Here is a 55,641-nt window from a genome sequence, read left to right as displayed (position 1 = left end):
GTGTTGAAGAGGAAATGCGGCTGTGCCTGCGCGGTGAGCAGGCGCATGCGGGCGTCGAGCGCCTGGCGGGCCATCTCGCTACGCTCCAGCTCGAAGTCGACGGAGAGCTTTTCCACCTTGGCCTCCCGATGGCGCAACAAGGCCGCCAGCGCCGTCCAGGGCGCCACCAGCATGCCCAAGAACGTGAACGTCATGAAACCTTCCAGACGGGGGGTCTGCCAGAAGGGCGGCGCGCCGGGTGCGGTGGCCAACAGGAAGGCCACAAAGAAAGCCAGCGGCACTGTGATCCCCACGGCCACCACCTGCAGGACCCAGCGCGGCAGCCAGCGGGGCAAGCGGCGCGGCCATTGCTCGAACAGGCCGAAGACCAGCAGCAGCGCCAGGCCCACGCCGAACACCCGCGCCACCAAATGCCACATCGGTGCCTTCCAGCCAAAGCTGAACAGCAGGGTGAACAGCGCGCAGACGATGGCGACGGTGCGCACGCGCCGCCAACCGAGCAGGGCGCGCCAGTCGGCGGGCGGCGCGGGCGCGTTGAGTTGGGCGGAGGGGTTGGAGCTCATGGGTCAGCCTATCTGCTTAGTTTGAGCGCCACTCAGCGCCACCGCTCGGCGGGTTTGCGGAAGTAGTGCTGGGCAATGTGCCGCCAGGGCAGCACCAGCGGGGTCAGCACGAGCCCCATCAGGCAGGCCTCGGCGGTCCCCTGCACGGCCGGCGTCACCGCTCCGTTCAGCCAGAGCGGGTAGGCGATGGCCAGCAGCCAGACGCTCTTCCAGACCAGCTCGAAGATCAGCAGCGGCAGCATCTGCAGCGGGTAGCGCAGGCCCCAGACGCAGAGGATGGCCAGGCCGCTCAGCAGCGCCGCCGTCTCGCCCTTGCGCTGGGCCCACAGATCGCCGTGCAGGAACATTGACGGGCCGAAGCTGATTGCCAGGCCCACGGTGACGAGCAGGTAAAAGGCGCGCAGCAGGTTCAGGCGCCAGAGAGGGACATCGTTCATTGGCGTGTTCTCGGTGGCGGCTTGGGACATGGGTCAGCCCAGCTTGGCCAGGCTCTTGCGCACTTCTTCCACATTGGCCGGCTTGGCGCGCTTGTTGGCCACGAAACGCTCGTACACCAACTTGGCCTGCGCCTTGTCGCCCTTGGCCAGCAGGGTGTCGCCCAGGCGCTGGTCGATCGGGTAGTCGTCGGCCCCGGCGAGCGTCTTGGCACGCTCGAACAGGCGAATGGCTTCATCCGCCTGACCCTGCGCGGCGTGTACGCGCGCCGCGCCGTAGAAGCCGGCCGCCCGACCCGGTTGATCGCGCTGCAGGGTCTCGTACAGGCTCTTGGCCTTGGCCAGGTCCTTGCCGCCCTTCAGGTATTCGAGGGCGAGCTGCATGGTGGCCTCGCGCACTTCCTCCTGCAGGGCGGAATCCTGGCTGGGCTTCAGGGCCCGCAGCTCGGCTTCCATCTCGCCCCACTGCTTGGCCTCGGCCAAGATGTGCAAGCGGATGATGCGGGCCGTCTCGGGCTGGCTGCTGCGCACGGCCGCCTCCAGTTCCTTGGCCTTGGAGGTGCTGCCTCCCATGATGCCGGGCAGGGTCACATAGAGCTTGGCCAGTTGCACGCGGGCGGTGAAGCTGGTTGGCTCCAGCTCCAGGGTGCGAATCCAGAGGTCCTTCAGGCTGCCGATGCTGCGCATGGCCTTGGCCATGCCCATGTTGAGCATCTGCAGGCCGAGGTTCTGCGCCGCAGCCAGGTGGCAGACCGCCATGTTCGGGTGCTGCTCAGTGCACAGCTTGGCCTGCTGGGCGCCGGCCTCCAGGCGCTGGGCGTCGGCGGGGTCCGCCAGGCTCAGGCCCAGCACCAGGGCGGCGCGGGCCTCGGCGTCGGCGGGGTGGGTCTTCAGGCGGGCCAGCGCTTGCCGTTCGAGCTCGGTGAACTTGCCGGCCTCGTGCAGCGACTCCCACTGCGCATCCTTGAAGACGGCGGCTTGGGCGTTGCCCAGCGGGGTGCCCAGGGCCAAAACGGTGATGGCGGCGGTGATCCAAGCGGTTCGGCGGGTGCGGGGGGGATTCATGGCGGGCTGGCTTTCTAGGAAGGGGTTGCGGCTTGCATTTCGAAGCGACGGGGCCATTGTTTGAAGCCGCCTGGCCGCCCGCCGAGCGGCTCAGACCCGCCACGCCGTGCCGGTTCTCAAGCACGACCGGCGGGGACGAATGACGCCGGACGCGCTTGGGCTGGCGCGGGCGTCGTTGGTCCTGGCCAGGCGTCACTTGTCCGCGCGGCGGCGTGTTTGGTCGGCTGAAATCCAGCGGCAGGCGGGTCCGAGTCACAGTGGCGCCCTGACCGCACCCACCGCACCGCCATGAAAAGAATTCCGCGCCTTCTGTTGACCGGCTTCCTCAGCCTGCTGGCCCTGGTGGCGCTGGCGGCCGCCTTGTTGGCCTACTTCCTCTACACACCCACGCCCGAGCTGCCGCCGCTCTCCGGCACGCTCAGCAAGGCCTCGATGGAGGTGGCAGGAATCCAGCGCCACTACCGGACTTACGTGCCCAAGGGCCTGCCCAAGGGCGCGCCCCTGGTGCTGGTGATGCACGGCTCGGGTGAAGGCACGCAGGCCATTCGCGAGGGCACGGGCTATGGCTTCGAGCGCCTGGCCGACCAGCATGGTTTTGCCGTGGTCTACCCCAAGTCCTTCGGCTTTGACTGGAACGACTGCAGCTCGATCGGCGACACGACCGTGAACGGCGCGCGCGCCGACGACGCGGCCTTCCTGGCCGCGCTGGTGGACAAGCTGGTGGCCGAGCTGGGCGTCGACCCCCAGCGCGTGTTTGCGGCGGGGGTGTCGAACGGCGGCTCGATGGCCCTGCGCCTGGCACTCGAAGACCCGACGCGCTACCGCGCGGTGGCGGCCGCGTTGGCCAATGTGCCGGCGCCGCAGAACTTCCAGTGCCGGCCGGCCGCGCAGACCCCCTCGGTGATGATCCTGAACGGCACCGAGGACCCGCTGGTGCCCTATGCCGGCGGCGAGATCAACCTGCTGGGGCTGTTCTTCAAGGGCGGCGAGGTCATTTCCTCCACCGCGTCGGCCCAGTACTTCGCGGACCGCAACGCCATCGCCGGCAAGCCCCAGGTCAGCCAGGTGCAGACCGCGCAGGGCAGCCGTGTCGAGCACGCGCGCTGGCAGGCGGCCGACGGCCGCACCGAGGTGGAGCTGGTGACCCTGCACGGCGCCGGCCACGTGCTGCCCCAGCCCTGGGCCCGCCGCCCCCGCCTGCTAGGGCCCGCCCCCGTGGAACCCAACGGGCCGGCGCTGATCTGGGCCTTCTTCGATCGGCAGCCGAAATGAGCGTGTGGCGGTCATCGACGCCGCTCACGCGGCGCTGCGGGCCGGCCTGCAAGGCTCCGGCATGGCCCGGAGCGCGCGGCCAACGACCCTACTGGCAAGCAGCGCGCCGTCGCTCAACCTTGCCAGCACCCCTTGGGCGACCGGCCCATTCAAGGGCATTTCAAGCCATAGGAACCACCAATGATCATCTGGGGACGCAAGACCGTGAGAACCCCGCTGGGCTATGCGGCAGACTTCTGCCCGATCTGCGCCAGCGCCCAAGCCTTCGAGATCACCCGCGTGGGCTCGGCCGGGCATCTGTACTACATCAGCGTGGGTGAGGGCGAGTTGGTCGGCTACGAACGCCGCTGCCTGAGCTGCGGCATCGACCTGAGGGCCGAACCCACCGGCTACGCCGCGCTGGCCCCGACCCCGCTGCCGCTGGCCGCGCTGCGCAAGACCACCTGTCCCGACTTGGACGAGGCTTACCGCGCCCACCTGGATCAAGAGGACCGCATCCGCTTCGATCCGTTGGGCCTGCCCCCACAAGACCGCCAGGCACTGATCCTGCAGCCCTTCGTGCTGCTGGCGCCCAAGGTGACGGCGCGCTTCCAGACCACCAGCATCGACCTCAAGGGGCGCTTCATCCACCAGGAGGTGCTGCCCGTGCTCGTGCGCGCACTGCGCCGCCTGCGGCCCAACGCGCAGGAGCTGGCGCAGGCCCTGCACCGCATGGTGCAGCTCAAGGAAGTCATCGGCAGCAAGATCAAGCTGCAGGACCTGATGAAGGCCCTGGCTGCTGCCTCGGCGGGCACGCCGCTCGGCCTGGAGGCGGACGCCACCGCGCCCCGGCTTCGCCTCGGCATGTCCGCCGGGTCCGTCAAGCCCATGCGCAACGCGGCGCTGCTGTTGCGCGTATCGGGCTACCTGCTCGGGGCGTTGGCGGCCGCGCTGCTGCTGGCGCGATTCGGCGAGGGCAGTCGCGAAGTCGGCGGCGCCAGCCTGCTGCTGATGCTGGGCTCGGCCGGCGCTGCCTGGGGCTTGGTGATGGCCGGCCGGGCGGTGGCCGCCGGCCGGCGCTGGGGGCGCGGCGCGGGCGTCTTGGGCGCGCTCCTGACCTTGGGCGCCTTTCCCATCGGCACGGTGGTCGGTCTCTACCTGCTGTGGGCACTGTTGGCGCGCTGGCCGGCCGACGCCGAGTGAGCGTCATTGCGTTTGACCCCCATGGCTCCGTTCTTCTCCGGGCGTTTGCGCCGCTTTGCCTCCCTGACCGCCCCCCGCCTGCCGGGTCCTTCTTCCATGGAGCCCAACGGGCCGGCCCTGATCCGGGCACTTCTTGACAGGCAATCGACATGAGCATCCTGCACATCTCCCCCGACGCCCCCGTGCTCGTGCATGCCGCCGCCGCGCTGGTGCTCCATCTGCACATCGGTGCCGGCACGGTCGGCCTGCTGTCAGGTGCGGCCGCCTTCATGGTCCGCAAGGGTTCACGCGGGCACCGCCTGGCCGGCAACATCTTTGTCGTCTCCATGCTGATCATGGCCGCCATCGGCGCCGTGGTGGCGCCGTTTCTACCCACGCCCGAGAGGGCCTCTGTCATCGCTGGCGTGCTCACCTTTTACCTGGTGCTTAGCAGCTGGAGCGCCGTCAAACGCAAGCCGGGTCAGATCGGCGCCTACGACTACGGGCTGTTGTTGACCGCTTCGTCCGTGGTGGGCGCCAGCGCCTACCTGATGAGCCTGGCGGCCCAAAGCACCAGCGGAAAGCTGGACGGCCAGCCGGCCGCTGCCTTTGTGATGTTCATGATCATCGGCAGCCTGGCGGCGGTGGGCGATCTGCGGCTGATCCTGAAGCGAGGCGTCACGGGCGCGACGCGCCTGGCGCGACATCTGTGGCGCATGACCGTGGCGTTCTTCATCGCGGCCAATGCCCTGTTCCTGGGCCAGTCGCAGCTGTTCCCGAAGGCACTGCGGGGGTGGTTGTTTCTGCCGGCCCTGCTGATCCTGGGCTTGCTGCTCTATTGGCTGGGCCATGTCGGCCACGGCGCCTCCCGGCGCCGCAGCCGCACGCGCCTCCCTGGCGGCGCCGTCACCTGAATGTGACCGGCGACTTGATGAGGTCGATCACCCTGCTCGTGGAGAGCCACGAGGGCCAGGCGTTGCGGCTGGCCTTCGCGCTCTAGAGGTGATGAGACAGGGGCGCCCCCCCGGCTCAAGCCTCCACCACCGGCAAGTCCAGCTCGAAGAAGAAGCGGCTGCCGCGCTCGGGCGTGCTGTCGATGCGGATTTGCCCGCCCATCAGGCGGATCAGCTGCTGGCTGATGGACAGGCCCAGGCCGCTGCCCTCGCGGCGGCGCGGGCCCTCGCTGACCTGCTCAAAGGGCTGGAACAGGCGCGCCTGCTGGGCCTCGTTGAGGCCGGGGCCGCTGTCGGCCACCTCGAAGTACAGCAGCACGCGGCCGGGGGCGCTGGCCAGGCGCTGCACCTGCAGCTGCACATGGCCGCGGTCGGTGAACTTGACGGCGTTGGAGAGCAGGTTCAGCAGCACCTGGCGCAGGCGCTGGCCGTCCACCAGCACGCGCTCGGGCAGCTCGGGGTCGATCAGCAGCGCGTAGTCCAGGCCCTTCTGTTCGGCGCGCGGGCGCACGATGGCGCTGGAGAGCTCCAGCAGCGAACGCAGCTGCACGGTCTGTGGGTGCAGCTGCACGCGGCCGGCCTCGACGGCGGCCATGTCCAGCAGGTCGTTGATGAGCGCAAGCAAGTGCTCGCCGCTGTCCTGGATGAGGTTGAGCTTGCGGCGCGTCTCGGCGCCCAGGCTGCCGTCCAGATTGAGCAGCTGCGAGAAGCCCAGGATGGCGTTCAGCGGCGTGCGGAACTCGTGGCTCATCGTCGCCAGGAAGCGGCTCTTGGCCTGGTTGGCGGCCTCGGCCTTCTGCATCGCCTCCTTCAGCTCGGCGGTGCGCGCGGTCACCAGTTCTTCCAGGTGCTCGCGGTGCAAGGCCAGGGCCTGCTCGGCCATCTGGCGCTCGGTGATGTCGATGGCCAGGCCTTCGATGCGCACCGGGCGCGTGCCCTCGCGCACGCGGTGCAGTGAGATCTCGATCCAGCGCGGCTCGCCGGCCAGGGTCTCGATCAGCAGCGGCAGGCGCTGCACGCCACGCTGCTGGCGGTTCAGCATGCCGATGAGGCGGCGCAGGTCGCGCGGCGGCACATGGGCCAGGCGGCGCAGCGAGCGGCTGTGCGCCAGCGCGGCCTGCGGGCTGGCAAAGCCCAGCATCTGCGCCAGCGCCAGGTTCAAGTCCACCAGGCGGCCGCGGTGGTCGGTCTGGAAGATGCCCTCGCTGGCGTTCTCGAACAGGCTGCGGTAGCGCGCCTCGCTCTGGCGCAGCTCGTGCGTGGCGCTGGCCAGGCGCTCGCTCATGCGGTTGAACTGCTCGGTCAGCTCCCCCATCTCGTCCTGGCGCTCGACCTTCATGCGCGTGCCCAGATCGCCCGCCGCCACGCGCCGGGCCATCTCGCCCAGGCGCGCCATCGGGCCGCGCACCAAGTTGTTGACCCACCAGTAGCAGCCGATCACCAAGGCGGCCAGCACGGCCGAGAGCAGGCCGACGATGAAGCGCTGGGTGGTGCGCAGCTCGGCATCGATCTGCGCGGTGCTGACGACCAGACGTGCCGTGCCGACGCGAGACTGGCTGCCGCCGCTGGTGTAGGTGACGTCGAAGCGGCGCTCGATCAGCACCCCGGTATCGGCACTGCCGCGCTCCCGCGCGAGCGGGGGCGACTTGGTGTCGCTGGGCTGCACCTCGACCCGGCTGACCTCGGGGTCGCTCATCAGGGTGTCGAGGATGGCCCCCGCCGCCGCCATGTCCAGATTCCACAGCGGCGGCGCCAGGCCATTGGCCGCCAGCGCGGCGAGGCGGGTCTGGCGCGCCTCCAGCCCGAGCCGGAGCTTGCGCGCCTCGGTGACCGACCACAGCCCGCCCCCGGCCAGCCCGATCAGGGCCGCGGCCAGAGCCAGGCCCAGGGCCAGGCGGGAGCGCAGGCTGGTGACGGCCACGGTGCGCGAGGCTCAGGCCACCTTCTTGGCGGGGGCCTTGCGCGGCGCCTTGGCGGCGCGCGGCTCGAACTCGAAGTTCACCTTGCCGGCCTTGCCGTCCCACACCAGCTTGGCCTTGAACTTGCGACGCGTGCGGTTGGAGACGAAGTTCTCCAGGAAATCGGTGCCGCCCTCGTGCAGCAGCTTGCCCATCTGCGCGCGCTCCACCGGCTGGGTCAGGATCACCTTGCCGCTCTTGAAGTCGCAGGTGATGTGCGCACCCACGGCGTGCTCGCAGACGTAGTTGGCGCCATGCTCGTAGACATGGCCCTTGCACTTGGGGCAAGCGCCCAGGCTTTCCTGATCGCTGAAGTCGACCGGCTCGCCGTCGTCCTTGTTCTTGTCGTCGCCGAAGTCGAACTCAAGCTTCCAGTTCTTGATCTCGTCGTCGAACACCAGCTGCAGCTCGGCCGTGAAGGGGCGGCCCAGGCGCGAGCGGAAGCCCTCCAGCGGGCCGATGCGCTTGGCTTGCAGGAACGCTTCCACCTCGGCCAGCTCGAAGCTGCGGCCGCCGGGGATCTTGGTGATCGAGAACTCGCACTTCGTGCAGGCAAAGCGGCGGTAGTTCTCCTTCACCACGCCGCCGCAGCTCGGGCAGGGGGTCTGGAGCGTCGCGTAATCGCCCGGGATGGTGTCGCGGTCGTAGCTCTTAGCCTTGGCCACCACGCGCTCGGCCATCTTGGCGATGTCGGCCATGAAGGCCTCGCGGCTGAGCTTGCCCTTCTCCATCTGCGCCAGCTGGTATTCCCACTGGCCAGTCAGTTCGGGCTGGGTCAGTTCCTCCACTTCCAGGCCGCGCAGCAGGGTCATCAGCTGGAAGGCCTTGGCGGTGGGGATGAGGTCGCGGCCCTCGCGCAGCATGTATTTCTCGGTGATCAGGCCTTCGATGATGGCGGCGCGCGTGGCCGGGGTGCCCAGGCCGCGCTCGGCCATGGCTTCGCGCAGCTCGTCGTCGTCCACCAGCTTGCCCGCGCCCTCCATCGCCCCCAGCAGGGTGGCTTCGTTGTAGCGCGCCGGCGGCTTGGTCTGCAGGCCCTTCACGTCCACGCTCTCCACGCGCACTTTTTCGCCGGGCGCCACCGGCACCAGGGTGGCGTCGTCGTCCTGCGCTTCCTTGCCGTAGATGGCCAGCCAGCCGGGGTTGACCAGCACCTTGCCATTGGTCTGGAAACGGTGGCCGGCGGCCTCGGAGATGCGCGTCGTGACCTGGAACTCGGCGGCCGGGAAGAACACCGCCAGGAAGCGCTTGACCACCAGCTCGTACAGCTTGGCCTCGGCCTCACTCAGGCCGCCGGGCGGCTGCAGGGTCGGGATGATGGCGAAGTGGTCGCTGACCTTGGTGTTGTCGAACACCTTCTTGGTGGGCTTGATGTAGCCCTGCTTCAGCGCCGTGGCCGCATGCACGCCCAGGCCCGCCGGGTTGGCGTCCTTGAGCATCTCGGCGGTCTGCTTGGCCACGGCCAGGTAATCCTCGGGCAAGTGCCGGCTGTCGGTACGCGGGTAGGTCAGGGCCTTGTGCTTTTCGTACAGGGCCTGGGCCAGGGCCAGCGTGGTCTTGGCGCTGAAGCCGAAGCGGCCGTTGGCCTCGCGCTGCAGGCTGGTCAGATCGAACAGGGCCGGGCTGGCCTGGGTGCTGGGCTTGCTCTCCTCCGTCACCGTGGCGGGCTGGCCCTTGACGGCAGCGGCGATGGCCAAGGCGGCGGCCTGGTCCCAGAGCCGGTCGGCACGCGCCTCGGGGTCATCGCCCTTCTTGAAGTCCGGCTGGATGTACTTGCCCTCGTACTGGCCGGCCACGGCGTCAAACTGGGCGCGCACCTCCCAGTAGTCGCGCGCCACGTGCTTGCGGATCTTTTCCTCGCGCTCCACCACGATGGAGAGCGTGGGCGTCTGCACCCGGCCCACGGTGGTGAGGAAGAAGCCGCCGTCGCGGCTGTTGAAGGCCGTCATGGCGCGGGTGCCGTTGATGCCGACCAGCCAGTCGGCCTCGGAGCGGCAGCGCGCGGCCTCGGCCAGGGGCATCAGCTCGGCGTCGCTGCGCAGCTTGGCAAAGCCGTCGCGGATGGCCTGCGGCGTCATGCTCTGCAGCCACAGGCGCTCGATCTTCTTCTCGAACTTGCCGCGGGCCGGCTGCGCGTACTGCACGATCAAGCGGAAGATCAGCTCCCCCTCGCGGCCCGCGTCACAGGCGTTGATGATGTGCTCGACATCCTTGCGCCGGATCAGCTTGACCAGGGCGTTGAGCCGGCTCTTGCTCTTGTCGATCGGCTGCAGGTCGAAGTGCGGCGGAATGACCGGCAGGTTGGCGAAGCTCCATTTGCCGCGCTTGGGGTCCACGCCCTCGGGCGCGGCGATCTCCACCAGGTGGCCGACGGCCGAGCTGACGATGTAGTGATCGTTCTCGTGGTACTCGTCGTGCTTCTCGAACTTGCCGCTCTGGGGCGTCAGGGCGCGCACGATGTCCAGCGCGACGGACGGCTTCTCGGCAATGACCAGGGTCTTCAGGCTCATGGGTTCTTCGCTGTGTTGGATGGGGGCTGCTGCACAATCCGCGGCCTCGCGTGCACGCACACACGCGCGCGCACCCCTGAATTCACTATACGAATCGTTTCATGGCTTCTTCGCTGCCCCGTCGCATCCAGGTTCGCCGCTCCGGCGTGCACGGCCGCGGCGTCTATGCGGTGGGGCCCATCGCCGCGGGCGAGCGCATCATTGAATACAAGGGCGAGCGCATCAGCGACGCCGAGGCGGACGAGCGCCACCCGGCCGACCCGAAGGAGCCGCACCACACCTTCTACTTCTCGTTGGAAGGCGGCGGCGTCATCGACGCCCGCTTCGGTGGCAACAGCGCGCGCTGGATCAACCACAGCTGCGACCCGAACTGCGAGGCCAACGAGATCGAGGGCCGCGTCTTCATCCATGCCCTGCGCGACCTGGAGCCCGGCGAGGAGCTGTTCTACGACTACCAGCTGGTGGTGGACGAGCGCTACACGGCCAAGCTCAAGCGCCAGTACCTGTGCCTGTGCGGGGCGCCGACTTGCCGCGGCACCATGCTCGCCCCCAAGCGATGAGCACACTGGACTGGGGCCTGCCCGCCCTGCGCCAGGCGCTGGGACCTGGCGTCGAGCTGGAATGGCTGGCCCGCTGCGGCTCCACCAATACCGAACTGCTGGAACGCGCCCGCGCCGGCCTGGCGCGCCCCTGCGTGCTGGTGGCCGAGCAGCAGGACGCCGGCCGCGGCCGCCTGGGCCGCCAGTGGCAGAGCTGGCCAGGCGCCTCGCTGACGGTGTCGATCGCCTGGCCCTGGGGCACGGCGCCGCTGGAAGGGTTGTCGCTGGCCGTGGGTGCGGCCCTGGCCGAGGCGCTGGACGCCCGCGTGCAGCTGAAGTGGCCGAACGACCTCTGGTTCGAGCGCCGCAAGCTCGGCGGCATCCTGATCGAGACCGTGGCCCAGGGCGGCAGTCCGCGCGCCCTGGTGCTGGGCGTGGGCCTGAACATCGCCCCGCCGCCGGCCGACGTGGGCCTGCCCAGCGCCGGCCTGCAGCAGCTGGACCCGCGCTGGAGCGCCCCCACCGCCCTGGCCACCGCGGCCCCGGTGCTGGTGGATCTGCTGCAGGGCTGGCAGGGCTTTGCGCCCTGGCAGGCCCGCTATGCGGCGCGCGACGCCCTGCGCGGCCTGCCGCTGGAACTGAGCGGCGTGCAGGGCCTGGGTGAAGGCGTGAGCCGCAGTGGCGAGCTGCTGCTGCGCGATGCCCAGGGCCAGCTGCATGCGCTGGCCTCGGGCGAGGCCCAGCTGCGCTGGGGAAGCCCATCATGATGCGCGCCTGGCTGCTGGTGCTGCTGCTGGCCAACGGCCTGCTCTGGGCCTGGGGCGCGGGCTGGCTGGGGCCGCGCAGCCAGGGCGAGCAGCGCGAACCTGAGCGCCTGGCCGCACAGTTCCACCCCGAGCGCCTGAAGCTGCTGGATGCCGCGCAGGCCGAGGCCCTGCGCCGCGCCCCGCCGCTGTGCCGCATGCTCGGCCCCTTCGCCGACGAGGCCGCCTGGCAGGCCGCCGAGGCCGCGCTGCGCAGCGAGCTCAACCTGCCCGTGGGCCAGTGGCGCCATGAAACCCGGCCGCAGGCCGCGCAATGGGGCGTGCTGAGCCGCATGGCCGCCGACACCGCCGACCTGGAGCGCAAACGCGGCGTGCTGGAGCGCGCCCAGCTCAAGCCGCGCGGCGTGAACGTGCCGGGTGAGAGCAGCCCCAGCCTGCTGGTGGCGCGCTTCGACAGCGAAGAAGCCGCCAAGGCCGAGGCCGAGCGCCTGCGCGAAACCAAGAACCTGCGCGCGTTGCGCGTGGCTGAGCTGCGGCCCTCGCAGACCCAGCATTGGCTGCGCGTCAGCGCCTGGCCGGCCGAAAAGCTGATGGCCAAGCACCCCAGCTGGGGCCCCGGCCCGATGGCCTGCCCCGGCGCGGGTGTGGCGCCTGCCGCCCCACCGGCCTCGGAGGCGGCCCCGGCCGCTGCCGCGCCGGCCTCCGCGACCTGATTCAGCGCCGCCGGCCCAGAGCGGCCAGCGCGGCCACCAAGCCGAGCAGGCTCCAGGGCCCGCTGCTGCCGCCACCGCCGCCGCTGCTGGGCGGCGGCGCCGGCGTGGGGCTGGGCGCGGGTGCCGGTGGCGGTGCCGGAGGCAAGGGCACGGCTGCCACGGCGGCGCGTGCATCCAGCATGCCCGCGCCACAGGTGCTGGTGTTGCAGTAGCACTCCAGCACCTCGGTACCGCTCTTGGGCGCCGGGCATTGCTGCGTGGAGGCCTCGCTGCCCGTGCTGGGGTAGGGGCGTGCCGTGCTGCGCAGCAGGGTGCGCACCTCGTCGGGCGTCAGCGCCGGGTTGCGCGCCAGCATCAGGGCCACGGTGCCAGCCACCAGGGGGGTGGCGAAGCTGGTGCCCACCGCCGCCGCGCTGTCGCTGTAGCCATTCAGGCCCGGACCCTGGCTGCCGCCATTGGTGGTGGACAGCAGCGGGTACAGGCAGGCCCCCTGCAGGTTCACGCAATTGCCGCCCGGCGCGCCGATCGCCACCTCGGGCCCCATGCTGGAAAAGCCCACCTTGGTGCCGATGTGGCGCAGACCGGTCACCGCCAGGGCGCCGGGGCAGTTGGCCGGGCTGTCCACCGGTTCGCCGGTGCTGTTGCCGGCCGCCACCACCACCACCGCGCCGCGCGTGTTGGCCAGTGCGATGGCCTCGGTGTAGAGCTTGCCGTCTTCGCCTGTGCAGGGCCCGACGCCGCCCAGGCTGAGGTTCAGCACCCGCGCCGGGTTGGCGTTCACGGGCAGGCCCGGCACCGCCGCACCCACCGCCCACTTGATGCCGGCCACGATGTCGCTGTCGTAGCCGCCGCATTTGCCGAGCACGCGCACGGGCACGATCTTGCTGTTCCAGCTGGTGCCGGCAATGCCGATGCCGTTGTTGCCCGCCGCCGCCACCAGGCCGGCCACATGGGTGCCGTGCCAGCTGCTGGGGGAGATGTCGTCGCTGGTGCAACTGGAGCCCAAGCGGCGGCTGTCCACATCGGCCTGCGAGACCCAGTCGCCCGGGTCGCTGGCGTCGGCATCGGCGAGGTCACCGTCATTGGCCACCGCCTGCACGATGCTGCCGGTGTTGTCGCCCGTGCCGATCATGTCGTAGCCGGGCAGCAGGTTGGCGGCCAGGTCGGGGTGGTCGTAGCGCACGCCGGTGTCCAGCACCGCCACGGCGATGCTGGGCGAGCCCACGGTCAAGTCCCAGGCGCCTTCGGCATTGATGGCCGAGGCCACCGCGCCGCTGGGCGCCTTCAGGTACCACTGACCCTGGCCGGTGCCACCGCTGGCGTAGAGCGCGTCATTGGGCACGGCGCTGTGGCGGCGGATGCGGTCCACCACCACGAACTCGACCTCGGGGTCCTGCGCCAGGCGCTGGCGCAGCGTGGCCGAATCCATGCCACTGGCGCGCACGACATGGGTGCGGGCGTCCAGGCTGCGGCCGGCGCGCAGCAGCGGCAGGGCGGCGCGCTGGGCCAGGCGGTCGGCGCGGCGCTGGGCCACGTCCTGCACCTCGTAGGCGGCGGCGCGCTCGCGCCAGGCCTTGGCCTTGACGCCGGGCGAGTCGGCCTTCAGGCGCACGATCACGCGCCCTTCCAGGCTGGCCTGGGCCAGGGCGGGCGTCGAACAAAGGCCCAGCAGGGCCAGGGCAGCCAGGAGTTGCGAGGGACGGGGCATGGTGGGGGGCGGGGGCGAAGTGAGCGGCCAGTGTGCAAGAAAAAGCCCCGCAGGCATTGCGCCTGCGGGGCTTTACGAAACGGAAAGCGGGGTGGCTCAGCCAGCGACCACGCGCACCATTTCCAGGCACTTGTTCGAGTAGCCCCACTCGTTGTCGTACCAGCTCACCACCTTGATGAAGGTGCTGTCCAGCGCGATGCCGGCTTCGGCATCGAACACCGAGGTGCAGGGCTCGCCGCGGAAGTCGGTGGCCACCACCTTGTCCTCGGTGTAGCCCAGCACGCCCTTCAGTGCGCCCTGGCTCTGCGCCTTCATCTCGGCGCAGATCTCGGCGTAGCTGGCGGGGTTGTTCAGTTCGACGGTCAGGTCGACGACCGAGACATCGCTGGTCGGCACGCGGAAGCTCATGCCGGTCAGCTTCTTGTTCAGCTCGGGGATCACCACGCCCACGGCCTTGGCGGCACCGGTGCTGCTGGGGATGATGTTTTCCAGAATGCCGCGGCCGCCGCGCCAGTCCTTGTTGCTCGGACCGTCGACGGTCTTCTGCGTGGCGGTGGCGGCGTGCACGGTGGTCATCAGGCCGCGCTTGATGCCCCACTTGTCGTTCAGCACCTTGGCCACCGGGGCCAGGCAGTTGGTGGTGCAGCTGGCGTTGGAAATGATGGCCTGGCCGGCGTAGCTCTTGTCGTTGACGCCGAACACGAACATCGGCGTGTCGTCCTTGCTCGGCGCCGACAGGATGACCTTCTTGGCGCCGGCGGCCAGGTGCTTCTCGGCGGTTTCCTTGGTCAGGAACAGGCCCGTGGATTCGATGACCACATCGGCGCCCACTTCGTTCCACTTCAGGTTGGCGGGGTCCTTCTCGGCCGTCAGGCGGATCTTCTTGCCGTTCACCACCAGGGTGTTGCCCTCGACGGCCACATCGCCCTTGAAGCGGCCATGCACGCTGTCGTAGGTCAGCATGTAGGCCAGGTAATCGGGTTCGAGCAGGTCATTGATGCCGACGATCTCGATGTCCTTGAAATTCGCGATGGCGGCGCGGAACACCATGCGACCGATGCGGCCGAAGCCGTTGATGCCAACCTTGATGGTCATGAGGAGACTCCTTGGGGGGACGGTGGGGGATTGAGCCTCACCACGCCGCAAGGGATGGTGAGGTTGATGCGCGAATTGAAGAGCTCGTTCTCTTGCCGCGGGTCGCGCCAGTTCATGGGCAGCTGACTCAGCCAACGCAGGAAGGCCAGCCGATTGGGGTCGGGGCGGCCGATTTCACTGACAGCATTCGGCAGGAGCGGTTGCCGCAAGTTGACGGCCAGCTTGAAGGGGCAGGCCATGGTGTTCAGGTCGAAGTCGGCCGTCAGCTTGTCCACATTCTTGACCATGCCCAGGAACTCCCTCAGCCCCAGCTCGGTGCGAGTCAGCACATGGCGCCCGGTCGCATTGCCGGGGTCCAGGTGGAACGATTGCTCGAACTCGAATGGCGGGTCACCTGCCTTGCGGCAAGGCATGCGGTAGCGCACCAGGTATTCCTTGACGGCCTGCTCGGCCCTGGAGTCGCCGGTGCTGTACAGGAAGCGAACCTCGGGGGCCTCCGCCGTGTCGAAGCGTGCGTGCGCAATCACGTGCTGAATGCGCGAGGAGGACATCACCGGCCGGTAGTCCGGACCTTCCCGCGGCATCACCACGCAGGGATCGGCGGCGTCGCCGACGACCAGGGGCATGGGCTCGGGATCCGAATTCGGGCTGAACTCCATTTCCTGCACGGCCTCGATCGGAGGGTCTCCCTCCTGCAGGCAAGGCAGCCGGTAGGCCTCCAGGTAATCGAAGGCCAGCTCCTGCATGCTGGCGTCGGCCAAGGCGTAGAGCACCTCAATCTTGGGCTTGGCACGGTTCGGCTCGAAGCGGAGCTTGACGCGCAGCATGCCGCGCCGCCCGTCGTACTTATGCCGCGCCGGGAAGTCCGGCTTGGCGGCCGGCCGCTGCAGGCAGGCCAGGCGCTCGGCGATGCGCGGATCCGGCAGCGCCGTGGTGCTGGCCTGTGCGCCTCCCGCAAGGGAGGCCAACAGAACCAGCGTTGAAAACATCGTCTTCTTGTTCATGAGCCTCCCTTTTCCTGAGCGAACGCTTCAGCGCTTCTTCTTCAGCACCGCCTTGACGGTGGCCACGACGTTCTCCGCCGTGAAGCCGAAGTGCTTGAACAGCACATTGCCAGGGGCGGATTCGCCGTAGCGGTCCAGGCCGATGACGGCGTCGACGCCGTACTTCCACCAGCCGTCGGTCACGCCGGCCTCGATGGCCACACGCGGCAGGCCCTTGGGCAACACGGCCGCCTTGTACTTGGCGTCCTGGCGGTCGAACACCGAGGTCGAGGGCATGGAGACCACGCGCACCGCGATGCCTTCGGCCGCCAGCTGCTGCTGGGCATGCAGGGCCCACTGCACTTCCGAACCGGTGGCGACGATGACGGCCTGGGCCTTCTTCTTCAGACCCACCTCGCGGGGCTCGGCCAGCACGTAGGCGCCACGCGCCATCAGGCCCAGATCGGCCTTGGGGGCGTAGGGCAGGTTCTGGCGGCTCAGCAGCAACGCGCTGGGGCCGTCCTGGCGGGCGATCGCCGCCGCCCAGGCCATCGCGGTCTCGGCGGTGTCGGCCGGGCGCCAGACATCCAGGCCGGGGATCAGGCGCAGGCTGGCGGCATGCTCGATCGACTGGTGGGTCGGGCCGTCCTCACCCAGGCCGATGGAGTCGTGCGTGAACACATGCACCACGCGGCGCTTCATCAGCGCGGCCATGCGGATGGCGTTGCGCGAGTAGTCGCTAAAGGTCAGGAAGGTGCCGCCGTAGGGGATGTAGCCGCCGTGCAGGGCCACGCCGTTCATGATGGCGGCCATGCCGAACTCGCGCACGCCGTAGTTGATGTGGCGGCCACCGTTCGGGGCGGCGCCATCAAAGCGCAGGGCCGGCGTGCTCTTGGTGTTGGTGAGGTTGGAGCCGGTCAGGTCGGCGCTGCCGCCCAGCAGTTCGGGCAGGGCGGCGGTGAAGGCTTCCAGCGCCAGCTGGCTGGCCTTGCGGCTGGCCACCGTCTCAGCCTTGCTGTCGGTCTCGGCCAGCAGGTCGGCCACCAGCTTGGCGTAGCTTTCCGGCAGTTCGCCGGCCATGCGGCGCTGGTACTCGGCGGCCAGTTGCGGGTGCTTCTTGGCGTAGCCGTCGAAGGCCTTCTGCCACTTTTCCTGCGCCTTGGCGCCAGCCTTCTTGGCGTCCCAATCGGCGTAGACGGCGGCGGGGATGACGAAGGGCTCGTGGCTCCAGCCCAGGGCCTCGCGGGTCAGCTTGATTTCGTCCGGGCCCAGGGCCTCGCCGTGCGCCTTGGCGGTGCCGGCGCGGTTCGGGCTGCCTTGGCCGATGACGGTCTTGGCGCGGATCAGCGTGGGCTTCTCGGTGCTGGCCTTGGCCTGCTCCAGCGCGGCGGCCATGGCCTTGACGTCGTGGCCATCGACCGGGCCGATGACGTTCCAGCCATAGGCCTCGAAACGCTTGCTGACGTCATCGATGTACCAGGGGGCGACCTGGCCGTCGATGCTGATGCCGTTGTCGTCGTACACGGCCACCAGCTTGTTCAGCTTCCAGGCGCCGGCCAGCGCGCAGGCCTCGTGGCTCACGCCTTCCATCATGCAACCGTCACCCAGGAAGACATAGGTGTGGTGGTCGACGATGCTGTGGCTGGGGCGGTTGAATTCGGCGGCCAGCAGCTTCTCGGCCAGCGCCATGCCCACGGCATTGGCGATGCCCTGGCCCAGCGGGCCGGTGGTGGTCTCGACGCCGGGGGTCACGTCCACTTCGGGGTGACCGGGGGTCTTGCTGTGCAGCTGGCGGAAGGCCTTGAGTTCGCTGATCGGCAGCTCGTAGCCGGTCAGGTGCAGCAGCGCGTAGATCAGCATCGAGCCGTGGCCGTTGCTCAGCACGAAGCGGTCGCGGTTGCTCCACTTCGGGTCGGCCGGGTTGTGCTTCAGGGCACCGCCCCAGAGCGCGACGGCGCATTCGGCCATGCCCATGGGGGCGCCGGGGTGGCCGGAGTTGGCGGCTTGGACGGCGTCCATCGCCAGCGCGCGAATTGCGTTGGCCATCAAGGCGGTGTTCTGGGGCATGGTGGGGGTGGGGGTGAATCAGGGAAAACCTGCGATTTTAGGGAGTGCCCGCTCAAGGCCAGACGAAGCCTGGCGCGACACTTCCGGGCATGTCGATTCCGCACGCCCTGATCACCTGCGCCGGCCGCGGCGAGCGCATGCGCCCGCTCACCGATCGCACCCCCAAGCCCCTGCTGGAAGTGAAGGGCAAGCCGCTGGTGGTCTGGCATCTGGAGGCGCTGGCGCGCGCTGGTGTGCGTGAGGTGGTCATCAACACCGCCTGGCTGGAGGAGCAGTTCCCCGCCGCGCTGGGCGACGGGGCGCGCTGGGGCCTGCACATCCGCTACTCGATGGAAGGGCGCGAGCATGGCGGCGCGCTGGAAACCGCGGGCGCCATCGCCACCGCGCTGCCGCTGCTGGTGTCGCAGCCCGAGCAGCCCTTCTGGTACGTCTCGGGCGATGTCTACGTGCCGGGTTTCGAGTTCCCGAGCGCAGCGCTGCAGCGCTTCGAGGCCGCGCCGCAGCAGCTCGCGCATCTGTGGCTGGCGCCGAACGCGCCGCACCACCCGCAGGGCGATTTCGGCATCGACGACCAAGGCCTGGCGCGCTCGCGCGCGGCCGGCTTCACGGGGCCCTGTCTGACCTGGGCCAGCCTGGGCCTGATGCGCGCTGGCCTGGTGGAGGGCCTGCGCCCCGGCCAGCGCGAGGCCCTGCGGCCGCGCTTCGAAGCCGGCATCGCCGCGCAGCGCATCAGCGCCGAGCGCTTGGTCACGCCCTGGGTGGATGTCGGCACGCCCCAGCGCCTGGCGGAGTTGAACTCGGCATGAGCCGAGGCCTGCTGAGCCTCATGGGTGAGCGCTGGTGGGCGCCCGCCGTGCTGTGCGCCGCGCTGGCGCTGGGCGCACTGGCCTGGGCACTGGGCGGGGAGCGCAGCGCCTTGCTGACGCTGGGCGTCAGCGGCGTGCTGGGCCTGGGCCTGCTGTGCGCGCGCGAGCGCCATCTGCTGAGCCGGCTTTCCACCGGCCCGGAGGCGATGGCGGCGCTGGACATCGCGCTGCTGATCCTGGACGCCGAGGACCGCCTGCGCTGGTGCAGCCCGGCCTTTGTGCGTCTCTACCCCGGCCTGGAGGGCGAGCTGCGGCGCGGCATGCCCTATGCGGACATGGCGCGCCTGGCCGTGCTGAGCGGCTCCATCGACCCCGGCCCGGAAGGTCTGGACGCCTGGCTGGCCGAGCGCCTGGCCCGCCACGCGCGCACCGGGCCGGCGGGCGACAGCTGGCAGCAGCAGATGCAGGACGGCCGCGTGCTGCAGGTGCTGGAGCGTCGCACCGCCAGCGGTGGCTGGGCCAGCCTGCGCTTTGATGTGACCGAACTGGTGCAGGCCCAGGAGGCGCTGCGCCGGGCGCGCGACGAGGCCCATGCCAGCAACGAGATGCTGACCGAGGCCCTGGAGGCCATGCCCGCCGGCTTCGAGATCTGGGGCCCGGACGACCGCCTGCTGCGCGCCAACGAGCGCGTGCGCCAGCAATACCCGCCCACCGCGCACCTGCTGCAGCCCGGCGTCTCCTTCGAGGCCGTGGTGCGCGCCTCGCTGGCCTCGGGCGCCATCGCCTCGGCACGCGGGCGCGAGTCCGAATGGCTGGGCGAACGCCTGGCCCAGCGCGGGCGCCTGGGCCGCCCCTTCCTGCAGGACTACCAGGGCCGCTGGATCTCGGTGGAGGAGCGTCGCATGCCCTCCGGGCGGCTCGTCACCGTGCGCCAGGAAGTCACCGAACTGGTGGAGGCCCGCAATGCGCTGACGCAGGCGCGCCAGCTGGCCGAACAACGCCACCACCTGCTCGCGCACGCGCTCGACGCCCTGCCCATGGGGCTGGAAATCTTTGACCCCGAGGACCGCTACCTCTACGTCAACCGCACCTTCCGGGATTGGCACCCGCAGGTGGACTACAACCAGCTCATCGGCCAGACCTTCGAGCAGGCGGTGCGCCTGAGCCAACGCCTGGGTCTGCTGCCGCTCGAAGCGCGCGCCGATCCGGAGGCCTGGATTGCCGAGCGCGTGGCCTCGCATGGGCGCCGCACCGAACCCATGCTGCAGCACCGCCCCGACGGCAAGGTGCTGCTGACGCAGGAGATCCGCACCCCCGAGGGCTTCGTCGTCACGCTGCGTCAGGACGTCACGCAGCAGCTGGCGCGCGAGCGCGCGCTCGAAACCAGCCAGGCCCAGGTGCTGGCCATCGTGCAGACGGCTGGCGCCGCCATCCTCACGCTCGACCCGCAGGGTCGCCTGCGCTCGCTCAACCCCGCCGCCGAGGCCCTGTGGGGCTACCCGGCCGAGTCGCTCGTAGGCCAGCCGCTGGACCGCCTGCTGCAGGCCGAGGCGAACAGCGAGCTGGCCGGCCTGATGCGCGAGCACCTGCGCGGCCAGGGCAGCGCGCTGCTGGGCCCGCGCCGCGAGCTGCGCGCGCGCCACCGCGACGGTCACGCGATCCACATCCAGGCCGCCATCTCCGAGGTGCGCACCGCCGGCGACCACTTCTTCGTCGCCGTCGTCACCGACATCAGCGCCGCCAAGCACCTGGAAGCGGAGCTGCGCCTGGCCAACGAGCGCCTGGAGCAGCTCAGCCGCACCGACGCCCTCACCGAGCTGGCCAACCGCCGCCGGCTGATGGAGGCCCTGCAGGAGCTTTGGCAGCACTGCCTGCGCGAGCGCAAGCCCTTTGCGCTGCTGATGATCGACGTCGACCACTTCAAGCGGTACAACGACCACCATGGCCACCGCGCCGGTGACGCGGCGCTGCGGGCCGTGGCCGAGGTGCTGCGCGCCGCGGCGCGGCGCAGCACCGATGTGGTGGCCCGCTACGGCGGGGAGGAATTCGTGTTGCTGCTGGACGACTGCGATGCCGAGGGCGCGCTGCGGCGCGCCGAAGAAGTGCGCGCCGCGCTGCAGGCGCGCGCCCTGCCCCATGGCGCGGCGCCGCTCGGGCGCGTCAGCCTCTCCATCGGCGTCTACGCCCAGGTGCCGGAAGCCGGACGCCGCGCTGAAGACTGGCTGAGCCGCGCCGATGCCGCGCTCTACCGCGCCAAGGCGGCCGGGCGCGACCGCGTTGAGCGGGAAGACGACCCGGTGCGATGACCGTCGAGCAGGCGCTGCTGACCATGGTGGCCCTGCTGGCCACCACGGCCACGGCGCTCTGGGCCATCATCGGCGCGGCCCTGCGCATCGCCCCCTGGGCCTCGCTGCGCCTGATGGTGGCGAACCTGCTGCTCGGGCTCTCGGTCGCCACAGCCCTGCAGCGCGCGCAGGGGCCGAGCTGGCTGGCCTGGCCGGTCTCCGACCTTCTCGGCCTGCTGGCCTTCGTGCTGGCGCGCGAGGCCGTGCAGCGCCTGTTCCGCCGCCCGCGCAGCTGGCGCCTGGACGCCTCGCTGTGGTGCGCCGCCGCGCTGGTGTACGCCGCCCTGCCGCCCGATGCCAGCTCCACCGGCCCCTACACCCTGCTGTACTCGGGCTGCGTGGCCGTGTTCGCCGCCGGCCTGGCCTGGGACGTCTGGCAGGCCGCGCGGCAGGCCTTCGGCGCGCCCGCGGGCGCGGCGCTGGCCGCCCCGTTTGCGCTGCTGGTGCTGCTGATGGGGCTGCGCGGCGGCGCCCAGCTGCTGCGTCCGCCCGAGCTCGCGCCCGGCGACCCGCAGGGCCTGCTCTGGGCCTTCGTGGCGCTGACCTTGCTGCTCAACGTCAGCCTGATGGTCTGCGTGCTGGCGCGGCTGCTGATCGTCATCCGCCAGCGCGCCGAGCGCGACCCGCTCACCGGCCTCTCCAACCGCCGCCACTTCGAGCAAAGCCTGCGCCGCGAGCACGCGCGCGCCGTGCGCAGCAGCGAGCCCTACGCGCTGGTGCTGCTGGACCTGGACCACTTCAAGCAGGTCAACGACCAGCACGGCCACGACGGCGGCGATGCCGCGCTGCGCCATGTGGCGCGCCTGATGGAAGCCAGCCTACGCGAGTTCGACAGCCTGGGCCGGCTGGGCGGCGAGGAGTTCGCCCTGCTGCTGCCGGCCACCGATGCCGCCGGCGCGCAGGAAGTGGCCGAACGCCTGCGCGCCCGCTTGGCTTCCCTGCCGCTGGAACACCGCGGCCAGCAGATCCCCTTGAGCGCCAGCTTCGGCATCGCCATCGGCCAGGGCCATGGCAAGGGCCACGGGGGCGACGGCGCCGAGCTGTTCCGCCAGGCCGACCAGGCGCTCTACGCCGCCAAAACCGCCGGCCGCAACCAGGTCGCACTCGCCCCTTCCTGAAGCGCGGGCAGGCCGCCATACTGGCCGCTCACCGCTGGGGGAGTGGTCGTGGGCAATCACGCAGAGCTGGTGCTGGCAACCACCCTGGTCCTGTGCACCTGTGCACTGGCCTGGGGCCTGATGGCCTGGCCCCTGCGGGTGTGGCCGCGCGCCTCGCTGCGCTTCGCGCTGGCCAACGCCCAGCTCGGCATCAGCCTGCAACTGGTGATGCTGCGCGGCGAGGAACTGGACTGGCGTGCCTGGGCCCTGGCGGATTTGACCGGGCTGGCCGGCTTCTTTCTGCTGCATGGCGGCGTGCGCCATCTCTTCGGCATGAAGCCAGCGCACCGGCTGGAATGGGTGGCCATCGCGGGCCTGCTACTGGCCTACGCGCTGCTGCCGCCAGGGCCGGAATCGCGCGCCGCCTACCGCACGCTCTACAGCCTGACGGCCGGCAGCCTGTGCCTGGTGATGGCCTGGTTGCTGTTCGCCGGTTCGCGCCGCGAGATCGACGCGCGCGCCGCCTGGGTGTTCTCCTTGCCGCTGCTCGGCCTGGCTGCGCTGATGGTCTGGCGCCTCAGCCAGACCCTGCCGCAGCTGGGTGCGGGCGTGCTGCTGGGGCGCGACCGCAGCGCCATGGTCTGGGCCGTGTTCGGCCTGTGCCTGCTGGTGAACATGGCCCTGGCTTCCTGTGTGATGACGCGGCTGGTGCTGGTGATCCGCCGCCAGGCCGAGCGCGACGCCCTGACCGGCCTCTTCAACCGCCGCGTGCTGCAGCGGCGTCTGGCGGAAGAGCTGGCGCGCGGCCAGCGCCGGCCCCAGGTGCTGGCCCTGCTGGCGCTGGACGTGGACCATTTCAAGCAGATCAACGACCGTCACGGCCACGCCGCCGGCGACGCCGCGCTCTGCCATGTGGCCACGCTGCTGCAGGCCCAGCTGCGGCGCAGCGACGTGCTGGCGCGCAGCGGCGGCGAGGAGTTCGTGGTGCTGATGCCCGAGACCGGCCGCGCCGAAGCCGCCCAGGTGGCCGAGCGCATGCGCGCCGCGCTGGAGGCGCAGCCGCTGGAGTGGGAGGGCCTGCAGATCGCCGTGCGGGCCAGCTTCGGCGTGGCCGACAGCACGCAGGCGCAGAGCGAGGACGGCCTGCTGCAGCGCGCCGACGCGGCGCTCTACGCGGCCAAGGCGGGCGGGCGCAACCGCGTGGTGCTGGCGCCCGCCTGAACCCGGTCCGGGGCGCTTACTGCGCGTGCGGCAGGCAGATCTCGTCGATGCGCGCCATCACCTCAGGGGTGAGCTTGTCGCGCAGCGCCAGCGCGCCCAGGTTGTCGTCCAGCTGGCTGCGCTTGCTGGCACCCAGGATGACGGTGGAGACGCGCGGGTTCTTCGTCAGCCAGGCCACGGCCAGCTGCGCCAGGCTGCCGCCCAGTTCGGCGGCGATGGGCTCCAGCTGCGCCACCACGGCATTGCGCGCCGGGTCCACCAGCTGGTCGCGCAGCCAGGCCTGGCTGTCACCGCGGCTGCCGGCCGGCACGCCGTCGCGGTACTTGCCGGTCAGCAGGCCCGAGGCCAGCGGGCTCCAGGTCGTCAGGCCCAGGCCGATCTCGTCGTAGAGGCGGGCGTACTCCTGCTCCACGCGCTTGCGGTGCAGCAGGTGGTACTGCGGCTGCTCCATCAGCGGCTTGTGCAGATGGTGGCGCTCGGCGATCTCGTAGGCGGCGCGGATGGCATCGGCCGGCCACTCGCTGGTGCCCCAGTACAGCGCCTTGCCCTGCTCGATCAGGTTGTGCATGGCCCACACGGTCTCCTCGATCGGCGTGTGCGGGTCGGGGCGGTGGCAGTAGATCAGGTCGATGAAATCGAGCTGCATGCGCTTGAGCGAGCCATCAAGCGCCTGCATCAGGTACTTGCGGTTCAGCGTGTCCATACGGTTGATGGTGTTGCCCTCGCGCTCCAGGCCCCAGAAGAACTTGGTGCTGACGATGTAGTTCAGGCGCGGCCAGGCCAGCTTTTTGAGCGCCTCGCCCATCACCACTTCGCTCTGGCCCTTGGCGTAGACCTCGGCGTTGTCGAAGAAGTTCACGCCGGCGTCGAAGGCGGCGGCCATCAGTTCGGCAGCGGCATTCGTGTCGACCTGGTTGTGGTACGTGATCCAGGAGCCCAGCGAAAGGGCCGAGACCTTGAGGCCGGAGCGGCCGAGACGGTTGTAGTGCATGGTCAGGCGGGGAACGAAGACAAGGGCAGCACGATAGCCAGTCCGTACGATTCGCGCCGATGAACCCGCACAAGTCCTTCCGAATCGCTGTGGTGGGCGCCGGCCCGGTGGGCCTGGCCTTTGCGCTGCAGGCCGCGCGCGCCCTGCCGGGGTGCGAGCTGCAGCTCTTTGATGCCCGCGCACTGGACGGCCAGCGCAGCGCCGACGCCCGAGTGCTGGCGCTGAACCTGGGCAGCGTGCAGCAGCTGCAGCGCCTGGGCGCCTGGGAGCCGGCGCGCGCCGAGCCGATCCTGGAGGTCTCCGTGAGCCAGGTGGCGCCGGGGCGCACCGACCTGCGCCTGCGCGCCGCCGAGCTCGGCCAGCCCCTGCTGGGCGCCGTACTGGCCTATGGCGATGTGCTGCAGCCACTGGAGCAGGCCTGGCTGCGCGCGGCCGAACCTCGATTGGCCAGCCGCGGCGGCCAGAAGGTCGGCGCGCTGAAGACCCTGACCGATGGCCGCATCGAACTGGATGCCGGCGTGGCCGAAGCCTTCGATCTGGTGGTACTGGCCGAGGGCGGCCTGTTCACCGAGCAGGCGCCGCGCCCCTGGCGGCGCGATTACGGTCAGACGGCCTGGATCGGAACCTTGCGCCTGCGTGGCGACTGGCCACGCGGCCTGGCGGTGGAGCGCTTCACGCGCCAGGGGCCGCTGGCCGTGCTGCCGCTGCCGGACGACACCGCCGGGCGGCGCGCCTCGCTGGTCTGGTGCACCGCTGCGGACGAAACACCGGAGCAACTGACCGAGGCCCGCCTGCGCGCCCTGCTGCCGGCCTGCGCCCAGGCGGTGCAGGGCATCGAGGGCGCGCTCAAGCCCTTCCCGCTTGGCCTGAACGCCCAGCCGCGCCTGGTGCAGGGGCGCCTGCTGCGCATCGGCAACGCGGCGCAAGCCCTGCACCCGGTGGCCGGCCAGGGCCTGAACCTGGGCTTGCGCGACGCGCACCAGCTGGTGAGCTGCCTGCGCGATGGCGGCTCGCTCGCCGCCGCGCTGGCGCGCTTCGAAGGCCAGCGCCTGCCCGACCGCCTGGCCCTGCTGGGCACCACCGACGGCCTGGCGCGCGTGTTCACCGGCGAGGGCGCGGCCCTGGGCCTGGCGCGCGAGGCCGGCCTGCGCCTGCTGCAGGCCCTGCCGCCGCTGCGCGGGGCACTGGCGCGGCAGCTGATGTTCGGCTGGCGCTGAGAGGGCCGGCGGCTTGCAGCGCCCGGGCTGCAGTGCCAGAGTCGGCCCTTTCCCACGCTGCAGGGGGCGCCATGAAGACTGGTTTGCTGATGCTGGCGGCCCTGGCCGCGTTGGGGCCAGGCCAAGCCCCCGCCCCGCAGTTCGACCCCCTGTTCGACCCCGGCAGCGCACGCTGCGGCCCGCCACCGCAGGCCCTGCGCCTGGCCGCGCTGGGCAAGCCCGAAACCAGCCCGTTCCCGCCCCAGCCCGGCCTGGCCGCGCCCGGCCCGGTGCCGCTCTATCGCAACCTGGGCAGCCTGAGCTTCCCGCTCGGCCGCGGCCGCCCGCAGGCGCAGGCTTATTTCGACCAGGGCCTGCGCCTGGCCTTCGCCTTCAACCATGCCGAGGCCCAGCGCGCCTTCCAGGCCGCCCAGCGCCTCGACCCCGGCTGCGCACTCTGCCACTGGGGCGAGGCCTGGGTATTGGGCCCGAACATCAATGCGCCCATGGCCCCCGAGGCGCAGGCGCCGGCCCTGGCCGCACTGGGCCGCGCCGTGGCGCTGAAGGCAGGGCTGCCGCCGCTGCAGCGCGGCCTGGTGGAGGCGCTGGAGCAGCGCTACAGCGCGGACGCGACTGCCGACCGCGCAGCGCTGGACGCCGCCTTCGCCGACGCCCTGGAGGCCCTGGCCACGCAGTTCCCGCGCGATGACCTGCTGCAGGTGCTGGCCGCCGAAGCCGCGATGAACACCCAGGCCTGGGACTACTGGGAAGCCGGCGGCCTCAAGCCCAAGGGCCGCGGCGCGACCATCGTGCAGCTGCTGGAGACCGTGCTCCAGCGCAACCCGCAGCACCCCGGCGCCATCCACCTCTACATCCACGCCGTCGAGGCCTCGAACACGCCGGACCGCGCACTCGCCGCGGCACGCCGCCTGGCCGCACTGATGCCCGGTGCCGGCCATCTGGTGCACATGCCGGCGCACATCTACTACCGCGTCGGCCTGTACCGCGACGCCCTGCGCGCCAACCAGCAGGCCATTGCCGTGGACGAGGCCTATTTCAAGACCTCGCCCTCGGACGCGATGTACCGCTCGGGCTACTTCCCGCACAACATCCACTTCCTGATGGTGGCCGCCCAGCTGGGTGGCGACGGCAAGACCGCCCTGCAGGCGGCCGCCAAGCTGGACGCCGCGCTTCCGCTGGAAGCGGTGAGCGCCGTGCCCGCGCTGCAGCCCGTGAAGGCCGCGCCCTACGGCGTGCACGCGCTCTTCAGCAGCCCCGACACCGTGCTGGCCCTGCCCGCCCCGCCGCCCGAGCTGGTGCTGCTGCAGGCCATGCACCGCCATGCCCGCGCGCTGGCGCTAGCCCGCCTGGGCCGGCTGGAGGAAGCCCAAAAGGAGGTCGAGGCCCTGGCCCGCCTCGAGCGCGAGGCCGACTTCAAGCCCTTCGAGGCCTGGGGCGTGCCGGCCCTGGCCGTGGTGCAGACGGCACGCTGGGTCAGCGCCGCGCGCGTGGCTGAAGCGCGCGGCGAGCTGGATGCCGCCGCCCAGGCCTATGAGGCCGCCATCGCCATCGAAGACAGCCTGGCCTATATGGAGCCGCCCTACTGGTACTACCCGGTCCGCCAGTCGCTCGGCGCGCTGCGCCTGCGCCAGGGCCGCTTGGACGAAGCCGAGACCGCGCTGCGCGAGGCCCTGCAGCGGGTGCGGAATAACGGCTGGGCCCTGGCCGGCCTGCGCGCGGTGTACGAGCGCAAGGGCGATGCCGCCAATGCGCGCAGCACCCGCGCCGCGCTGCAGCGCGCCTGGTTCGGGCCGGCGGCGGGGCCGGAGCTGGCGCGGCTGTGAGGCAAGCCTGCCAACCCGCTGGCACAGGCGCTTCCTAGACTCAGGCCATGCCCGACTTCCGCTCCTGCTTCCACGACCTCAGGGCACGGCTGACCGCCGCCGGCCTGCAGAGCTACCGGGAGCAGGGCTTTGTCTGAGCTGCGCTGCCTGCCGGCCGCGCAGGCGCCCTGGGCCGATCTGGAAGCCCTGTTTGGCGCGCGCGGTGCCTGCGGGGGCTGCTGGTGCATGGTGTAGCGGCGCAACCGCAAGGAGTACGAGGCCGGCAAGGGCGCAGGCAACCGCGCCGCGCTACAGGCGCTGTGGGAACGCGGCGAACCCATCGGCCTGCTGGGCTACCGGGGCGAGCAGCCGGTGGGCTGGGTCTCGGTAGCGCCCCGGGAGCAGTTCGCGTACTTCAAGACCTCGCGCGTGCTGCGGCCCCTGCCTGGCGAGGTCGGGGTCTGGTGCATCAGCTGCCTGTTCGTGGCACCGGCCCTGCGCCGCCAGGGCCTGGCCACGAAGCTGATCGCCGCTGCGCGCGACTGGGCGCTGGCGCAGGGGGCGCAGCGGGTCGAGGGCTATCCGGTGCAGCCGCGCAGCGCCCAGGCCGCGCCGGTGTTCCTGTGGACGGGCACGCCCGCGCCCTTCGAAGCGGCCGGTTTCACGCGCCGGCCCAACCCGCACGGCGAGCGGCCCATCTACGCCAGCCCGTGAGTGCAACCCCAATGCAGGCTCCGGTCGCGCTCGATCGCCTGCTCGGCCTGGTGCTGGCGCTGGACGAGGACAAGCCCATCAGCGCACCGGCGCTGGCGCAGCGCCTGGGCGTGTCGCTGCGCACCGTCTACCGCGATGTGCGCCGCCTGCAGGGCGCCGGTGTGCCCGTGGTCAGCGAACCCGGGCGGGGCGGCGGCCTGCGCCTGATGCCGGGCTTTCGCATGGCGCCGCTGGCGCTCACGCGCAGCGAGACCCTGGCACTGACGCTGGCCATCGAACAGCTGCGCGCCCTGCCCACCCAGCCCTTCGCGGCGGCGCTGGACACCGCCGCGCGTTTCGCCCCCGCGTCATTGCCGCTCACTCCTCAAAAGCCGCAACTCGTCTCACGTCACAGACAGTGGCTGACCCACGCAGCACCATTGCCGGATCGGGAGGCACGGCAGCACGCCGTGCCCGTTGCCTGCGAAGAAGAAGATGGACCTCGAACACTGGACCCTGGCGCTGATCACCCGGCGCTGCCGCCGCCTGCTGGACGCCCGCCAGCAGCCCCAGCTGGAAGCCCTGCTGCTGCAGGTGGCGCAGCGCAGCGCCTGCACCGTGCACCGCGTGCGGGTGGAGCCGGACTGTCTGTGGGTCTGGGTCAGCTGCCGCCCGCGCGGCATCCGCCGCTTTGCCGATCTGGCCAAGACCGACTGCGGCCGCCTGGTGCTCGGCAGCCTGCCCGCCGCCACCGTGCGCATGCTGCAGGAACGCGTGTGGGACTGGCCGCCCGTGCTGCGCCAGGCCCAGCCCGATTACGAGGTGCACTGCGAAGTGGACCGCCGCCGCGCCAGCCACCGCGAGTCGCGGCTGAACTACCTGCAGACGGTGGCGGACAGCCCGGTGTCGCGGCCGGGGGAGCTGGAGAGCCCCACGCCCTGATCAGATCGGGGTTTCGACCCCGTCCCGCCGCAGCTTCTTCGTGAAGCCCGGCAAGCCCGCCAGCAGTTGCCGGCCGAACGGCGTGCTCGCCAGGCGCCCGTCGTAGCAAACGATGTGGGCATGGTCCTGCTCGCTGCGGATGCCGCGGCCGGCCCATTGGTTGAGGCGCACGCCGGTGGCGGGCACCACCAGTTCGTTGAAGCTGCTGCGGCCCTTGGCCTCCAGCCACTCGGCGCGCGCTTCCTGCACCGGGTCGTCGGGGGTCAGGAAGGGCAGCTTGGGCATGAAGACCCATTCGCATTGCTGGCCGGGCAGGTCCAGGCCCTCGCCAAAGCTCTGCAGGCCCACCAGGATGCTGCGCTCGCCGCGTTCCACCGCGGCGCGGTGCTCGCGCAGCAGTTGCTCGCGCGCCGATTCACCCTGCACATGCAGCTGGCCGCGCAGGCTGGCCGGCAGCGCGGCCACGATGGCATGCAGCTGCACCCAGCTGGAGCACAGCACCAGGGCGCCATGCTCCACCGCCTTCAGGTCCTGCGCCAGCAGCCGGGCCACTTCCGCCGTGTGCTCGCTGGCCTGCTTGGGGCTGGCCTTGGTTTGCACCACGGTGAACTCGCCCTGGGTGGCGTAGTCGAAGGGGCTGGCCACTTCCAGGGCCTGCACGTTCGGCAAACCGGCCAGGCCGCTGTCCTTCAAAAAGTAGTCGAAGCGGCCGAGCGCGCGCAGGGTGGCCGAGGTGATGACCGCCCCGCGCAGCAGCGGCCACAGGTGGCGGCGCAGCACGCCGCTGGCGAACAGCGGGCAGGCGCGCGCCACCACGCGCAGGGAGCCGCCGCCGACGCCGAAATCCAGCCACTTCGCGGCCGGCGGCTCGCCCAGGTCCAGCATCAGCTCGGCGGTTTCCAGCAGGTCGTTCAGGCGCTTGAAGGGCGCGCCGATTTCGCTCACATGCTGGGCGATCAGCGGCGCCAGCTCCTCGTCCTCGGCACGTTCCTGCTTGAGCCAGGCGCTGAACTCGGTGGCCTTGGCATGCAGGCGGTGCGCCTGCTCGCCCACCGCCTGCCAGAGCGGCAGCAGCTCGGGCGGCAGCTCGCCGCGTTCGAAACGGATGCGGGTGTTGGGGCCACCGCCACTGCCGGGGCTGCGGTCCTCGGCGGCCTCGTGCAGCTGGCCAATGGCCTCGTTGCCCAGGCTCTGCATCACGCCGCGCAGCAAGTCGTCCAGCGCCTGGTTCAGCAGGCTGGTGCAGCCTTCCAGGTTGAGCGGGTAGCTGAGCGAACGCCCGGCCTGGTCCAGGGCCTTGTCCAGGCGCTGCAGCCAGCGCCGCTCGCTCAAAGATGCCTCGCAGGCGAAGTGCGAGAGCGCCGTGGCGGGCAGGTGGTGGCCCTCGTCAAAGATGTAGATGGCGCGCTCGCCGCTGGGCAGGCTGCTGAGGTCGGAACGCAGGCTGGCCAGCACGAGATCGTGGTTGGCCACCAGGATGTCGGCCTTGCTGGCGGCGCGCTTGGCGTTGAAGTAGGGGCAGTCGTGGAACTGCGGGCAGTGGCGGCTGGTGCAGGCGTGGCGGTCGGCGCCCAGATAGCCCCAGAGCGCCAGATCGTCCGGGCCCAGACTGTCGCGCTCGCCATTCCAGGCGCCGCTGCCCCAGCGCTTCTTCAGGGTCTCGAAGCGCTCCAGCGGGGCCTGCTGCACGGCAGCCGCTTCGCTGGGTTCTTCCAGCGCCATCGGGGTCTGTTCGCCGTTGCAGGCCAGGTCCAGCTTGACCGGGCAGAGGTAGCGCCCGCGCCCCTTCAGCAGGGCCACCACGGGCGGCACCTCCATGGCCTTGGCCAGCTCGGGCAGGTCCTTACCCATCACCTGCTCCTGCAGGGCGATGGTGGAGGTGCTGACCACCACCTTGACACCCGCGCGCCGCGCCAGCGTGATGGCGGCGGCCAGGTAGGCGCGCGTCTTGCCCACGCCGGTGCCGGCCTCCACCACGCAGACGCGCGCGGGCTGGTCGGGCTCGAAACGGGCCTGGGCCAGCTGCGCGCCGATGGCATGCAGCATCTCGCGCTGACCGGCGCGCGCCACCGAGCCCGGGCTGGAATCCAGCAGGGCCTGGTACAGGGCTTCGAGTTCGTCGTGGAGGTCGGTGGTGCGCATGGGGGCGCGGATTGTCCCTGGCGCTGCTCCATGCATGATGAGCGGCCTGGTGGAGACCTGATGCGAACAATCTACAAGTGGTCTTTTCTTCTTGCCGCACCCGGACTGCTGTGGGCGGCATTTGAGATGTTTGGATGGACCTTGACAGGTCCCCAAATGCTGTTCTTCAGCGTCGCGCACGTTTTGCCAATCGTATTGCTGATGATCTGGCTCGCCGCCCCGCTCTTCATCCTCTGGTCCGGATTGACCCTGGCCGCCCTGGCAAGGACTAGGACGCGTCGGGCCCTCACGCTTTCTATCCGCCAGGCCGCTGCCTTGCTAATGGGACAGGCCCTGTTCGGCCTGTCATTCCTCAGCTACGAGCGCTGGAGCCACAGCCCTTTGCGACCTGTCGTGTGCATAGTCGGGATTGCCATCATGCTGATGACCGGCGTGGTGTGGGTCCGTTGGTGGCTGCGTAGCTCGATCTACCCAACAGGCTCAACTCGTCACGTCGAAGGAAATTGAATGCGTCACGCTCTGGCACTCGCGCTCGGCATCTTGTTCAGCAACGCCATTGCTGCCTCTCCCGCGCCATCTATTCCGGCCCTGGCAACTCAGGGCCCCGCCTCGGTCTCCGGCGTTTCCTCCGGCGCCTATATGGCCGTGCAGCTCTGGCTGGCGCAGGCGCCGCGCTTTGAAGGCGGCCTGGCCACCGTGGCCGGCGGGCCTTATGCCTGCGCCACCTCGGTGTTCGAGGCCCTGGGGCCCTGCCTGGGCCGCAGCGCGCTGGATGACGCCGCCCTGCTGGCGCGCGCCCAGGCGGCGCTGGCTTCGGGCGCCCTGCCGGCGCAGCCACGCGGCGGCCGGGCCTACCTGTTTGCCGGCGCGCGCGATGGCGTCGTCGCGCCCGCCACCACGGCGGCCCTGGCCCGGCAGCTGCAGGCCCTGCGGCCCGAGCTGGCACTGCAGCAGGAAACCGCCGTGCCCGCAGCCCACGGCTGGGTGACGCAGGACCAGGGCAGCGCCTGCGATCAGATGCAGGCGCCCTTCCTGCTGGCCTGCGGCTTCGACCTGGCCGGCCAGCTGCTCACCCATCTGCACGGCCCGCTGCAGCCGCGCGGCGAAGCCAGCGCCGGCCGCCTGCTGACCTTTGATCAGCGCCCCTTCCACCCGGGGCCTGATCTGGCCGACACCGGCTACGTCTACATCCCCGACACCTGCAGCGCGGGCGGTTGCCGCGTGCATGTGGCCCTGCATGGCTGCCGCATGAATGGCGCCGCCATTGGCGATGCGTTCGCCCGCCACAGCGGCCTGAACGAATGGGCGGCCAGCAACCGCCTGGTGGTGCTCTACCCGCAGACCGGCGCGGCCGCCACCAATGCCTGCTGGGACTGGTGGGGCTACGCCGATGCCGGCTTTGCCGGCCGCCAGGGCGCGCAGCAGCGCGCCATCGTGGCCATGCTGGAGCGCTTGGGCGCAGCGCCCTGACCTGTGGCCGGCGCGGGCCGGTCTCCTACGATGCCGGCCATGCGCCGCATCAGCACCCCCCGACACGGACGGCTTTGGGCCGTCCTGCTGGCGTGCGTGCTGCTGGCGCAGTGGCTGGCGCTGGCGCACGCGGTCGTCCACCCGGGCGGCCGGCAGGTGCAGCTCGACGCACCCGCGCTGGGTTCGGTCCTGCAGCAGCTGGATGCGGACCATGCGGCCGGCTCCGCCGACTGTCTGGCGCTGGACCAGCTTTGCCATGGTGCCCCAGGCGCCGCCGTAGCGGCCCCGCCACTGCTGCAGGTGCTGGCGCAGCCGGCACCGCTGGCACCGCAGTCCGCCACGCCGCCCACGCCCTGGCGGCGGCAGCTCGCCCGCGCCCCACCCGTCCTCGTCTGAACCCCGCTTCTTCTCAGCGCCAGCCTCGCGGGCTGCGCTGAGCACCGCCGTTTTCAGACCGCCCTGCGCGCCCATGCGCGGGCGAGGACCGCTCCCATGACCCGAATCTCTTCCCGCGCGCCGCTGGGCGCGCTGTCCGCCATCGCCCTGCTGGCCAGTACCGGCGCCCTGGCCCAGAACACCGCCCTGCAGCCCGTCATCGTCACCGGCAACCCCTTGCGCAGTGAACAACTCGCCGCACCGGCCAGCAGCCTGACCGGCACCGAGCTGGCGCTGCGCCGCGGCAGCTCGCTGGGCGAAACGCTGGAAGGCCTGCCCGGCCTGGCATCGACCTGGTTCGGCCCCAATGCCAACCGCCCCGTCATCCGCGGCCAGGATGGCGACCGCATCCGCGTGCTCAGCAATGCCGGCGCTTCGCTGGATGCCTCCAGCCTGAGCTTCGACCACGCGGTGCCGATCGACCCGCTGGTGGTCGAGCGCATCGAGGTGCTGCGCGGGCCGGCCGCGCTGCTGTACGGCGGTAGCGCCGTGGGCGGCGTCGTCAACGCCATCGACAACCGCATCCCGCGCGCGCCCTTGGCCGGCACGGCGGGCGTGGCCGAGGCCCGCTGGGGCGGTGCGGCCGCCGAGCGCGGGCTTTCCGCCCTGCTGGAAACCGGTAGCTCCGGCCTGGCCCTGCATGCCGACGCCTTCTGGCGCCGCACCGATGACCTGCGCGTGCCCGCCTTCGAGCCGCCCGCTGAGGACGGCAGCAGCGAGCGCCCGGAACGGCGCACGCGTGTGCGCAACTCCGCCAGCGCGGCCCAGGGCGGCGCGCTCGGCGGCTCGCTGCTGTGGAACCACGGCTTTCTGGGCGCCAGCCTGAACAGCTACCGCAACGACTACGGCATCGTGGCCGAAGAGGACGTGCGCATCCGCATGCAGCGCGACCAGCTTGCCCTGGCCGGCGAAGTGCGCGCGCTGAGCGGCTTCTTCAACACCCTGCGCGCCCAGGCCAGCCTGAGCGACTACCGGCACGAGGAAGTGGAAGGCAGCGGCGCCGTCGGCACCACCTTCAAAAACCGTGGCGGCGACTTGCGCCTGGAGGCCGTGCACGCCCGCCAGCCGCTAGGCGCCGGCCAGCTGGAAGGCGTGCTCGGCTTCCAGGCCGAACGCGCCCGCTTCGAAGCCCTGGGCGAGGAAGCCTTCGTGCCCAGCACGCGCAGCCGATCGGCCGCGGTGTTCCTGTACGAGCAGTGGCAGCTGGGTGCACCGCTGATGCTGAGCGCCGGCCTGCGTGTCGAACGGGCCGCGCAGGACTCTGCCGGTGACGCCGACCCGGCCGAGCCCCGCTTCGGCCCCGCCCTGCAGCGCCGCTTCAGCCCGCGCAGCGCCTCGGTCGGCGCGGTCTGGAACCTGGATGCGCAATGGCAGCTCAGCAGCAGCGCGGCCTACACCGAACGCGCGCCCACCAGCTACGAACTGTTCGCCAAGGGCGTGCATGCGGCCACCGCCAGCTACGAGCAGGGCGACCCCGAGCAGGCCAAGGAACGCGGCCGCAACCTCGACGTGGCGCTGCAGTGGAAGCAGGGCCATGGCCTGTTCAAGCTCGGCGCTTTCTGGAGCCGCTTTGCCAACTACATCGCCCTGGTGCATGCCGGCCTGCCCGAGCACGTGGACGACGCGGGAGACAGCCTGCCGGTCTACGTCTTCCAGGGCGTGCCCGCGCGCCTCTACGGCTGGGAACTGGAAGGCCGCCAGCGCCTGTGGAGCGGCCCCTGCAGCCTGGACCTCGAAGCCCGGCTGGACACGGTGCGCGGCGACAACCTGGCCCGCGGCGAACCGCTGCCACGCCTGGCCCCGCTGCGCGCCACGCTGGCTCTGCACTGGCAGCTGCAGGACTTGAGCCTGAAGGCCGAGCTGCAGCACGCCACCCGGCAAAGCCGCGTGCCCGGCGACGACCAGCCCACCCCCGCCTGGACCCAGCTGCACCTGGCCGCCAGCTACGCGCTGCGCCTGGCCGGCGCCGACGGCCTGGCCTTCATCAAGCTGAACAACCTGGGCAACCAGCTGGCCTACAACGCCAGCACGGTGGGCACGCTGCGGCCGCTCACGCCGCTGCCGGGGCGGGCGGTGATGGCGGGACTGCGGCTGAGCTTCTGAGCCCGGCCCGGTGTCTGGCCATCAGCCCCGCTACTCGCCTTCCCAATGGAAGGTATGCAGCAGGCGGTGGATGAGCGGCGTGAGGATGATGGCCAGCACAACCAGGAACACCAGGCCGGCATACAGCGCATAGAGCCCCGCGAACAACTTGCCACCGGCCGACTGTGGGCTGTTCACAGGCCCCATGCCACCCAGCAGCATGGCTGCGTTCAGGAAAGCATCGCGCCAGGGCAGATGTTCGAAGTACCCGTACCCGGCCATGCCGGCCAACAGCGAGACCATCAGCAAACCCGCAGCCACCAGAAAGTGACTGAACAGACGGCGCACGAAATGCGCTCTGGGAATGGGCTTGTGCCGCCGGGATTCGTACATGGTTCTGCTCCGATCCGGCCGGCGGGAGGCGGCGGCGCGCCCGCGCGCCCTGGCTCGCCCGAGGTCGGCCCTCGCTAGGCAGGCTGCCCAAACACCATCACCCGGTTGCGGCCCTGGTGCTTGGCTGCGTAGAGCGCCTCGTCGGCCTGCTTCAGCAGAACCGTTTCGGTCGGCGGCTCGCCCAGCAGGGTGTCGGCCACGCCGATGCTGATCGTCACCTGGCAGCTCAGGTCGCCCAGCTGAACCACCGACTGGGCCACCGCGGCGCGCAGGGATTCGGCCAACACCGCAGCGGCCGCCGCGGCGGTGCCCGGCAGCAGCACCGCAAACTCTTCACCGCCGTAGCGGGCCATCACATCGTTGCGCCGGATCTTGCCGCCCAGCAACTGCGCGGTGTGGCGCAACACCGCATCGCCCACCAAGTGGCCGTGGCGGTCGTTGAAGGACTTGAAGCCGTCGATGTCCAGCAGCAGGCAGCTCAAGGGGTGGCCCAGGCGCTGGCTGTTGGCAAATTCGCGGCCCAGCTGTTCCATCAGGTAGGCGCGGTTGTGCAGGCCGGTCAGCTGGTCCGTCGTGGCCGCCTTGTGCAGCGCCTGCTTCTGCTGGTCCAGCATGGCGTTCTGCTGGCTCAGCAACTCGTTCTGCAGGGCCAGCGCGTGCTGCTTGGCCTGCAGCTCGCGGTACAGCGTCGAGAGCTGCAGCATCGAGCGCGTGCGGGCGCACAGCTCGATCGGATCGACCGGCTTGCGCAGATAGTCCACCGCGCCGGCCTGCAGCGCGGCGTCCAGGTTCGCCGACGAGGTCATCTTGCCGGTGCACATGATCACCGGGATGTCGCGCGTCATCGCCTGGCCCTTGAGCTGCCGGATCAGTTCGAGGCCCGAAAGGCCCGGCATGTCCCAGTCGGTGATGACCAGATCCGGCTGGGCGCGTTCCGCAATGGCCAGCGCGCGTTCGGGCTGGCTGGTGCGCAGCACCTGGTATGAAGCGGCCTGCAGCAGCTCGCACAGCGCATTCAGGTGCTCGATCTCATCGTCAACCACAAGAATCTGCTGCATCGCCGTGCCACAACCGCCAGGTAGAAGGTGCGCTCCATCGCCCGTGCTCGGCCTGGTGCGGGGCGATGGTACGACGGCGCTCAGCCGCTTGCGGCGTGCACCACCACCCGGTTACGGCCCTGGCGCTTGGCCGCGTACAGCGCCTCGTCGGCCTGCTTCAGCAGCGCCATCTCGTCGGCGCCCTGGCACGAACCGTTGTAGGCCACACCGATGCTGAGCGTGATCTGCAGGCTCAGTTCACCCTGCACCCATGGGGCCTGGGCCACGCTGGCACGCAAGCCCTCGGCCAGGGCCTGCGCGCTGGCGGCCAGGGTGCCGGGCAGCAGCAGCACGAACTCCTCGCCGCCGTAACGTGCCAGCACATCGCCGCGGCGCAGCTCGCCGTTCAGCAGCTGCGCCGTGTGGCGCAGCACGGCGTCACCCACCAGATGGCCGTGGCGGTCGTTGACCGACTTGAAATGATCGATGTCCAGCAACAGGCAGCTCAAGGGGCGGCCGTAGCGCTGGGCGTTGCTGAACTCGCGGCTCAGCTGGTCCATCAGGTAGGCGCGGTTGTGCAGGCCTGTCAGCCGGTCGGTGATGGCCGCAAGGTGCAGCTCCTGCTTCTGCTGATTCAGCAACTCGTTCTGCCGCGCCAATTCCTGCTCATTGGCCTTGAGCTGCCGGACCGAGGCCGCGAGCTGCAGCATCGAGCGGGTGCGCGCGCGCAGCTCGATCGGCTCCACCGGCTTGCGCACATAGTCCACCGCGCCAGCCTCCAGCGCGGTTTCCAGGTGGGCCGCCGAGGTCATGCTGCCGGTGCACATGATCACCGGGATGTCGCGCGTGGCCTCGTGCGCTTTGAGCTGGCGGATCAGCTCGATGCCCGAGACGCCCGGCATGTCCCAGTCCGTGATGACCAGGTCAGGCCGCTGACTCTCGGCAATGGCCAGGGCGCGCTCGGGCCGGCTGGTGCGCAGCACCTGATAGCCGCCGCCCTGCAGCAGCTCGCAGAGGGCGTTCAGGTGCTCGAGTTCGTCGTCGACGACCAGGATCTGCTGCATGAGCTGTCTGCGCACAGGAGAAAGGGGGTTCGCTGCGCTGCTCCGGCCCGCTGGTCAGCTTGCATGTCCCAACAGGCCCATTACCGAGGCGGCTCGTTGACGACCAGCGGGTCTGGGCTGGTGTACACGTGGCCGTGCGCATCCTTGACCTTGAGCGCGAAGTTCAACTGCTCCTGCGTCGTCGCGGTCGCCGTGTCACGGATGACCACGCTGCTGCCCTGGGTGCTGATGTTCATGTCCGAGGGAACGGTGCCAGTGACCACGTAGCCGCAGACCGTCCAGCCGGCCACGCCCGAGCTGTAGGTGACGGTAGCGGAGCCGCGCCCCTCCACTTCGGCGACATTGCCGTTGTTGTTGGCGGGCGAGTTGGTGCCAGTCGAATAGGTCAGGTTCACCGACTGGCTATTGACCACCGTGACGCTGACGATGCTGACGTTGGTATTGCTATTGCTCATGGACTTCTTCCTGTTGAATGGCCGCCGGATCACCCCCCTCTGAGATGGCGGAGAGGCGGCGCGCGAGAGTAGGCCCAAGCTGCCGCGCGCCCACCCGGCAATAACGCCGATCTCTTGATGCGCAGGGGGCGAGTACGCTCGCGCGCCCCAGAAGGCTGTTGCGATGACAGCCTGAGCCCCCCGCACGGAACCCTGGCATGCGCTCCCCCTTGTTCTTGCTCGGCAGCGGCTGGCGCACGCTGCTTTTCAGCGCGGTGCTGGCCGCTTTCAGTGCCACCAACGCCACGCCGGCAGTCACCGCCTCGCCCCCACTGGAATCAGGCACTCCCCTGCTGCGCAGCTTCCGGCCCAGCGACTACGGGGCAGACGGGCAGAACTGGGCCTTGGCCCAGGGCGCCGACGGCACGCTGTACGTGGGCAACAACCGTGGCGTGTTGCACTTTGACGGCCAGCGCTGGCGCCTGACGCCGGTCACCAATCAGTCAGCGGTGCGCTCCTTGGCGGTCGATGCCAAAGGCCGGGTGTACGTGGGAGCGGTGGGAGAGATCGGATACCTGGCACCCTCGCCGGATGGCCAGCAACGCTATGTCTCTCTGATGGATCAGTTGCCGCCCGAGGGGCGCGGTTTCACAGATGTCTGGCACACGGTGGTGACGGGCGATGGTGTGGTGTTCTCCAGCCCCCAGCGGCTTTTGCTGTGGCGCGATGGCCGCTTCAGCCACTGGGCGCCGGCAAAGCACTTTGGCGTGGCCCAAGGCGGAGCACAAGGGCTCTTTGTCGTCGAGGCAGGACGCGGCTTGTTGCAACTGCGCGAAGGTCGCCTGGTTGCGCTGCCAGGCTGCGAGGCCTTTGATCAGGTAATGCCCACCGGCCTGCTGTCTTTGCCCGGCGGCAGTGCGAAGGAACCGGCCCTGCTGATCTACAGCCGAGATCGTGGCTTCGTCCGCTACGAGCAAGGCCGTCTCACGCCTTGGCCCACCGAGGTGGATGCTGGATTGCTGGCGGAGGGCGTTCAGGAGAAAGGCCTATTGCGCCTGGCCGATGGTCGTGTGGTGGTGGGCACGCAAAAGGGTGGCGTGTACCTTCTGGATCCGGGTGGCCGCCTGCTTGCCCGCTGGAGCAGGCCCGAAGGTTTGGACGACAGAAGCGTGGCCGCCAGCCTGCAGGACCGCGATGGCGGGTTGTGGCTGGCCCTGGGCAATGGCCTGGCGCGTTTGGCCCTGACAGCACCCCTGAGCCGACTGGACGCCCGCCATGGCGTGGATCACGCTGTCAGCGCGCTTCACCGCCACTTGGGTCAGGTGCAACTCGGCACCACGCAAGGGGCCTTTGGCCTCCTGCCCGGCGCGCAACCGCGCCTGCTGCCGCTGCCGCAGCTCGAAAATCAAACCTGGGCCCTGCTCACAGCGAATCAGAGCCTGCTGGCCGCCGGCGTGTACGGCGTGCATGCCCTGGACGGCGACCGCCGAACCCCTGTCCTCGATGCCTACAACGCCCAAGCCCTGCTCGCCTCGCGCCAGCACCCCGGCTGGGTGGTGGTCGGTCTGGGGGACGGCCTGGCCCTGCTGCACTTTGATGGCCAGCGCTGGCGCGAGGCCGGGCGGGTGCCGGGCTTGAAGGACTCGGTGCGCACGCTGGTCGAGGACGGCGAGGGCCGACTCTGGGCGGGCACCTACAACAGCGGCATCCTGCGCGTGGACCTGAGCGGCCTGGGCCGCGACGGCGCGCTGGGCGAGCTGCCGTTCACCCGCTTTGGCACCGAACACGGGCTGCCCAGCCTCAACTTCAACCTGAGCTTCGCGGTGGGCGGCCAGCCCGCCTTTGCCACCAGCGCCGGCATCTACCGCTTCGAGGCCGCGGCGGCCGGCGGCGGCCGCTTCGCGCCCGACCCGCGCTACGCCCAGCTCTTCCCGCAGCCCCGCACCGTGTACGTGTTGCACGAGGACCCGGCCAATGGCCTGTGGGCCTACACCGAAGACCCGGCGACGGGCCTCAAGGAAACCGGGCTGATCCGCCCCGATGGCAAGGGCAGTTACCGCTGGGACGCGCGCATGCTGCGGCCGCTGACCGGGCAGGAAACCTTCAGCATTTACGCCGATGGCGACGGCGTGGCCTGGTTCGGCATGGGCGATGGTGTGTTCCGCTACGACGGCCGGCTGGACAAGGCCGAACCCAAGCCCTTCAACACCCTGCTGAGCCGTGTGAGCGGCGCCAAGGGCCGCCTGCACTTTGGCGGCCAGGGCACGCCCGCCGCGCTGCAGCTGCCCTACGCCGAAAACGCCCTGCGCTTTGAGTACGGCGCGCCCAGCTTTGATGGCGACGGCGCCCTGCGCTACCAAGTGATGCTGGAGGGCAGCGACAAGGGCTGGTCCGACTGGAGCGCCGAGAGCTACAAGGACTACAACAACCTGCTCGAAGGCCGCTACGTGTTCCGCGTGCGTGCCAAGAATCTGTACGACACGGTGGGTGGCGAGGCGCGCTACGCCTTTGTGGTGCAGCCCCCCTGGTACCGCAGCCCCTGGGCCTACCTGGGCTATGCGCTGCTGCTGGCCGCGCTGGGCTGGGCCCTGCTGCGCTGGCGCCTGCAGCGCCTGCTGGCGCAGAAGGCCGCGCTGGAGGCCACGGTGGCCGAGCGCACCGAGGAACTGCGCAGCGCCAACGAGCGCCTGGTGGCGCTGGACCAATTCAAGCGCGGAATGATGGGCATGATCGTCCACGACCTGAAGCACCCGCTGGGCGCCATCCTCAGCACGCTGGACTCGCCCTCGCTGCTCTCACGCCTGGCGCAGCTGAAGCAGTCCTCGCGCCAGATGCTGACGATGGTGCTCAACATCCTGGACGTGCAGAAGTTCGAGGACACCCGGGTGGTGCTGGACACGCAGGCCCTGCCCCTGGCCCCGCTGGCGGCCCAGGCGGTGGAGCAGGTGCGCTTTCTGGTGGAGCGCAAGAACCTCACGCTGGAACTGGCCGTGCCCGCGGGCTTGAGCGTGCGCGGCGACGCCGAAATGCTGGAACGCGTGCTCGTCAATCTGCTGACCAATGCGGTGAAGTACAGCCCGGCCAATGGCCGCATCCTGATCCGCGCCGTGGTCGAGGGCGCGGATCAGGTGCGCGTGCAGGTGCAGGACCACGGCGAGGGCATCCCCGCCGACCGCCTGGACGCCGTGTTTGCCCAGTTCGGCCAGCACCAGGCCCGCGATTCCGGCGCCGTGCGCTCCACCGGCCTGGGCCTGACCTTCTGCAAGCTGGCGGTGGAAGCCCATGGCGGGCAGATCGGCGTGGAGTCCGAAATCGGCCGCGGCTCGACCTTCTGGTTCACGCTGCCGCTCGTGGCCGCCGAGGCCGCAGCCGGCGCAGCCCTTGAGCCCACGCGCACGCAGGCCAGCCAGACCGACCTTTCCGCGCCCGAACTCGACGCCGGCGAGCGCGAACTGTTGGCACCCATCGTGGCGGCGCTGCGGCCCATTCCGCTGTACCGCTACTCGGACCTGCGCCGCATCCTTGACCGCGAAGACTTCCCCACCAGCCCGCGCATCCAGGCCTGGCGGGCGCGGCTGCAGCAGGCAATCGACACCGAGAACGAGGCGTTGTTCGCGGCCTTGCTGGACGGCTAGTGCCATGCAGCGCCGCATGTGCTCAATCGCAGAGGCGGTGAGCCCGATATTCAGCGTCTAGGGGCCGCACCCCGAGCAGCCAACAGCCGGGAAGCAGCGCGATGAAGTCAGTCCGGGCTGTTGGCTGTTGGCTGTTGGCTGTTGGCTGCTTGGAGTTGCCCCTATGCCAAGCCGAGGAGCACAGAAGAGTAGGCCCGCGCGCGCAGCGCGCCTCGTGCTCTGACTTGGCGCAACTGTCTGAACGGAGTGAGCGAAGCGAACGCAGTGAGCTTTGCGCCTGGGCCCGCTCTTCGAGCACCGCAGGGCACCCCTCGCCGCAGGCGAGGGGCGTAGGCATCGGGGCTTGACCTTTTGGTTCCTTTTGGGTCAAGCCAAAAAGAACTCGGCTGCCGGGCTGAGCGGGCACCGAGCAAGGTCCAAATGGGCCTTGCGACGGCCTGCGAAGGACTCGCGCTTGCAAGCGCGAGTGCGGCCTGCAAGGCCGAGACCCGGCGGGCTCTCATGCGGGGCGCCAACTCCTGTTCAGCAAACCGAAAACCGCGAACTGACTACGCGGCAGGACGGCGACTCCAAACCGTCCTCGCCCCTCAAACAAATCCGCGCACCGGCAGCTCCGCCCCGCGCTGCAGCCAGTTGCGCGGCGAGTAGGCGCTGCTCGCATCCGTCACATGCAAGGTGTAGGCATGGCGTGACTGGGCCGAGCGATTCGCGGCGCTGTAGTGCGGCAGCAGGCCGTGGAACACCACCAGAGTGCCCGCCGCGCATTCCAGCGGCACCGCGCGGCTGCCGTCGGGCCAGGGCGTGGCGTCCAGCTTCTCCATGCCGGCGCCCGCGCCCTGCTTCACAAAGCGCTCGCGCAAGGGGCCGCGGTGCCCGCCCGGCTCGGTCCACAGGCAGCCGTTGTTGAGCGTGGCGTCTTCCAGCGCGAACCAGAAGGTGGTGACCGTGATCGGCGTGGTGTCGAAGAAGCTGGCGTCCTGGTGCCAGCCCACCTCGCCGCCGATGCCGGGCTGCTTGAAGATGTACATCGACTGCCAGATCTGCGGCGCGCTCAGGCCCAGATCCCGCGCCAGCTCGGCCAGGGCCGGGCCGCGCGAGAAGCGCTCGAACACCGGATCCAGGTCGTGCATGGCGTGGCCGATCTTGTTGATCGACAGCGCCTTGGCCTGGCGCAAACGGCCCTCGGCGTCGAAGGCCTCTTCCTCGAAGAAGCAACGGATCTTGTCGGCCGAGCCCATGAAGTAGTCGTCGGTGTGGCGCGACTGCTCGTTGGTGGTGAAGATCGCCCGGCTCTCGCCCGGATCAAAGGCCTCCACGATGGCCTCGGCGCGTTCGCGCAGCGCGGCGATCTCGGCGGCGGTCTTGAAGTTGGGGAGGACGAGGTAGCCGTCTTGTTGGTACTGCTGCTGTTGGGTCTCGGTCAACATGAGGGCGCCTTTGGCAATCGATGGCCGCTAGGGTAGGACCTGCTCGCGGCGCAGGAGGCTAGGCCCTTTCCCCCCGGGTTGTCACCAAGAGGGGCCATTCCCCTGGCGTCGCGGGCGTCGAACGCCAAGCAGGTCGAGGCATGCTGCACAGCCCTGGATCTGCAAACCACAGCCCCCACCACCCGGGGATCCCACGATGCCGCACTACCTCATCTCTTTCCCCGCCAGCGCCATGAACGTCCCCGCCGAAGAACTGGCCGCCGTGGGCGAGGCGGCACGCCAGGTCATTCGCGAAGCCAAGGCGGCCGGCGTGTACCGGTTCGCCGGCGGCATCAACGCGGACGTGGCGCCGCAGTTGGTGGCCGGGGATGGCACGCTCAGCCAGGGCAGCTATCAGCAGACGCAGGAGTTCGACGGCGGCTTCTGCGTTCTGCGCCTGCCCTCGCGCGAAGCGGCCGTGCAGTGGGCGGCCAAGATCGCCAAGGCCTGCCGCTGCGCGCAGGAGCTGCGCGAGTTCTTTGACGACCCCGAGAGCTGACCGAAGGACGCCCGCTTCACTGCGCCTCATGGCACACGGCCTCGATGTTGTGGCCATCCGGATCGAGCACATAGGCACCGTAGTAATGCGCGTGGTACCGCGGCCGCAGGCCCGGCGCGCCGTTGTCTCTGCCGCCGGCGGCCAAGGCGGCCTGATGGAAGGCATCCACCGCGGCGCGCGTGGCCACGCGAAAGGCGATGTGAAGGGGCGGCGTGACGGGCCCGCCCTCGCCGATCCAGAGATCGGACCCGTCCTCATGGCAGAAGCCGGCGCTGCGCGTGCGGCCGCCCTGCTCGGCCGGCAGTTCGACCACGCGCGCATGCCCGGTCGGCGCGAGGGCCTGCGCATAGAAGGCCTTGCTCTTCTCGTAGTCGCTGACGACGAGACTGAGGTGATCAATCATGGAAGCTCCTTTTGCAGCTTGTGGTCTTGGCAGGCCGGCTTGGCCGGGGCGGCACGTGCGCGGCAAGAGCAGAACTTGAGCAGGCCGCGTCGCTCACGCCCGCTTCTCCTTCGCCCGCTGGCTACCCGCCTTGCCAATCGCCTTCCACTTGCTGCGCTGCTCGATGCGATCCAGCGCCGTCATCTCGACGCGCTGGGCGTCGCGCAACAGCTTCTGGTAGTTCTGCAGCCGGTCGGCATCCACGCTGGCGCGCACCACGCAGCCGGGCTCGTTCTCGTGGCGGCAGTCGCGGAAGCGGCATTGCTGGGCCAGGGCCTGCACGTCTTCGAAAGTGGCGGCAAGCTGGTGGGCGTCGGCGTCCGGCCGGAAGGTGCGCAGGCCCGGGGTGTCGATGATGCAGGCGCCCTGCGCGCAGCGGTGCAGCGAGCGCGCGGTGGTGGTGTGGCGGCCGCGGCCGTCGCCGCGACGCACGCCCCCGGTGGCCTGCTCGGCCCCGGCCAGGGTGTTGATCAGCGTGGACTTGCCGGCACCCGAGGAGCCGAGCAGTACGAGGGTCTGGCCCGGGTGCAGCCAGGGGCCGATGGCCGTACAGGCCTCCTGGGACAAGCCGTTCACCGGCAGCACCGGCACGGTGGCGGGCAGGCGGCGGAACATCTCCTGGATGCGCTCTTGCGCGGCCGGCGCGATGTCGAGCTTGGTGAGCACCACCACCGGCGTGACCTCGCAGCTGCGCACCATGGCCAGATAGCGCTCCATGCGGCGGGCATTGAAGTCGGCGTCCAGGCCCATCACCAGCAGGGCCACGTCGACATTGCTGGCCAGCAGCTGGCGCCGTCCGTCGTTGGCGCGGCGGGCGATCTGGGTCACGGGCTCGACGCGCTCCACCGCCCAGGCCTGGGCATGGGCGTCGACCTGCATGCTCACCCAGTCGCCGATGGTCAGCTGGGTGGCTTCGGATTGCAGCTGCTGCAGCAGCCGGGGCAACAGGCGGGCGCTGTGCTCGGCCGTGCCGTCGTGCAGGGTCACGCAGTCGCGCTGCACTTCGATCACGCGGGCCAGGCTCAGGCGGCTGGCGGACGGTTCAAGCCGCGCGGCGCGGCTGGCGATGACGGGGGTAAGGCCGAGCGGGCGCAGGGCTTCGAAAGCGATGTCGATCATGGGGGTTCATTGAGCTCAAGCTTCGTCCGCGCAGGGGCGGACCCACTGCGCACCCGCAGGGGCGCAGAACAGGCGGGGAGGGGAAGCCGGCCGCGGAGCCGCGGCGATCGGTCAATGAACCCGGGCGGGGTGCCGGGTCTTCTTCAGAGGCGCAGGGCGTTCAAAGCACCAAGCTCAGAACGCCAAACGCGGCCGACTTCAGGAGGGCGACACGATCTGCTGCATTCATGGTCATCTCCTTGAAGTGGGTGGTGAAGAAGGAAGGCCGCGAGTGTGCGGCGGGCGCGGCGGTGGGTCAATCGTCATGGCGCCGGCGCGCAACGCGTGCGGCCGTTAGGCTGCGACCCCCACAAGCCATGAGGAGTCAATCCATGTTCAGCCATGTGATGGTCGGAACCAACGACATCGAGCGCGCCAAGCGCTTCTACGACGCGGTGCTGGCCGTGCTGGGCGCCGGCGAGGCGATCCGCGACCAGGCCAAGACCGGCCACCAGCGTCTGTTCTACCGCCACGCCGGCGCCACCTTCTGCGTCAGCGAACCCATCAACGACGAACCCGCCACCGCCGCGAACGGCGGCACCATCGGCTTCAAGTGCGATTCGGCCGAGCAGGTGAAGGCCTTCCACGATGCCGCGGTGGCGAACGGCGGCGTCTCGATCGAAGACCCACCCGGCCCGCGCCAGGGCGGCGCCATCACGCTGGAGCTGGCCTATGTGCGCGACCCGGACGGCAACAAGCTGTGCGCCCTGTTCCGGCCGAAGGTGGCGCGCTGAGCCGCGGCGCGCGCCGGCACGCCCGGCGCGGCCTGGCATGCACTTGGGCCATGCTGGGCGCCCTGAGCGCCCTGGTCCCAGCGGCGCAGGCCACGCCATCGCTGCAGGCCACGCTGCGCGTAGGCGCGGAGACTCGGCTGCTGTTCGGCATGACGGAGGCAATGGAGTCCTTCCCCGGAAGCGCGGCCTTGAACGCCGCGCGCCGGGAAGGGCTTCGTTGTTCGGCCTGGGGAGCGCCGGTGCAGAAGCTGGCCCTTCAAGGCCAACAACTGCTGCTGGTCGGCTTCAGCCGCTGCGGCCCGGATGATTTGGGCCTGAGCGAAGCCTATGGACCGCCCGGCACGCCCCTGCACGCCACATGGATCACAGGCGCCCTGTGGTTTCCGAAGGGGCGCCAGCTTTGCGGCAACCCCTACGCCAACCAGATTTGGGAATGGCATGTGCACTTGGACGTGAAGGCAGGCCGGGTGGAGCGCATGCGCACGCTGGACATGCGCCATGACCCCTTGATCCCGACAGTTGGCGACCGCCACTGGTGCCGCAAGCCTGCGCCGCCCCCAGCCCTTCCGGCAGTGCCGATCCAGGTGACCCCGGGCGAGGTGCCCCTTCGCAAAGCGACCCCTCGCGGGTCCTGAGCCGCGCCTGAGCGACGCTGCACCCGCGTGCCGGGTCAGGCCCTACGCCGCCCCTTCTTGGCGCCCACGGGCGTGCTGCTCACTCCCGGCGTCAGCGCCATCAGCTGATCCAGCTGCACCATCAGCCGCTGCAGGTATTCGGGGGAGAGCTCACGCAGTTGGGCCAGGGCCTGCGGCACCAGCACCTGGGTGTGCAGAGGGCCAAGCTGCGCGTTCGGGGCCTCGGTGGGCGCTGGGGCCGCGTCCAGGCGCTGGGCCAGGCGCAGGCGGGTCCAGTCGCGGCGGTCGAATTCAAACGCCTGCAACTCGGGCGGGCGCGGCGCCAACGCCAGGGCCTGCAAGGGGCTGGGACAGGAGGCCTCGGGCGCCGCCTCTGCGCTCGGCGCGGGCAGGGCCGCCAGCCGCGCGGCCAGCTTGTGCAGCAGCACTTCACGCAAGGCTCCTTGCTGCTGCGCGGCGCGGCGCGTCAGGCCTTGCAGCACGGCCCAGCGGGCCGGTGCGGTGTGGGCGCGCAGGGGGTGGGCCTGCAGCGCGGCCTCCGGATCCTGGTGCAGGGCCTGCGCGTCCATGGCTCAGGGGGCGGAAGCGGCCGAGGCCGCGGCAGCCTCTGCACGCGCGCGGCGCGGCATGGGCGAGAGCTCCACGCGGCGGTTCAGCGCGCGGCCGGCGGCGTCTTCGTTGCTGGCCACCGGCTGCTGCGGGCCGAAGGCGGCAGCGAACACGGAACCGGCGGGCAGGCCCTCGCTCATCAGCGTGCGCGTCACCGTGAGCGCGCGCAGGGCCGAAAGCTCCCAGTTGTCGGCAAAGCGGGCGTTGCCGCCGCGCACGGGCTTGTCGTCAGTGAAGCCGCTGACCATCAGCATCTCGTCGCGCGTGGCCAGGTAGCTGGCCAGGGGCGCGGCCAGGCTGTGCAGCAGGGCACGGCCTTCGGCGTGCAGCTGGTCGGAGCCGGTGGCGAAGAGCACGCTGCCGCTGATGCCGATGCGGCCCTCGTTCAGGCTGATCAGGCCGCTGGCCAGGGGGCCGGCCAGCGCGCGCTCCAGGGCCTCGCGGCGCTGCGCTTCCAGCTGGCGCTGGCGCGTCTCTTCCTCCAGGCGGCTGGCCAAGTCCATCTGCGTCACCAAGGCCAAGGCCAGGATGAGCACGAAGGCGCCGAGCACGCCGACCATCAGGTCGCCAAAGGCGGCCCAGACGCTGGTGTCGGCGTGGTGGCCGAGCTCGTGGTCGAGGTCCATGCCGCTCACGCTGCCGCGAGGGCCGGGGCGCGCTCACGCAGCGCGTCCAGCACCTGCTTCTGCGCCAGGGTGCAGAGCTCGATGAGCTCGCGCGCCTGGGCCACGGTGTAGGCGAGCTGTTCGTCGCTGCGGGTCTGGGCGCGGGTCAGGCCCTCGTCCAGGCGCTCCAGATGCCCCACCAGGCGCTCGCTGCCGCTGTGGAACTGCGCCACGGCAGCACCGAAGCCCTCGCCCAGGCTGCCCATCTCGGCGGCGCTGGCGGCCAGATGCACGCTGGCTTCGCTGAGGCCGCTGCGGGCGCTGTGCAGCTCGGTGGCCAGGCGCTCGCCCAGCTGGGCGAGTTGTTCGCCGCTGCCCTGCACCAGGGCGTCGATGGCGCTGCGCTGCTCGCCCGCAGCCTGCTGCAGCGTGGCCAGCAGCTGGTGCAGGGTCTGCATCAGCTCGGCGCGCTCGTGCAGCGCGGCGTTGTCCTGCGCCAGGCTGCGCGAAAGCTGCTCGCGCAGGGACGCCACCACCTCGGCCGCGGCTCGCGGGGCCTCGGCGGCCTGCTGCAGCAGCGCGGTCACTTCCTGCACGGTGTGGCGGGCCTGGGCCTCGGCCTGGGCCACCACGGCCTGGGCGGTGTGGGCCAGGGCTTGCGACTGTTCGGCCTGCTGGGCAGCGTGCGCGGCGGCAGCCTGCTGCCAGCCCTGCTGCAGGGCGGCGGCCTGGGCGGCCAGGGCCTCGCGCCAGGCGGCCAGGCGCTCGGCGTCGTCTTGCGCCAGGCGCTGCTGCAGGCCGTGCTGGGCCTCGCGCAGATGGGCCAGCAGCTGTTCGCTGCGCTGGCTGAAGTCTTCGGCCAGGCCGCTGGCGCGCGCCTGTTGCTGGGCGGCGCCCTCGTCCAGTGCCTGCTGGGTGTGCTGGGCCACCTGTTGCAGAGTGGCGCCGGCCTGGGCCAGGCTTTCGGCCAGGGCTTCGCGCTGGGTGTGGCTGTGCTGTTCCAGCAGGGTTTGCAGGCGCTCGGTGGTGGCCTGCAGGGCGGCCTGGCTGGCTCGCGCGCCGGCCTCCAGGGCCTGCTGGATCTGGCCGGCGCTGGCTTCCAGCGCCGCCTGGGTGTGCTGCACGCTCTGCTGCTGCGCCTGCTGGCTGGCCTGGCTGTGGGCCTGCAGCGCGTTGCAGCTTTCCTGCACGCTGGCCTGCAGCGCCTGCGCGGCCTGCGTGGCGCTGGCGGCCAGGGCCTGCTGAAGGGCCTGGGCCTGCTGGGCGGCGGCCTCGCCCTGGGCCTGCAGGGCGGCCTGCAGGCGTTCGGCCACGGCCTGGCTGTCGGCGCGCAGGGCCTGGGCGGCCTGGCCGAGCTGCTGTTCGGCCTGCGCGGCCAGGCGGCTGTGCAGCTGCTCGGCGCTGCTGCGCACGGCGCTGGCGGTGTCGGCCAGGGCCTGCTGCAGGGTGCTGGTCTGCGCGGCCTGGGTCTGGGCCTGGCGTTCGGCCTGGGCGATGAGCGCCTGCTCCACGCGCTGGGCCGTGCCTTGCAGGCTGTGATTCAGGGGTTCAAGCTGCTGGCGCAGATCGTTCGCCAGGCCTTGCTGCAGTTGGCCGGCCTGGCTGGCCAGGGCGTCGAGGGTGCTCTGCACGGCGGGGCGCAGGGTGTCGGCGGCTTGCTGGGCGCTGGCGCCCAGGGCCTGTCGCAGGCTGGCGTCCACGGCCTCGGCCAGGGCAGTGAAGCGCTGCGCGGTCTGCTCGTGGAACTGTTGCTGCTGCTGGCTCAGCTGGGTGCTCAGGGCGCCAATGGCGCTCACCAGTTGCGGCAGCGCCTGCGCCTGCTGCTCCAGCGCGGCCTGGGTGGCCTGCTGGCGGGCGGCGGCCGTCCAGGGCTGCAGCGGGCCGGCCAGCGCGGCTTCCAGGCCCTGCGCGGTGGCGGCGCGTTCGCGGCGCGCCAGCGCACTCATCAGGCCCAGCATGGCCGAGCCGGCCACACCGGCCACCGAGCAACCGAAGGCCAGGCCCAGGCCCTGCACCGGGGTGGTGAGGGCGGCGCGCATGGCGGCCAGATCGGCCGTGGCGCGCAGCGCCTGGGCGGTGCCGCCCAGGGTCTGCACCAGGCCGATGAAGGTGCCCAGCATGCCCAGCAGCACCAGCAGCGCGGCCAGGGCCGGGGCCAGCGCGGGGGCTTGCCAGGCGGCCGGCAGGCCTTGCAGGCGCAGGCGCACCGCGGCGCGCACGGGGGCGGGCAGAGCCTGCACCCAGGCCTCGGCGCTGGCGGGGGCAGCCGTCTGCAGCCCGTCCAGCGCCTGCTGGAAGCCGAGGCTGGCACGGCGGTAGGCGCGCAGCTCCCAGGCGCCCAGGGCGTAGAAGGCGGCGATCAGGGCGGTCATGCCCAGGGCCAGCGGGTGGTGCTGGGCCGTGGCCCAGCCGGCCCAGGCCAGGGCCAGGGCGCCGGCCACGAGGGCGGTGTTCGACAGGAAAGCAGTGAAGCGGTTCATCGGGCGGTTCGTCTTCCGGTCGTCAATTCGTGTCTTCTTCGTCGTCGTGCAGGGCTTCGATCAGGCCGAGCACGGGCTGCAGGCGCAGCTCCAGCTCGGCCTGCAGCACGCGCTGCAGTTCGTCCCACAACTGGCCGCGCCAGCCGGGGGCGGGCCAGGCGTGGCGGTCGTCGGGGTCGGGATTGGGGTCGGCCGCACGCAGGCTGATGCCGCGCTGCGCCGTCATCGAGGGCAGGCCCGCCAGCGCCTGCTCCTCGCGCGCCTGCAGCGCGCGCTCGAACACGGCGTCCAGCGCGGCCAAGCGGGCCAGGCGCGGCGTGGTGCTGCTGAGCTGGCTGCGCAGCTGGCCGCGCAGGCCCGTCACGCGGATGGCCAGGCTGCGCTGCTGCGTGCTGTGGTGCAGGCGGTAGGGGGCCACGGCGTCCAGCGCGCCGGCCGGCTTGGGCGCCGCGGTGGCGCGCGCCGGCGGGCGGCGCAGGCTGGGGGCGCTGGCGGGGCCTTCGCGCACCAGCACGGGGTCGGCAAAGCCGGCCTGCAACTCGGCCTGCAGGCGCTGCAGCGCCGTGCGGGCCCAGGCGCGGGTGGCCTGCAGGCGCTGGACGGCATCCGGCGTGGGAGCGGCTGCGGCGCCATTCAGCACCTCGGCAAGGGCCACCGCGTCCAACCAGGAAAGGCTCTGGGCCAGGCGCTCGCTGACCGGCCCCTGGGCCGGCGCCGCCAGCGGCAGGCCCCAGGCCTTGAGCACATGCGGCAGCCCCGGGCCGGCGGTGCTGCTCCAGCCCGGCGCCCCGCTGCTGCTGACCAGCGGATTCACCTGCTGTTGCCTCATCTGCCTGCTGCCCTGCGAAAAAGGGGGCGGATTTTATGGGTGGGGCGGGCCAGCCGTTACGGGCAAACCCGGCCGGGGCGCTCAGGGGGCGCGGGCACCATCTGGGGCATGCCGCCCGCACCGCCTGCCCGCACACTGCTGCTGCCCCGCCGCCGCTGGCTGCTGGGGCTTGCGGCCAGCGGCCTGGCGCCGGCGGCCACGGCCTGCACGCCGATCCGGCTGCCGGTGGCGCCGGGCGGCCTGCTGGTGCGCGAGGAGCAGGGCCAGGCGCAGGGCGTGCCGGTCACCCTGGGCCAGGCCTTGCAGCGGCGCCTGCACTGCCCGGTGAGCACCGAGCTGATGCCGCAGCAGCGCCTGATCAAGGCCTTCTACGAAGACTTCGAGGCGGACGTGCTGATCCCCGGCTTGCCCCAGCCCTTTGGCGACCACAGCCCGCACTTCGTGCCGCTGTTCAAGGTAGCGGCCCATCTGGTGGCCGCTTCGGCGCGGCGCTGGCGCAACCAGGATGTGCCGGCCCTGCTGGACCGGGGCGGGCGCGCGGCCCTGCCGCTGCACGTGACCTACGGGCCGGGCTACAACGCCCTGGCCCAACGCCTGGAAGCGCAGGGCCGTCTGAGCTGGGTGCGCGATGTGGGCACGGCCCTGCGCATGGTGGCCGCACAGCGCGTGGAGTTCACCCTGCTCAGCCCCACCGTGGCCTACGCCAATGTGGGCGCAGCCGGCTACCGCGAGTACCGCTTCCTGCCGCTGACCCAGCTGGAGCCGCTGGAAACGGGCGCGGCGGTGTCGCAACGCTCACTGCCGGCCGACACCCAGGCCCGCGTGGTGGCGGCGCTGCGCGCGATGGCGAAGGAAGGCGATGTGGCCGAGGCCTTCGCCCGCCACTTCCCGCCCGAGGTGCTGGAGATGGAACGGCCCGCCGTGCTGAGCACGCTGCGGCGCTGAGCGCGGCGCAGCCCGCCCGGGCTTGACCCCGCACCGGCCCAGGCCCCGCCCGCGCTGGCACCATCGCCCCATGCGCAAACCCGAACCCCTCCCGCCCCACCTGCAAGCCGCCGTGTTGCACTGCCGCCGCCTGGTGCGCAAGCGCGCCCTGCTGGCCGCAGGGGTGGCGGCGGTGCCGGTGCCGATGCTCGACTGGGCCACCGATGTCGGCATCCTGCTGCGCCTGATCCCGCAGATCAACCTGGCCTTCGGGCTCACGCCCGAGCAGATCGAACACCTGGCGCCCGAGCGCAAGGTGGCGGTGCTGAAGGCGGTCAGCGCGGGCGGCAGCCTGCTGATCGGGCGGCTCATCACGCGCGACCTCATCCTGAAGGCGCTGGCCGCCGTGGGCGTGCGCCTCAGCACCCAGCAGGCCGCCAAGTTCGTGCCGGTGGCGGGGCAGGCGGTGTCGGCGCTGCTCACCTACTCGGCGCTGAAGTGGGTGTGCGAGCAGCACATCCGCCAATGCCTGGCGGTGGCACAGCAGCTGCAGTTGCCGGCGTCTGAACCGGCCCGCTGAGGGCCGGGCGCTCAGCGCCGCACGTTCACCGGCCGCGCCAGCGCGTACTCGCGCTCCGCCAGGCTGGGGCCCAGAAATTCCCGCAGGCTCGGGCCCTGGCGCAGGCGGCGGGTCTTGAAGAGGAAATCCAGCACCTCGTGGAACCAGACGCGGCGGCCCATCTGCGAGTACCAGCGCATGGAGTGGCGCTGCACCGGGTCCGGGTGGAACAGCAGACGCCCCAAGGCCTTGGGGCGAAGCTGCAGGATCAGCTCCATGCTCTTGAACCACAGGAACAGCCGCCAGGGCGGCATGTGGCGGGTGGCCAGCACCTGGTGCTTGTAGTCCCAGCGCCGCGTGTCCGGTTGGATCACCGCGCGGTGCTCGGCCGTCTTGTAGAACGGCGTCCAGCGGTGCGGGGTCACATAGAGCAGCTGGATCTGGTCGGGGTCGTAGCGCAGCAGATGGCGCAGGGAGCGCCACAGGTCGGCATCGCGCTCTTCCTCGAAGCCGACGACGTAGGTCGCCATCGAGAGGATGCCGTGCTGGCGCAGCAGCTGAATCGCCTGCCGGTCCTCGCTCATGCTGGCGCCCTTGGCGATCTGCTGGAGCGTGGCCTCGCTGTAGCTCTCGATGCCGAGCAGGAAGCGGATCACGCCGGCGCGGCGGTACAGGTGCAGGATGTCGGCGTCGCGCACGATGTCGCCCGCCCGCGTGCTGCCCACCAGCAGCACCGGCACGTTCTCGGCGATCAAGGCCTCCAGAAAGGCGCGCCAGAGCTTGCGCGAGCCGGTCGGCAGCTCGTCGGCGAAGTTGATCAGCTCCACGCCCTGCTCGCGGTGCAGGCGGGCGATTTCCTTGGCCAGCTTGACCGGGTCGCGGTGCCGCCATTGCGTCCAGAAGCCGCGCTGCCCGCAGTAGCTGCACAGATGGGGGCAGCCGCGCGAGAACTGCAGCACCACGGCGCGCTTGCCGCCCCAGTAGGTGTAGTCGCGGTGGGCTATCAGCTCCCAGCCGATGCGGTAGTCGTCCAGATTGCGGATCATGGGCGCGGCGGGGGTCTCGATCACGCGCGCTGGATCGCCGGGGTCGCGGAAGGCAATGCCGCGCAGCGGTCGCAGGTCGCCTTGCTCGGCCAAGGCCCGCATCAGGTCCAAGGCAGTCTGCTCGCCCTCGCCCCGCACGATGAAGTCGATGCAAGGGTGCGCGCGCAGGATCTCGTCCCAGTGATAGGTGGGGTGCACCCCGCCATAGACGGTGAGGAGCCGCGGCAGCCGCTGCTTGAGCGCCGTACACAGCGCCACCACGGTGGCATGCGCCGAGCTGGAGCCCGAGTGGCCCAGCATCACCAGCTCCGCACCACGGCGGGCCGTCTCGTCAACGATGGCCTCCAGCCCCAGGTTCAACCGGTCCGCATCGATCAGCTCGACGGCGAAGCCGGCGTCCAGCAGCGGCCCGCCGATGCTGAGCAGGCCCAGCGGCGGCAGGTGGTCGTCGGGGATGCGGCTGCCGATGGCGGTGTGGGGTGGGTTGATCAGGACGATCTTCAAGGCAGGCTCCAGGTGCGGTGCGGCGCAGTGTGGCGAGCCTGCGTGTGCTGGGCATGAAGTCCGTGAAGCCGGTGTCAGGTCAGCGCCCGGGACAATCGGCCGGATGGCCCGTCTCCTCACCATCCCCCAGCCCCACGACACCCCCCTCAGCCCGGCGCAGCGCAAGTTCAACCAGCTGCAAAAGCAGATCGAGGCCACGCGCCAGCAGCTCGATGCCTGGCAGGCCGCCCTGCCCGCCTTTGCCCAGGCCTATGCCAGCCAGGTCCAGCCGCTGCGCAGCCAGGCGCGCGAGCTGCGACGCGAGCTGGCCGAGCGCCTGGATGGCTGGCTGGCCGAGAAGGGTTGGTCAGCCGGCGAGCGTGCGGTGATGCAGGACATCGTCTGCAACCTGGCCCGCGAGGCCCTGGACGACCCCGAGCTGCCGCCCGATCAACGCACCCATTGGCGCGCCCTGCACGACCGCCATGCCGAGCAGGACCTGGCCAGCGCCGAGGCCCAGCGCCTGGAGCTGCTGCGCCGCATGGTCGAGCAGCAGTTCGGCCTGGACCTGGGCGACGAGCACTTCGAGAACGAAGACGCGTTCCGCCAGCATGTGCAGGCCAAGCTGCGCGAGCAGGCGGAACAAGCTGAACAAGACGAACCCGTGAAGCCGGCACCGAAGCGCAAGCCCACGGCCGCGCAGCAGCGCCGCCAGGCCGAGCGCGAGGCCGTGGCGGCGCAGGCCCAGCAGGGCCTGCGCGAAGTCTTCCGCAAGCTGGCCAGCGCCCTGCACCCCGACCGCGCCAGCGATGCCGAGGACGCCACCCGCCGCACCGCGCTGATGCAGCGCGTCAACGCCGCCTATGCCAAGGAGGATCTGCTGGCCCTGCTCGGCCTGCAGTTGGAAATCGAGCAGATCGACGCCGACCACCTCAAGCGCGCCAGCGAGGCGCAGATCCGCCACTTCAACGCCGTGCTGCAGGAGCAGCTGGACGAGCTGCGCGCCGAGCTGCAGGTGCAGGCGCGGCGCTTCTGTGCCGAGTTCGAGCTGCAACCCGACCGCGCGCCCGACCCCAAGCATCTGCGCTTGCATCTGACCGAGGCGCGCAACGCCTGGCAGCGCGAGCTGTTCGATGTCGAACGCGACCTGCAAGCCCTGGTGGCGCGTGACAGCACCAAGCGCTGGGTCAAGCGGCTCAAGGCGGCGGCGCGGATGGGCTGAGGTGCGCCGCCACCGCGCGGCGCACGGCGGCGTTTTCCACCGCCAGCAGCAGATGCCCGCCGCGCTCGAAGGCCAGCAGCTGCGCGCCCGGAATGTGACGGGCGGCGAATTCGGCGTTGTGGAAGCGCTGCAGGCCGTCGTCGCGCGCGTGCAGCGCCAGGGTGGGTGCTGGGATGGCGGCGAGCACGGCGGCGTCGGGCAGCGCGGCCTGGTTGTCGAAACGCGCCCCGGCGGCGCGGGGCGCGGCCGGGTTCATGCCCTGCAGCAGGGCCTCGGCCAAGTGGCGCTGCGCCGGCTGCCCGCCCGCGCGCCCCAAGGCAGCCACCCCCCACAGAAACCCCGAAACCAACCGCCACAAA

Annotated in this window: 49 protein-coding genes and 1 pseudogene (1 of these 50 only partly in view); 26 read left to right on the top strand and 24 right to left on the bottom strand. The window is 70.9% G+C overall.

The features are described 5' to 3' along the window. The 3 genes in view from ACE3QP_RS06815 to ACE3QP_RS06805 are tightly spaced (at most 33 nt apart) and all read right to left on the bottom strand, a layout consistent with a single transcriptional unit that may run on beyond the window. A protein-coding gene (locus ACE3QP_RS06815) for a sensor histidine kinase (protein WP_374434676.1) crosses the window boundary here: on the bottom strand, positions 1-563 show its 5' portion. 526 nt of this gene lie to the left of the window's left edge; 563 of the gene's 1,089 nt are visible here — the first part of the coding sequence; the start codon lies at positions 561-563; its stop codon lies beyond the left edge, outside the window. 32 nt (positions 564-595) lie between these two features. Then, the gene (locus ACE3QP_RS06810) at positions 596-1,000 is read right to left on the bottom strand and encodes a hypothetical protein (RefSeq protein ID WP_374434675.1); all 405 of its coding nucleotides are present in this window, start codon (positions 998-1,000) and stop codon (positions 596-598) included. Between the two features lie 33 nt (positions 1,001-1,033). After that, complete coding sequence (locus tag ACE3QP_RS06805; RefSeq protein WP_374434673.1) at positions 1,034-2,062, bottom strand: tetratricopeptide repeat protein; 1,029 nt, start codon at positions 2,060-2,062, stop codon at positions 1,034-1,036. Between the two features lie 288 nt (positions 2,063-2,350). Between ACE3QP_RS06805 and ACE3QP_RS06800 the strand changes: the two genes are divergently transcribed. The 3 genes from ACE3QP_RS06800 (at position 2,351) to ACE3QP_RS06790 (ending at position 5,409) form a co-directional block, all read left to right on the top strand. After that, on the top strand, positions 2,351-3,334 hold the full coding sequence (locus tag ACE3QP_RS06800) for a PHB depolymerase family esterase (RefSeq protein ID WP_374434671.1): 984 nt from the start codon (positions 2,351-2,353) through the stop codon (positions 3,332-3,334). A gap of 180 nt (positions 3,335-3,514) precedes the next feature. Then, the gene (locus ACE3QP_RS06795; RefSeq protein WP_374434669.1) at positions 3,515-4,516 is read left to right on the top strand and encodes a hypothetical protein; all 1,002 of its coding nucleotides are present in this window, start codon (positions 3,515-3,517) and stop codon (positions 4,514-4,516) included. 149 nt (positions 4,517-4,665) lie between these two features. Further along, the gene (locus ACE3QP_RS06790) at positions 4,666-5,409 is read left to right on the top strand and encodes a DUF2306 domain-containing protein (RefSeq protein ID WP_374434667.1); all 744 of its coding nucleotides are present in this window, start codon (positions 4,666-4,668) and stop codon (positions 5,407-5,409) included. A gap of 115 nt (positions 5,410-5,524) precedes the next feature. Here the strand turns inward: ACE3QP_RS06790 and ACE3QP_RS06785 are convergent, their stop codons facing one another. Together ACE3QP_RS06785 and ACE3QP_RS06780 are read right to left on the bottom strand one after the other, a co-directional pair. Continuing rightward, on the bottom strand, positions 5,525-7,369 hold the full coding sequence (locus ACE3QP_RS06785) for an ATP-binding protein (RefSeq protein ID WP_374434666.1): 1,845 nt from the start codon (positions 7,367-7,369) through the stop codon (positions 5,525-5,527). Positions 7,370-7,381: 12 nt separating this feature from the next. Next, positions 7,382-9,916, bottom strand: a complete 2,535-nt coding sequence (locus ACE3QP_RS06780; RefSeq protein ID WP_374434664.1) for a DNA topoisomerase III — start codon at positions 9,914-9,916, stop codon at positions 7,382-7,384. 101 nt (positions 9,917-10,017) lie between these two features. Between ACE3QP_RS06780 and ACE3QP_RS06775 the strand changes: the two genes are divergently transcribed. Genes ACE3QP_RS06775 through ACE3QP_RS06765 form a run of 3 tightly spaced genes read left to right on the top strand, consistent with a single transcriptional unit; the run spans position 10,018 to position 11,932 of the window. Then, on the top strand, positions 10,018-10,476 hold the full coding sequence (locus ACE3QP_RS06775; protein ID WP_374434662.1) for an SET domain-containing protein: 459 nt from the start codon (positions 10,018-10,020) through the stop codon (positions 10,474-10,476). Continuing rightward, positions 10,473-11,222: a biotin--[acetyl-CoA-carboxylase] ligase gene (locus ACE3QP_RS06770; RefSeq protein WP_374434660.1), complete on the top strand. Its 750-nt coding sequence runs from the start codon at positions 10,473-10,475 to the stop codon at positions 11,220-11,222. The genes ACE3QP_RS06775 and ACE3QP_RS06770 overlap by 4 nt, the downstream gene beginning before the upstream one ends. Next, positions 11,219-11,932 (top strand): hypothetical protein, encoded by a 714-nt coding sequence (locus ACE3QP_RS06765; protein ID WP_374434659.1) that lies wholly within the window; start codon positions 11,219-11,221, stop codon positions 11,930-11,932. Before ACE3QP_RS06770 ends, ACE3QP_RS06765 begins: the two co-directional genes overlap by 4 nt. A 1-nt stretch (position 11,933) precedes the next feature. Here ACE3QP_RS06765 and ACE3QP_RS06760 read toward each other — a convergent pair whose 3' ends face one another. The 4 genes from ACE3QP_RS06760 to tkt form a co-directional block, all read right to left on the bottom strand. Continuing rightward, positions 11,934-13,640, bottom strand: coding sequence for a S8 family peptidase (locus ACE3QP_RS06760; protein WP_374434657.1), 1,707 nt, complete (start codon positions 13,638-13,640; stop codon positions 11,934-11,936). Between the two features lie 96 nt (positions 13,641-13,736). Continuing rightward, positions 13,737-14,735: a type I glyceraldehyde-3-phosphate dehydrogenase gene (gene gap, locus ACE3QP_RS06755; protein ID WP_374434655.1), complete on the bottom strand. Its 999-nt coding sequence runs from the start codon at positions 14,733-14,735 to the stop codon at positions 13,737-13,739. Then, positions 14,732-15,739, bottom strand: a complete 1,008-nt coding sequence (locus ACE3QP_RS06750; RefSeq protein ID WP_374434654.1) for a hypothetical protein — start codon at positions 15,737-15,739, stop codon at positions 14,732-14,734. Before ACE3QP_RS06750 ends, gap begins: the two co-directional genes overlap by 4 nt. Before the next feature lie 27 nt (positions 15,740-15,766). Continuing rightward, a complete protein-coding gene (gene tkt, locus ACE3QP_RS06745; RefSeq protein ID WP_374434652.1) occupies positions 15,767-17,785 on the bottom strand; it encodes a transketolase in 2,019 nt (672 codons plus the stop codon). Between the two features lie 89 nt (positions 17,786-17,874). On the opposite strand from tkt, the gene ACE3QP_RS06740 reads away from it, so the two are divergent. From ACE3QP_RS06740 to ACE3QP_RS06725, 4 genes are read left to right on the top strand one after another with little or no spacing between them, the layout of a single operon-like run. Next, positions 17,875-18,591: an NDP-sugar synthase gene (locus ACE3QP_RS06740; RefSeq protein ID WP_374434650.1), complete on the top strand. Its 717-nt coding sequence runs from the start codon at positions 17,875-17,877 to the stop codon at positions 18,589-18,591. Continuing rightward, entirely contained in the window at positions 18,588-20,897 is a 2,310-nt protein-coding gene (locus ACE3QP_RS06735) for a diguanylate cyclase (RefSeq protein ID WP_374434648.1), read from the top strand. The genes ACE3QP_RS06740 and ACE3QP_RS06735 overlap by 4 nt, the downstream gene beginning before the upstream one ends. Further along, entirely contained in the window at positions 20,894-22,054 is a 1,161-nt protein-coding gene (locus ACE3QP_RS06730) for a diguanylate cyclase (RefSeq protein ID WP_374434647.1), read from the top strand. Before ACE3QP_RS06735 ends, ACE3QP_RS06730 begins: the two co-directional genes overlap by 4 nt. A 48-nt stretch (positions 22,055-22,102) precedes the next feature. Beyond that, positions 22,103-23,254 (top strand): GGDEF domain-containing protein, encoded by a 1,152-nt coding sequence (locus ACE3QP_RS06725; RefSeq protein WP_374434645.1) that lies wholly within the window; start codon positions 22,103-22,105, stop codon positions 23,252-23,254. Between the two features lie 16 nt (positions 23,255-23,270). On the opposite strand, the gene ACE3QP_RS06720 is transcribed toward ACE3QP_RS06725, so the two are convergent. Next, the gene (locus ACE3QP_RS06720) at positions 23,271-24,245 is read right to left on the bottom strand and encodes a potassium channel beta subunit family protein (RefSeq protein ID WP_374434643.1); all 975 of its coding nucleotides are present in this window, start codon (positions 24,243-24,245) and stop codon (positions 23,271-23,273) included. Between the two features lie 59 nt (positions 24,246-24,304). Here ACE3QP_RS06720 and ACE3QP_RS06715 point away from each other — a divergent pair, with 59 nt between their 5' ends. The 5 genes and pseudogenes from ACE3QP_RS06715 (at position 24,305) to ACE3QP_RS06695 (ending at position 28,899) form a co-directional block, all read left to right on the top strand. Further along, a complete protein-coding gene (locus ACE3QP_RS06715) occupies positions 24,305-25,462 on the top strand; it encodes an FAD-dependent monooxygenase (RefSeq protein ID WP_374434642.1) in 1,158 nt (385 codons plus the stop codon). A gap of 71 nt (positions 25,463-25,533) precedes the next feature. Then, the gene (locus tag ACE3QP_RS06710; protein WP_374434640.1) at positions 25,534-27,285 is read left to right on the top strand and encodes a hypothetical protein; all 1,752 of its coding nucleotides are present in this window, start codon (positions 25,534-25,536) and stop codon (positions 27,283-27,285) included. A 297-nt stretch (positions 27,286-27,582) separates the two neighbouring features. After that, the gene (locus ACE3QP_RS06705; protein WP_374434711.1) at positions 27,583-27,978 is read left to right on the top strand and encodes a GNAT family N-acetyltransferase; all 396 of its coding nucleotides are present in this window, start codon (positions 27,583-27,585) and stop codon (positions 27,976-27,978) included. Positions 27,979-27,989: 11 nt separating this feature from the next. Further along, positions 27,990-28,157: pseudogene (locus ACE3QP_RS06700) on the top strand (HTH domain-containing protein); the annotation flags it as partial. Positions 28,158-28,452: 295 nt separating this feature from the next. Continuing rightward, positions 28,453-28,899, top strand: coding sequence for a hypothetical protein (locus ACE3QP_RS06695; RefSeq protein ID WP_374434714.1), 447 nt, complete (start codon positions 28,453-28,455; stop codon positions 28,897-28,899). Here the strand turns inward: ACE3QP_RS06695 and dinG are convergent, their stop codons facing one another. Next, entirely contained in the window at positions 28,900-31,041 is a 2,142-nt protein-coding gene (gene dinG / locus ACE3QP_RS06690; protein WP_374434639.1) for an ATP-dependent DNA helicase DinG, read from the bottom strand. It lies immediately after the preceding gene. A 60-nt stretch (positions 31,042-31,101) separates the two neighbouring features. Here dinG and ACE3QP_RS06685 point away from each other — a divergent pair, with 60 nt between their 5' ends. From ACE3QP_RS06685 to ACE3QP_RS06670, 4 genes are all read left to right on the top strand, one after another. Beyond that, on the top strand, positions 31,102-31,548 hold the full coding sequence (locus ACE3QP_RS06685) for a hypothetical protein (protein ID WP_374434637.1): 447 nt from the start codon (positions 31,102-31,104) through the stop codon (positions 31,546-31,548). Further along, positions 31,549-32,511 carry a hypothetical protein gene (locus ACE3QP_RS06680; protein ID WP_374434636.1) on the top strand — a complete coding sequence of 321 codons (963 nt, stop codon included), beginning with the start codon at positions 31,549-31,551 and terminating at the stop codon, positions 32,509-32,511. A 39-nt stretch (positions 32,512-32,550) separates the two neighbouring features. Beyond that, positions 32,551-32,907, top strand: a complete 357-nt coding sequence (locus tag ACE3QP_RS06675) for a hypothetical protein (protein ID WP_374434634.1) — start codon at positions 32,551-32,553, stop codon at positions 32,905-32,907. 96 nt (positions 32,908-33,003) lie between these two features. Next, complete coding sequence (locus tag ACE3QP_RS06670) at positions 33,004-35,049, top strand: TonB-dependent receptor (RefSeq protein WP_374434632.1); 2,046 nt, start codon at positions 33,004-33,006, stop codon at positions 35,047-35,049. Positions 35,050-35,079: 30 nt separating this feature from the next. On the opposite strand, the gene ACE3QP_RS06665 is transcribed toward ACE3QP_RS06670, so the two are convergent. The 4 genes from ACE3QP_RS06665 to ACE3QP_RS06650 form a co-directional block, all read right to left on the bottom strand. Continuing rightward, complete coding sequence (locus tag ACE3QP_RS06665; protein ID WP_374434630.1) at positions 35,080-35,421, bottom strand: hypothetical protein; 342 nt, start codon at positions 35,419-35,421, stop codon at positions 35,080-35,082. 74 nt (positions 35,422-35,495) lie between these two features. Beyond that, on the bottom strand, positions 35,496-36,479 hold the full coding sequence (locus ACE3QP_RS06660) for a diguanylate cyclase (protein WP_374434628.1): 984 nt from the start codon (positions 36,477-36,479) through the stop codon (positions 35,496-35,498). A gap of 80 nt (positions 36,480-36,559) precedes the next feature. Continuing rightward, on the bottom strand, positions 36,560-37,522 hold the full coding sequence (locus tag ACE3QP_RS06655; protein ID WP_374434626.1) for a diguanylate cyclase: 963 nt from the start codon (positions 37,520-37,522) through the stop codon (positions 36,560-36,562). Between the two features lie 80 nt (positions 37,523-37,602). Further along, on the bottom strand, positions 37,603-37,977 hold the full coding sequence (locus ACE3QP_RS06650) for a hypothetical protein (RefSeq protein WP_374434624.1): 375 nt from the start codon (positions 37,975-37,977) through the stop codon (positions 37,603-37,605). Between the two features lie 197 nt (positions 37,978-38,174). On the opposite strand from ACE3QP_RS06650, the gene ACE3QP_RS06645 reads away from it, so the two are divergent. Continuing rightward, positions 38,175-41,591, top strand: coding sequence for an ATP-binding protein (locus ACE3QP_RS06645; protein ID WP_374434621.1), 3,417 nt, complete (start codon positions 38,175-38,177; stop codon positions 41,589-41,591). 587 nt (positions 41,592-42,178) lie between these two features. Here ACE3QP_RS06645 and ACE3QP_RS06640 read toward each other — a convergent pair. Beyond that, a complete protein-coding gene (locus tag ACE3QP_RS06640) occupies positions 42,179-43,018 on the bottom strand; it encodes a phytanoyl-CoA dioxygenase family protein (RefSeq protein WP_374434620.1) in 840 nt (279 codons plus the stop codon). Between the two features lie 196 nt (positions 43,019-43,214). Here ACE3QP_RS06640 and ACE3QP_RS06635 point away from each other — a divergent pair, with 196 nt between their 5' ends. Next, the gene (locus tag ACE3QP_RS06635; protein WP_374434618.1) at positions 43,215-43,556 is read left to right on the top strand and encodes a YciI family protein; all 342 of its coding nucleotides are present in this window, start codon (positions 43,215-43,217) and stop codon (positions 43,554-43,556) included. Between the two features lie 16 nt (positions 43,557-43,572). Here ACE3QP_RS06635 and ACE3QP_RS06630 read toward each other — a convergent pair whose 3' ends face one another. After that, positions 43,573-43,959 (bottom strand): VOC family protein, encoded by a 387-nt coding sequence (locus tag ACE3QP_RS06630; RefSeq protein WP_374434616.1) that lies wholly within the window; start codon positions 43,957-43,959, stop codon positions 43,573-43,575. Between the two features lie 93 nt (positions 43,960-44,052). Next, complete coding sequence (gene rsgA / locus ACE3QP_RS06625) at positions 44,053-45,117, bottom strand: ribosome small subunit-dependent GTPase A (protein WP_374434614.1); 1,065 nt, start codon at positions 45,115-45,117, stop codon at positions 44,053-44,055. A gap of 371 nt (positions 45,118-45,488) precedes the next feature. Between rsgA and ACE3QP_RS06620 the strand changes: the two genes are divergently transcribed. Both ACE3QP_RS06620 and ACE3QP_RS06615 read left to right on the top strand, forming a co-directional pair. Beyond that, positions 45,489-45,890 carry a VOC family protein gene (locus ACE3QP_RS06620; protein WP_374434709.1) on the top strand — a complete coding sequence of 134 codons (402 nt, stop codon included), beginning with the start codon at positions 45,489-45,491 and terminating at the stop codon, positions 45,888-45,890. Between the two features lie 50 nt (positions 45,891-45,940). After that, entirely contained in the window at positions 45,941-46,525 is a 585-nt protein-coding gene (locus ACE3QP_RS06615; RefSeq protein WP_374434612.1) for a hypothetical protein, read from the top strand. 35 nt (positions 46,526-46,560) lie between these two features. On the opposite strand, the gene ACE3QP_RS06610 is transcribed toward ACE3QP_RS06615, so the two are convergent. The 4 genes from ACE3QP_RS06610 to ACE3QP_RS06595 are packed head-to-tail and all read right to left on the bottom strand — an operon-like array spanning position 46,561 to position 51,033. Further along, on the bottom strand, positions 46,561-47,094 hold the full coding sequence (locus tag ACE3QP_RS06610) for a DUF2894 domain-containing protein (RefSeq protein ID WP_374434610.1): 534 nt from the start codon (positions 47,092-47,094) through the stop codon (positions 46,561-46,563). Positions 47,095-47,097: 3 nt separating this feature from the next. Next, positions 47,098-47,760, bottom strand: coding sequence for an OmpA family protein (locus ACE3QP_RS06605; RefSeq protein WP_374434609.1), 663 nt, complete (start codon positions 47,758-47,760; stop codon positions 47,098-47,100). Between the two features lie 5 nt (positions 47,761-47,765). Beyond that, complete coding sequence (locus ACE3QP_RS06600; protein ID WP_374434607.1) at positions 47,766-50,219, bottom strand: hypothetical protein; 2,454 nt, start codon at positions 50,217-50,219, stop codon at positions 47,766-47,768. 22 nt (positions 50,220-50,241) lie between these two features. Next, complete coding sequence (locus ACE3QP_RS06595) at positions 50,242-51,033, bottom strand: DUF3348 family protein (RefSeq protein WP_374434606.1); 792 nt, start codon at positions 51,031-51,033, stop codon at positions 50,242-50,244. Positions 51,034-51,156: 123 nt separating this feature from the next. Here ACE3QP_RS06595 and ACE3QP_RS06590 point away from each other — a divergent pair, with 123 nt between their 5' ends. Then, complete coding sequence (locus ACE3QP_RS06590; RefSeq protein WP_374434604.1) at positions 51,157-51,993, top strand: hypothetical protein; 837 nt, start codon at positions 51,157-51,159, stop codon at positions 51,991-51,993. A gap of 112 nt (positions 51,994-52,105) precedes the next feature. Continuing rightward, positions 52,106-52,552: a hypothetical protein gene (locus ACE3QP_RS06585; RefSeq protein WP_374434602.1), complete on the top strand. Its 447-nt coding sequence runs from the start codon at positions 52,106-52,108 to the stop codon at positions 52,550-52,552. A gap of 11 nt (positions 52,553-52,563) precedes the next feature. Here the strand turns inward: ACE3QP_RS06585 and bchE are convergent, their stop codons facing one another. Beyond that, the gene (gene bchE, locus ACE3QP_RS06580) at positions 52,564-54,081 is read right to left on the bottom strand and encodes a magnesium-protoporphyrin IX monomethyl ester anaerobic oxidative cyclase (protein WP_374434600.1); all 1,518 of its coding nucleotides are present in this window, start codon (positions 54,079-54,081) and stop codon (positions 52,564-52,566) included. Between the two features lie 103 nt (positions 54,082-54,184). Here bchE and ACE3QP_RS06575 point away from each other — a divergent pair, with 103 nt between their 5' ends. Then, positions 54,185-55,282, top strand: coding sequence for a hypothetical protein (locus ACE3QP_RS06575; protein ID WP_374434599.1), 1,098 nt, complete (start codon positions 54,185-54,187; stop codon positions 55,280-55,282). On the opposite strand, the gene ACE3QP_RS06570 is transcribed toward ACE3QP_RS06575, so the two are convergent. Next, a partial coding sequence (locus ACE3QP_RS06570) for an alpha/beta fold hydrolase (protein WP_374434597.1) occupies positions 55,257-55,641 on the bottom strand: 385 nt, incomplete at its 5' end. The two genes, ACE3QP_RS06575 and ACE3QP_RS06570, sit on opposite strands and share 26 nt — an antisense overlap.

This window comes from Inhella sp. (assembly GCF_041912635.1).
Lineage (GTDB): Bacteria > Pseudomonadota > Gammaproteobacteria > Burkholderiales > Burkholderiaceae_C > Inhella.
Note: the sequence above shows the minus strand (reverse complement) of the source record. Positions and strands in the feature narration are given on the sequence as shown.

Coding starts and splice junctions, on each gene's coding strand:
- ACE3QP_RS06740 (WP_374434650.1), top strand. CDS start 17,875: ATGTCGATTCCGCACGCCCTGATCACCTGCGCCGGCCGCGGCGAGCGC.
- ACE3QP_RS06750 (WP_374434654.1), bottom strand. CDS start 15,739: ATGAACAAGAAGACGATGTTTTCAACGCTGGTTCTGTTGGCCTCCCTT.
- ACE3QP_RS06670 (WP_374434632.1), top strand. CDS start 33,004: ATGACCCGAATCTCTTCCCGCGCGCCGCTGGGCGCGCTGTCCGCCATC.
- ACE3QP_RS06715 (WP_374434642.1), top strand. CDS start 24,305: ATGAACCCGCACAAGTCCTTCCGAATCGCTGTGGTGGGCGCCGGCCCG.
- ACE3QP_RS06660 (WP_374434628.1), bottom strand. CDS start 36,479: ATGCAGCAGATTCTTGTGGTTGACGATGAGATCGAGCACCTGAATGCG.
- ACE3QP_RS06735 (WP_374434648.1), top strand. CDS start 18,588: ATGAGCCGAGGCCTGCTGAGCCTCATGGGTGAGCGCTGGTGGGCGCCC.
- ACE3QP_RS06635 (WP_374434618.1), top strand. CDS start 43,215: ATGCCGCACTACCTCATCTCTTTCCCCGCCAGCGCCATGAACGTCCCC.
- ACE3QP_RS06765 (WP_374434659.1), top strand. CDS start 11,219: ATGATGCGCGCCTGGCTGCTGGTGCTGCTGCTGGCCAACGGCCTGCTC.
- ACE3QP_RS06620 (WP_374434709.1), top strand. CDS start 45,489: ATGTTCAGCCATGTGATGGTCGGAACCAACGACATCGAGCGCGCCAAG.
- ACE3QP_RS06805 (WP_374434673.1), bottom strand. CDS start 2,062: ATGAATCCCCCCCGCACCCGCCGAACCGCTTGGATCACCGCCGCCATC.
- ACE3QP_RS06810 (WP_374434675.1), bottom strand. CDS start 1,000: ATGAACGATGTCCCTCTCTGGCGCCTGAACCTGCTGCGCGCCTTTTAC.
- ACE3QP_RS06645 (WP_374434621.1), top strand. CDS start 38,175: ATGCGCTCCCCCTTGTTCTTGCTCGGCAGCGGCTGGCGCACGCTGCTT.
- ACE3QP_RS06720 (WP_374434643.1), bottom strand. CDS start 24,245: ATGCACTACAACCGTCTCGGCCGCTCCGGCCTCAAGGTCTCGGCCCTT.
- ACE3QP_RS06760 (WP_374434657.1), bottom strand. CDS start 13,640: ATGCCCCGTCCCTCGCAACTCCTGGCTGCCCTGGCCCTGCTGGGCCTT.
- ACE3QP_RS06775 (WP_374434662.1), top strand. CDS start 10,018: ATGGCTTCTTCGCTGCCCCGTCGCATCCAGGTTCGCCGCTCCGGCGTG.
- gap (WP_374434655.1), bottom strand. CDS start 14,735: ATGACCATCAAGGTTGGCATCAACGGCTTCGGCCGCATCGGTCGCATG.
- ACE3QP_RS06665 (WP_374434630.1), bottom strand. CDS start 35,421: ATGTACGAATCCCGGCGGCACAAGCCCATTCCCAGAGCGCATTTCGTG.
- ACE3QP_RS06795 (WP_374434669.1), top strand. CDS start 3,515: ATGATCATCTGGGGACGCAAGACCGTGAGAACCCCGCTGGGCTATGCG.
- ACE3QP_RS06780 (WP_374434664.1), bottom strand. CDS start 9,916: ATGAGCCTGAAGACCCTGGTCATTGCCGAGAAGCCGTCCGTCGCGCTG.
- ACE3QP_RS06710 (WP_374434640.1), top strand. CDS start 25,534: ATGAAGACTGGTTTGCTGATGCTGGCGGCCCTGGCCGCGTTGGGGCCA.
- ACE3QP_RS06600 (WP_374434607.1), bottom strand. CDS start 50,219: ATGAACCGCTTCACTGCTTTCCTGTCGAACACCGCCCTCGTGGCCGGC.
- ACE3QP_RS06800 (WP_374434671.1), top strand. CDS start 2,351: ATGAAAAGAATTCCGCGCCTTCTGTTGACCGGCTTCCTCAGCCTGCTG.
- ACE3QP_RS06790 (WP_374434667.1), top strand. CDS start 4,666: ATGAGCATCCTGCACATCTCCCCCGACGCCCCCGTGCTCGTGCATGCC.
- ACE3QP_RS06695 (WP_374434714.1), top strand. CDS start 28,453: ATGGACCTCGAACACTGGACCCTGGCGCTGATCACCCGGCGCTGCCGC.
- ACE3QP_RS06590 (WP_374434604.1), top strand. CDS start 51,157: ATGCCGCCCGCACCGCCTGCCCGCACACTGCTGCTGCCCCGCCGCCGC.
- ACE3QP_RS06640 (WP_374434620.1), bottom strand. CDS start 43,018: ATGTTGACCGAGACCCAACAGCAGCAGTACCAACAAGACGGCTACCTC.
- ACE3QP_RS06675 (WP_374434634.1), top strand. CDS start 32,551: ATGCGCCGCATCAGCACCCCCCGACACGGACGGCTTTGGGCCGTCCTG.
- ACE3QP_RS06630 (WP_374434616.1), bottom strand. CDS start 43,959: ATGATTGATCACCTCAGTCTCGTCGTCAGCGACTACGAGAAGAGCAAG.
- tkt (WP_374434652.1), bottom strand. CDS start 17,785: ATGCCCCAGAACACCGCCTTGATGGCCAACGCAATTCGCGCGCTGGCG.
- ACE3QP_RS06770 (WP_374434660.1), top strand. CDS start 10,473: ATGAGCACACTGGACTGGGGCCTGCCCGCCCTGCGCCAGGCGCTGGGA.
- ACE3QP_RS06605 (WP_374434609.1), bottom strand. CDS start 47,760: ATGGACCTCGACCACGAGCTCGGCCACCACGCCGACACCAGCGTCTGG.
- ACE3QP_RS06655 (WP_374434626.1), bottom strand. CDS start 37,522: ATGCAGCAGATCCTGGTCGTCGACGACGAACTCGAGCACCTGAACGCC.
- rsgA (WP_374434614.1), bottom strand. CDS start 45,117: ATGATCGACATCGCTTTCGAAGCCCTGCGCCCGCTCGGCCTTACCCCC.
- ACE3QP_RS06680 (WP_374434636.1), top strand. CDS start 31,549: ATGCGTCACGCTCTGGCACTCGCGCTCGGCATCTTGTTCAGCAACGCC.
- ACE3QP_RS06650 (WP_374434624.1), bottom strand. CDS start 37,977: ATGAGCAATAGCAATACCAACGTCAGCATCGTCAGCGTCACGGTGGTC.
- ACE3QP_RS06610 (WP_374434610.1), bottom strand. CDS start 47,094: ATGGACGCGCAGGCCCTGCACCAGGATCCGGAGGCCGCGCTGCAGGCC.
- ACE3QP_RS06615 (WP_374434612.1), top strand. CDS start 45,941: ATGCTGGGCGCCCTGAGCGCCCTGGTCCCAGCGGCGCAGGCCACGCCA.
- ACE3QP_RS06575 (WP_374434599.1), top strand. CDS start 54,185: ATGGCCCGTCTCCTCACCATCCCCCAGCCCCACGACACCCCCCTCAGC.
- ACE3QP_RS06685 (WP_374434637.1), top strand. CDS start 31,102: ATGCGAACAATCTACAAGTGGTCTTTTCTTCTTGCCGCACCCGGACTG.
- ACE3QP_RS06730 (WP_374434647.1), top strand. CDS start 20,894: ATGACCGTCGAGCAGGCGCTGCTGACCATGGTGGCCCTGCTGGCCACC.
- dinG (WP_374434639.1), bottom strand. CDS start 31,041: ATGCGCACCACCGACCTCCACGACGAACTCGAAGCCCTGTACCAGGCC.